Raw genomic sequence first — 57,671 nt, 5'->3', positions numbered from 1 at the left:
ATGAACCTGGAAAAAAACCACTTGTCCAATCTCTGGAAGGTCGTCTGCGTGGAGTACCATCTTTTTCAAGACTACGTGGAAAACCTAGGGAATCTACCGGATAGTTGAGCATATCTGGAACCCGAGCATTAACGCTCGGATTCCATACTTTATAATGCTCTTCAACCTCTGTCGAGTTTCCTCTTTCTACATTCCCACTACTTGCTGCACAACCGAGCAACAAGATACCTACTAAGCATTTTAAATATTTCATACAGATTAGTAACCTTGATTTTGAGAAACGTTTGGCATTCTATCAACATCTTGCTGATACTTTGGCATCAAATAGTCTTTTGAAACATCAAATGATTGTTGCTCTAAACCACTTACACCAAAAGCTTCTGGTGCCATTTGTCTTCTTTTGATATCGAACCATCGTCCAAATTCAAAGGCCAACTCTAGTCTTCTTTCCTCTAAAACAATCGTTCGTAGCTCATCTTTAGAAACTCCACCTGAAACATTTGCAGGGAAAGCATTATCGTTCGAAGGATCTCCATCTAACTCTCTTCTTGCACGCTCACGTACACTGTTTACATAACCTATTGCTTCTGCATTTGGACCGCTTGTCTCATTCAATGCTTCAGCAGCAATTAATAAAACTTCTGCGTAACGCATGATTGGATAATCATACTCTGAATCTCTACCACTGTTACCTGTTGGCGTATTAGACTGTCCCACTGATCTGAAGTACTTACCAATGTACGGTCTTGCTACATTTCTACTGTCTACTGTAGGGAAGTCTGTATAAGGTAAAGTATTACCATCTACCACCATCACGGTATCAAAACTTACCGAACGACGATAATCTTTTTCATCCCATGATTCAAAAACTTTTAGAGCAGGAACAGCCACACTCCACCCGGCAAAACCAAAGCGTTGGTCTCCTCTTGGGCCTGTTACTGGTATAATAAAGTCTGTTGAAGTATTTGCCCCTCCCAATGAAGAAGGAACACCACCACCATCACCACCTTTGAAATCAATCTCAAACAATACTTCTTTTGAAGCTTCAGGAACTGATGGATCAAAAAGGTCTGCAAATTCACCTTCTAGGTTGTAACCAAATGCACCGCTGTTATCAATCACATATTTTGCTTCTTCATAAGCTTTAGCAAAATCCTCTGTTGTTAAGTAAACTGACGCTAAAAAACCTGCGGCTGTACCCTTACTTGGACGTGATCTCATTCTTGATTGCTCTGGTAACCATTGCTTTGCAAATTCAAGATCTTCAATGATTCCTGCATAAATTTCTTCCGCAGGAATCTCTTGCATATTATAAGCATCATCCGGATTATCGATTCCTTCATCGACATAAGGTAATGCACCAAATAATCTCACAAAATTGTAATAAACAAACGCTCTTAGGAAGTAAGCTTCAGCAATGATTGCATTGATTTCTGCTTCATCGCCATTGACAAGTTTAGCACCTTCAATAGCAACATTTGCTGCACCAATAATTTCATGTCCTTTTGGCCAGAATGCTGATACCATACCGTTATTCGCACTCATACTCATCTGATCTACCTCAATTCTTCTACTTGAGGTACCCATATCACCAATAGTGGCCATATCACCTCTTAATAGTAATGTGAGTGACAGTTTTCTACCCCAAAATTGTTCGTGGCCCAATAATGAGTAACCACCATTTACACTCAACATTAAATCTGATGGAGTACTGAAAGCATCCGGAGATAAAATGCCTACCGGCTTTTCTTCAAGGTTAGTACAAGAGTAATTGAAGAGCATTCCCACTGAGAGTAGGATTGTATATATGAATTTATTTTTCATTTCAGTTCGTTTTTAAGTAAAGATTAAAGACCTACATTGATACCAAAAGTGTAACCTTTTACATTAGGGTAGCTACCATAATCAGCGCCTAGGTTTCTATTAGAATTAGAACCGCTACCATAACCTACTTCAGGATCTAAACCAGGATAGTTGGTAAATGTCAATAGGTTTTGAGCACTAGCGTATATACGTAATGATCTTAATTTCATCTTCTGAGCCACTGTTGAAGGGAAAGTATATCCCAAGGCAATGTTCTTTAATCTCACAAAGCTTGCATCATAGATAAAGCGGTCAGACATTCTGTAAGGACGTTCTGCATTGGCTTTCGGCACATCCGTATTTGTATTTTGAGGCGACCAACGATTCAATGCATTTGTTGTTGAATTACCCTTACCCGATAGTGTTTCTAATTCCATATGTGTATAACTCACCATATCTTGACCATGCACACCTTGGATATAAATGTTCAAATCAAAGTTTTTATATCGGAAGCTATTATTTAATGACCAACTGAAATCTGGGTTTGGATCACCAATAATTTCTCTGTCATCGGCATTCAACTCACCATCACCATTTAAGTCGGCGAAACGTTCACCACCTGCTTCTGTTTCAAAGCCTGAACCATCCACAAAGTTGTCACCATCTTGGTACACACCTAAGTATCTGTAACCATAGAATACACCTACAGGCTGTCCTTCTACTAATAATTGTGTATCATCACCTAATAACATATGTGCTGGAGAATTACCATAAAATTCAGTTGAATCTGGTAATGACACTACCTCATTTCTATTGCGAGAGAATACGAATTCAGTATCCCATTGAAAATCACCTACGAAATTGTTGGTACGTAACATGATTTCAAAACCTGAGTTATTAACTTCTCCAACATTCTGTAATTGACCTTTCAAGCCCGCTACTGTAGGTAGTTGTCTAAAGAACAATAGGTCTCTTGTGTTTTTGTTATAATAATCTGCTGAAAGAGTAACTCTACCATTAAGCACTCCTACGTCTAGACCAATATCCATTTGTGAAGTAGTTTCCCAAGTAAGATTTGGCGACTCAAAATTACCGATCTTCAAAGCATTTTGACCTGGATCAATAGAGTAGGTAGGATCTAAACGGGCAAGTGATTGGTAAGGATCAATGGCCTGATTACCTGACACACCATAACTTGCTCTCAATTTGAACTCTGAAAACTTATCCAAAGTTTGCATAAAGCTTTCCTGATTGATATCCCAAGCTACTGCTGCTGATGGGAAGAATGCCCATTTTTGATTCTTAGCGAAGTTAGATGCACCATCATATCTAGCAGTAACGGTAAAGATGTATTTATTCATCAATGTATAATTCGCTCTTGAATAGAAAGACATAATACTTTGTTCCGTTAGTGCTGATGACGGAGTGTTAGGAACACCACCTTGCTGTAAAGCCCAGAAACTACTTGAGTTTGTGATCATGTTTTGTGAAGAAAGTGCATAAAATTCTTCAGAATCCTTTTGATAAGAGAAACCATTCACCCAGTTCAATCTGTGATCATCTGTTTCTTTTTTGATCGTAAAGTAGTTCTCTGTTAAAACTGACGATTGCTTTAAATTTTCAATAGTTCCAAGACCATTGGCGTTGTCACCTTTGATCAAGGTTGTTGGCCAAAACTCACCCTCTCGTCTATTGGTTACTCCAAGACCTAAAGTTGTTTTGAAGTTTAACCAATTTGTAAATTTGAAATCAAGGTAAGTGTTTGACTGTATACGGTCTGTTACTCTTTCTCTCTCGTACTCATTCATCATGGCAACAGGATTGTCAATATCATCACCTACTGTAGATATAGTATATACACCGTCCTCATCATAGATTCCTAAATCTGGATTAAAACGAACTCCAGCACTGATGACACCTGCGTTACCAGAACCACCTGAAGTTTCTTGTGTTCTCACTCCATTTGTTGTTCCTCTTCTCGCATAAATACTCACACCTGCTTTTACCCAATCCGATAGATTAGCATTTACATTACTGTTGATTGAAAATCTTTTAAAACCAGATCCTTCTAAAATACCTTTTTGATCAAAGTAGGTACCTGAGATATAATACTTTACATTATCTGAACCTCCACTAATACCTACTTGTGTATTGGAGATGGCTCCTGTTGAATAGATTTCATCTTGCCAATCTGTATTTGCTCCTCCTGTCACATAATCGGGGCGAGTTTCTTTGATGTAATCCGTGAATTGTTCTCCATTCAATAGATCCAATTTATTAGAGGTTTGCTGTAAAGAATATGAAGTATTTACGTCTACTTTTACTTTACCTGACTCCCCTGATTTGGTGGTAATTAAGATCACACCATTGGCACCTCTTGAACCATAAATAGCGGTAGAAGATGCATCTTTAAGAATTTCCATTGAAGAAATATCTTCTGCTGGTGGCATCTCTGCCCCCACAAAACCATCCACTACAATCAGTGGATTACTACTGGCATTAATGGAGGTACCCCCTCTGACTTTGATGTTGAAACCAGCACCTGGCTGTCCACCGTTGGCAGAAGAAATCTGTACACCCGGCGCTCTACCTTGTAAGCCCTCAACGGCCGAAGATACCGGAAATGCTGCCAAATCCTCTGATTTTACAGATGCCACTGATCCAGACATATCACTCTTTCGGACAGCACCATAACCTACTACCACAACTTCTTCCAATGACTCCGTGTGTGTAGGAAGTGCTACATTAATTTCACTTTTGTTTCCTACCGAAACTCTTTGTGTTTGGTAACCAATAAAAGAGATCAATAGAAAGTCTTCTGCTTTGGCTTCAATTGTGAATCCACCATCCATTCTCGTCACCACACCATTGTTGGTTCCTTCAATGACCACCGATACACCAGGAAGCCCTGTCCCGTCTTCTTCATCGGTGACTGTTCCTGATACAAACTTTTTTTGTGCTTCTTGTGCGTAAGTGATGTAGTTCATGCACATGATAAAAGAGATAGCGAAGGCTAAATAGCGAACCTTAATAAGTCGATTTTTCAATCTCATAATATTCAGTTTATAGATTCAATAAGTTTTTCGAATTATCAAGCTTATGTTTTTGAATAGTAATAGTTGTTTCATTTCATTATTGACGTTACTAGCAAACGTCATTATAACACTTGATAATTTTTAGGCAAGTAAGGGGTGAATTTGTTCAAAATTGTCCCAAAAATGGGGTAAAATCATACAAAATCGCCTTTTAGTGACCTAATTCAATGTTTTCTTGAAATTTTTTACTGTAGGCTGTTGGAGTACAGCCATGATATTTTTTAAATGATTTTGAAAAGTACTTAGGATCTTTAAAGCCCACTTTATAACAGATCTGCGAAATGTTAATTTTATTCTGTTCAATGAGCTGAGTGGCTCTTTTCATTCGCATCGATAAGATAAATTCATTAGGCGTAAGGCCGGTCCATTTTTTGATTTTGGTAAATAGCATCGTTCTACTGACTCCCAGTTCTTCTGTATATTGTTCTACATTGAAAAATTGGTTATCAATATTATTATCCATTATCTCAATGGCTTTGTTCAACAGCTGCTCATCCACAGATGAGATCGTAATTTCACTTGGACGAATGACGTTCCCTTCTTTGAATCTTACCTTAAGGCTATCCACAAATCGTAATAAGTTTCTGACTTTAAGTTTTAATTCTTGTACACTGAAAGGCTTACTCATATATTCGTCTGCTCCTAGCTCTAACCCTTCATATTTAAACTGATCGGCCGTTCTTGCTGTTAAAAGAATGATTGGAATATGAGAGGTTTTAATATTGGTCTTAATTTCTTTACAAAATGTAATACCATCCATTACAGGCATCATTACATCACTAATGATGAGATCTGGGGTGCATTCTACCACTTTTGACAATCCTATTTCCCCGTTTTCAGCTTCCACCACATTGTAGTCTGCCGATAATAGTTCCATTATAAAATTTCGGACCTGAACATTATCTTCCACAATAAGCACAGTGGACTTAGTTTGATCATTGACCAATTGATTCATATTTAATTCTGTAGCCAATGTTGTTGTAGGAATTTCTGTTACGCTTTGAGTTTTTGGTGAAAAATCTTCAATAATTTGCGTTTCCTCAGAAAAATGTTCCTTTCCTTTTTGGAGTAAAATAGAAAAACAGCTCCCTTTATTTCCTTCACTACTTACAGCTAATTCTCCTTGATGCAATTCCACTATACTTTTTGAAATAGCCAACCCTAACCCTGTCCCATAATTCTGTTGGTTTTTTCTTAATTCCTCAGATACTTGATAAAAACGATCAAAAATCTTTTCCCTGTAGTCTTCAGGGATTCCCTCTCCACTATCTTTGATTTTGATGTAGACATTTTTTTTATCATCAATGATCGAAAGTTGAATTTTCCCTTTAGCAGGGGTGTATTTAAACGCATTGGAAAGTAAATTATACAGTACCCTTTCTAATTTATGAGGATCAAAATAGAGATTAATGTTCTCTTCTTGACATTCAAAAGTATAATCATATTGTCCTTCAACAGCCAAAGCATTGAAAGATTGAAAAACTGTTTTTGTAAAGGAAACAATATCACCTTCCGTCACCTCTAGTTTTAGTTTATCATTTTCCATCTTTCTAAAGTCCATCAATTGATTTATTAATTTCATCAATTGTTGGGTATTTTTTTGCATAATGGCAAGTCGATTAAAAACAGCACTACTTCCTTTGTATTCACTAATAATCTGTTCCAAAGTACCTAAAATCAAGGTAAGTGGTGTTCTAAACTCATGGGAGATATTTGTAAAAAACTGAAGTTTACTCTTATTAATCTCCTGCTGCTGTTGATTCATTTGATGCTCCAATTCCAATTCATATTTCAAGTTCGTTTGTCTTTTCATCACTAAATGAACTGCAATTGCCATCAAAAGCAACAGACATGCATAGAGAAAAATGGCCCAAGAAGAAAACCAAGGAGCAGGATGTACTCTAATCTTCAAAGACCTTAAGTTTTCACTCGCTAAACCATCATTGTTCAAACCTCTGATTTGAAACTCATAATTACCGGATTGCTGTATGGTAAAATTTGCCCTAGAATCTGTGGTTTGTTTCCATTGATTATCGAGTCCTTTGACACGGTAAACAAACTGATTTTTATCAGAGTTAACGAAACTTGAAAATGCAAAATCAATTGTGAAATTAGTCTGATCATATCGCAACGAAATTGCCTCAGTTTGGTCTAATGGTTCATACAATATTTGAGTAGAATCATTGGGTAAAACCAATTGATTATTGATCCATAAATCCATTAGTTTAACATCAGGAGCATAACGATTTTTGGTGAAAGCATTGGGATTAAATTGTGTAATTCCATTTGGTCCTGCAAAATACATCCAACCATCACTACCAAATTGGGAAGCTTTATTATTAAACCCATTGGACACTAATCCATCTGACTCTTGATAAATTTTCTTGATCCCTGATATTGGGTTGTAACTCATTATACCATTATTAGAACTCACCCAAAGTGTACCACTTTTATCTTCTTCAATAGCCTGGATATATTGACTTGAGGCGGATAAGTCTGAAAACAAATCAATGAATTGAAATTGTCCATTCTCCAATTTATGCATTCCGTATTCTCTGGTTCCGACATAAATATCGTCCTTACTATTTTGAAAAATTTCGATGATATCTGCACTGATACCTCGTTTTTCGTCCATAAAAAACTGTTTTGAATTCAATACTTCAAAACTCTCGGGGTCTATTTCCAAATACGTCAATCCATTTTGTGTACCCACCCATAAGTTATTGTCTTTGTCTACCAGCATTGTCCTTATTTCATCATCTGACAATTGACTATTACGAGTTGTTAGTATCCTTTCTATTTCATCTGTTTTCTTGTTATACAAGTGTAATCCACCTCCAAAAGTTGCAACCCAAAAATGATCGTTCCCATATTGGATAATATCATAAACTGCATTATGTTTCAGTCCATTTCTTGTATTTATATGCTGGACCAATTGAGAGGTTTTCATATTCAAAATTGTAACTCCACTATCTAAAGTACACACCCAAAGTTCTTCTCTCAGCGAATCAATTTTTAGGAACTTTATATTATTACTTTTCAATACAGAATTCGATGTATTAAAATTGATAAATTGATCTTTCTTTTTATCCCATGATATGATTCCTCCACCTTCGGTACCGAAATAAAATTTACCGTAGAGCTCATCAATAGAGCTTATTACATTATGCGTCAATCTATTGTTAGTCGTATTTTGATTGATATAATTGAAATTGAAGTTTTGAGCGTTCCAAATACTGACTCCACCATAATAAGTTCCTATCCAAACAGTGCCATCTTGAGAACAATGAAGACTTTTTACCTTGTTTCCAGAAAGGTCATTGATATTATAAAATGTTGAATAGGCAGTGGTCAATTCACCTGAAGGTTGTATAATATTCAGACCGTTGTAAGTACCAACCCAAAGTCGACCTTGCTGATCAAAAACCATCGTTCGAACATTATTGTTGGTGAAATCACTATTTTCTTTAAGGTAATGGTTCAGAACATTATAGTTTGCGTCTATCTTGATCAAGCCATCACCTTGAGTACCAACCCAAATGTTTTTATCTTGATCCGTCAATATTTCTTGAACATAAATTTCCTTTCCTCCAAGTAACCTGACCTGTTCAAAAGTATATCCATTCTTATTGGAATGCATCACACAAAGTCCTTTAGCAGTGCCAATCCAAACCTTTTCTTGGGCATCAATATATACTTTAAAAACATGATTATCAGGAATTGAGTTAGGGTCATTATCTCTATGAAAAAATTTCAAAAACTTTCCGGTGGCAGGATTCAAAACATTGAGTCCATCTCTTGTGCCTACTAGCACAGTACCATCGGCCATTGTTGCCACCGAACGAACTGTATTATTGGAAATTCGGTCAGAATCAGAGGGACCTGATAAGTAACGCGTAAATTTTCTGAGATGAAAATCATAATGATTCAGTCCGTGATAGGTCCCAATCCACAATCCATTTCTTTGATCCAATGCAATATCCAAAATATCACTATTACTCAGAGAGTTGGGATCTTTGGGATCATTTCTAAAGATTTCAACCTTTTTACCGTCATAGCGGTTCAAGCCATCACGAGTTCCAATCCAAATCATTCCCTGCTGATCTTCAATCAGAGTGATAGCATTACTTTGAGAAAGCCCATGTTTAGTATTCAAATATTTAAATTGTAATCTGTCGGGTAATGTTTCTGTAAATCCTAATGACACAGAATAACACCAGATGAATAATACAATTTTCCAATGTTTCATAGTGTAACGTACATTTCATTCCAAAAAAATATAAAGAGAGATAGTCAGTTATTTATAGATTGTAGTACGACTTTTTATTCTTCAAGTCTTACGTTGTTTACTCTTTTGTCCAATATCAAGCTAGTATAAAAAATGAGAGACGATCAATTCACCTCTAAATAGGGGAACTAAGTTTGTTGTAACTAAATTATCATCGACTTTTAATCAGTACTTCTACCAACTTTTATAGTGTCTACTTTCAAACTTCCTTCTTCTTCATTTTTGTCTTAACACAAAAACGAAGCAAAAAAGTCAAGGCTTTGAACGCAAAAGCTAAATTCCATTCCTCTCGCCTAAATGATTTTAAACTCGCTAAAGCTCAAACAGCAAAATCATTTTTAACGGCTCAATACATGAAATTCTTAACGCTTTTCCCTTCAAGGCCGGAAGGAGTACTACCAAACTAAAATGGTAGGAAGTCAACTGGCGCAAATGTTAAGCGTAAGCGTCATTTGTGTCCCACTGATCATCAGAAATCTCCTGATTTCTAAAAAACACAAATAGCCTTAAACTTAGTATACAACTAAACTAACACAATGTTAAAATAAATAATTAAGATTGAACAAAAAAGGTTTTCTTCCTTTTACCCTAAAACATAAAGAAGAGACATCCTACAGTGTTGTTTTTTTTACTGTAGGAAGCCTCTTATAATTCATTTGATCTCAATCTACCTTCCAACTTCCCTTATTTCATTTCTGAAAAAAGTAGGAATTGAAGTCAAAAGCGAAACCGTTTATTCTTTGATCATTTTCTTCACTTGATTATTCGATTTTACAATATAAAATCCAGGAACTAAACTGGATATATCAATGGAAGCGGATGAAGAACGTAAAAGTAATTCACCTTGTAAATTGAAAATTTGAACTTCATGATCTGTACCCGAAACATTCAACGTTGATGTTGAATTGGGATTTGGGAAGATCATAAATGTAGATGTTGAAGTTACTTTTTCACCCATCAAAGAATTTGTATTTTGTGTTCGAGAGTTACTTGAATTATTGATTTGAAGGAGAGGTAAATCAGAACCGGACTCCCTACTTCTGTATCTAATTTCTTCTTGTGCAGCCCCAGTTATGACTAAGGTTAAATCTCCACCTGCATTTGACCTTACTTGATTGGTAATATCAATGTAAAAATATTGATCATCGTTATCGATAAACCAAGTTGCGATAGCTGATCCATAAGAAGGTTTGCTGTTCCAATTCAAATCAGATTCAGACCAACTGTTGGTATTTGCCACATGCAAACTATTCGAAACACCTTCTCCGGTGTAAGGATATAATCGAAGCATGGCCACATTCACGTCTGAAGAAGTGACACTTGAAAGATCAAATTTCAAATAACCTACTTGATTTTCGCTACTTTCTGAAATCACTCTAATGGAAGTGGATGTACCATATTTATTATTCGGTTTATCTTCTCTTGCATAAGAATCCACCGAGACATTAATAGTCATTGGTGTTCCGCCACCTGTTGGGGTACTTCCTGATTGAGTAATGGTAATGGTTTCGTTTTCACATCCCGATATTGAAACCGTGGCATTTCTTGCACTAGTCGCTGTATTTGCTGCTACGTTGATTGTTACAGAAGCACCACTTATGGACGTAGTAACCCAACTTTGAGAAGCATTTACAGTAAAATTATCGGTAGTAGTGACTGTTATCGTATTGCTTGAAGCACTTTCTGTAAAACTTAAACTTGTATTGGAGACATTCAATTTACAAGTCGGACTAGTACCTGATTGTACGACTGTAATTGTTTTCTCTTCGCATCCAATCACAGACACACTACCCGTCCTAACTGTTTCTGAAGAATTGGCTGTTGTATTAATCACTACATTCTCACCACTTTTAGTTGCTGTAATCCAAGACTGATTATCACTCACTGTAAAAGTTTCATCAGAAGTTACAGCAACAGTAATGCTCCCTGCTTCATTTGTCAACGATACAGATGTACTAGCAACGTCTAACGTACATGAAGGAGCTGCATCTGTAGTTTGCTCAATGATAACATACGTATCTAAACAGGCATCAATATTCACTCTACCAGAGCGATTTGCTCCTGTTGTATTACTATTGTAAGTCACTGTGATGGTATTGCCATTTCTTGATGCACTCATCCAGCTTTGGTCAGTACTTACCGTAAATGTCTCTTCCGTGATTATCTCAAAACTAAAACTTCCACTTCCTCCTGCGACTTCATACCCTAACTCTGGAGTAGCCACATGACATGAACTTCCTTTTGATCCAATACCAGTCTTCAATTCAGAAGGTTCAAAATCATTGATTCTATTGTTATAGAAATTTCCTGTAGATGGAATTCGTGTATTGTTCCATGCATAATTATCTTCAGAACCACTATTGGCCACTGCGACCTCTACACCACTTGAATTAAGGTCGAAAGTATTACCGTAAATATAATTATCATGTGCTGTAAACTCTTGTGGCACTCCTGCTCCTTGTCGAGGAACCACCATAATGGAACGAGCAATTTTTGAATTACCATCTTGGTAAAAGGTATTGTTACGGATCTTTGAGTATGTTCCTTTAATGTCTAGATGGCTATCTGCAAAATTAGATCCCGATATACCTGATCCTCTTATAATGCAGTTTTCAATAATTGTATTTTCGGAACCTTCTTTAATCTCTACAGGTTCTGCTGTAATATTAGGGCCGAAAGTACTGTTTTTGACTAGAGTATTATGACAAGCCCTTCTGTACCTTTTCCCTTTTTCACCCGTACTACTACCGTCTCCTTCCCACCATACTGCATTGTCTGATCCAATATAAATGCCTTCCCCGAAACCGTCATCACGCTTTCCTACATCATGTAAATTGATATTATCAATCACACAATCATGGGAGTGATCCCTGATATGAAGGCCTTCCTGTCCTATATCATAGATCTCTACGTTTTGCACTAAAGTGTTGCTTGAATTATCAAGAATCAATCCTTTCGCACCATTTCTAATGACCAAATCTTTGATGACCCAATTACTTCCGGTCACATGCAAAACATAACCGCTAACATTCCAACCAGCTCCTTCCAAGACTGCTGGATTCGCGGCATTAGCACTCCGTAAAGTGATGTTACTTTGTGTACCTCTGAAGTAAGCACTTCTGGATGAAATATCGCTGTTAATCCCTGAATAAAAACTGGCCAATGGATAATAATAGCTAGTCGCTGATGTGGTATAGCTACCACTGGCTAGCACAATTTCATCTCCAGGTGATGCCTCTTTTAAAGCATCAATAAGTTGTTGTGATGTACTCACGTTAATAGTTGCCGCTGAGACTGTTGCGTTCATGAAAAACAAAAGTGTACATAGGAGTACACCTGTACATAGCTGATGCATTGATAATAAAAATGCTTTTTGAGGATTGCATTTTAAGTTAGTTTTAAACATTGTGTTGTAACGTTTAGGTTGGTAAAATAATTCATTCATTTCTGATTGTTCTGAGACTTAAATGGCTTCATTTAAGTAATAGTTATGCTGAGTCGGTTTGTCCACTTTCCTTTAGAAACAGTACATTATTTGTCAGGTCAAAATATGATTTTCATCCACCATGGTCTATTTTAATTCCTTCAAAAAATCACTTTCTTTTTTCCCTTCTAAATAGTGCTCTCATTTCTAATCTTTAGCTTTTAAACATCCTCATTTTATTGTTCATTTCAACTTTAATTAAGTGTAAAAAGAACAAGTATCTACCGCAAAGTAGAAATGTAGTTCAAAACGAAAGTCCCAAAAAGGGGGTAGAATCGTACAAGGGTTTATTTTAGGGGTAAAAAAGTACAGAAAATGATAAAAAAGAGCTTCAAAGCTATCAGCTCAACTGCATTGAGACGATAGATTGAAGCTCGAAAAAATTCTGGGTAAAGAATCTTTTAACATACAAACATTATTATAAATAAATCGCTAATTCTTTTGATTTATAGGGCCTAGAAATGCTCTTAACGAGAAACCAACCCTGCGTCTTTTCCTCCCATAATTCCTACTACCTCGCTCACTTTTGTCAAACTTGCATCTCCATGAATCGTATGCTTCAGGCAAGATGCTGCTGCTGCAAAATCAATGATCTTCTGAGGGGCATCGGCATAATTCATAAAACCATAAATCAATCCTGCCATATATGCGTCACCGCCACCTACTCTGTCAATCATTTGAGGCATATCATAAGCTGCCGAACGAAATTCTTCAATGCCATCAAATAATACGCCTGAAATATTGTTGTGTGAAGCCGAAAAAGACTTTCTTAGGCTTGTTGCTACCATCTTTAAATGTGGAAAATGTGCTTTAATTTTCTTTGGAGCACTATCGTAACCGTCATTTTCATCAAATTCAACACCCAACATAATTCGAGCATCTTCTTTACCTCCCAATACAATATCAGTCAATTCTATCAACTGAGGCATCACTTCTTTTGGATCTTTACCGTATTTCCAGAGTTTACTTCTGTAATTCAGATCACAAGAAACGGTTAATCCTTTGCTTTTAGCCACTGTCAATGCCTCAAAACATACTTTGGCTGCTTCTTCTGATACAGCAGGTGATATACCCGACCAATGCAACCAAGTTGCCCCTTCAAAAACCTTAATCCAATCGATTGTATTTTCAGTTAAAGTTGCAAAACCTGAGTGTGCTCTATCATATACCACTTGAGAACCACGGTGCATTACACCTACCTCAAGATAATAAGTTCCCAAACGTTCCCCTCCTCTTACAATACCACTGGTGTCTACCCCATGCATTCTTAATTGTGAAACGGCTGTATCTCCCAATTGATTATCAGGAATACGACTGACAAAAGAAGTAGGTTGATCGAAATGTGCCAATGAAACAGCAACATTCGCTTCAGCACCGCCATAAGTTGCATTAAATGAGTCAGCTTGTTCAATTCTTTGATGGTTTGGTGGAGATAATCTTAACATTATTTCCCCAAAGCATATGATTTTATTTTCCATGATTTAAAAAATTGTGTTGTTTTCTTGTAGTGTGTTAGAGCAATTGAAGAGTAAAGTCAAATCACTTTCATTCCTTATTCAGCATTCACTTTTCTCAAAGTAGAAGATCTGATAATCAGTTTACTATCCAAAACTGCAGTTTCAGAAGCAAGAATACTTTTGTCTCTCTCTTCGATATGATTAATGATCTTTTTGGCCGCTAACTTCCCAATTTCTGCGGCAGGCTGATGTACAGTTGTAATAGGCGGACTTACTAATTTCGCAATTGGTTCATTACTAAAACCTGCCACCAAAACATCATCCGGTATTTTATATCCTCTCTCTTGTAATGCTCGTTGTGCCCCAATCGCTGCCATATCATTCATGGCAAAGACGGCATCGAAATCCACCTTTTTGTCCACCCAACTATGAATGGCACTATACGCCTCATCCATAGAAAGGTTAATCTGTTGCATGATCAGTTTGCTTTCTGTATTAAGACCAGATTCCTTAAAAGCATCATAAATTCCTTTGACTCTATTGTCATAAATACTCACTTTGGTGTCCCCTGTCAAAACAGCTAATTTATGGATCCCTTGAGAAAGTAAATGCATCGTCAACTCTTTAGAAGTAATACGATCATCAGTAATCACTTTAGTCGTTGAAACTTCCTTGATATAACGGTCAAAAAAGAAAATAGGAACATTACTCTTCATCGCTTTTTGAATATGACCAATCTTCGATGTCTTAATCGCTGGAGACAACAAAATTCCATCTACTCTACTGGAGATCAATGTATTGATATTTTTCGCTTCTAACTCTTCGGAATCTTTTGACTGACAGATAATTACATTATAGCCCGCTTTGTGAGCCTCTTCTTCTATACCGCTGATGGCTGTAGAAAAGAAGTATTTTGTGATATGAGGAACAATAATTCCAATGGTATTTGACTTCTGCGTTCTTAAGTTGGAGGCCAAAGTATTCGGTCGATAGTGCATTTCTTTTGCTTTATCCTGCACTATTTTTTTAGTCTTTGCAGATACTCTAGGGTTATCATTCAATGCCCTTGATACTGTTGAACTATCTATTTTTAACTCTCTTGCGATGTCGTGTATAGTAACCGATTTCTTATTCTCCATAATTGCCTTCACTACATTTTTTAAATAGCTGTACTTAAAAAATGTGACTAATTTTTACATACCTGTTGTCTATTGATTTTCATCAATTATTGACTTAAACTTTGCAATTATACTAATAAAAAAAGTTTACATAAGTATTAAGAACAATAAATAACTGCTACAAATATCAAATTAAATTTCGAAAAATACAATCGATTGTATTTTTATTGGCTAAAATTTGGAATTGTAAAACAAACATTTGTAATATTACGGTACAAAAGAAACCAAAAGCATGGTTTTTATTTTTAAATAGTTGTACAATCGATTGTATTTTAAAATATCAGAGGTATGAAATATGAAAGCAGATATTCTGTCCACCCGGCAGATGCTAAAAAATATGACACTAAAGAATTAAGAGAACACTTCTTGATTGAGAAAGTATTTGAAGAAGATGAGATTAATTTCACTTACTCTCACGAAGACAGATACATTGTCGGAGGAGCAAAACCTGTCAATACCACTTTAGAACTTCAACCAATTGATCCTTTAAAAGCGGATTATTTTCTTGAAAGAAGAGAATTAGGTATCATCAATGTTGGAGGACAAGGAATTGTAATGGTTGATGGCGATGTGCATACGCTTAATTTCAAAGAGGCCTTGTATGTAGGTAGAGGTGTAAAAGATGTTTCTTTTAAAAGTGTAGATCCTGCTCAACCTGCCTCTTTTTATTTGAACTCCACTCCTGCTCACAAGACATACCCTACTAAAAAAGTAACCAGAGAGGAAGCGGATAAAGTTGTATTAGGATCTCCTGAGACTTCCAACCATAGAGTAATCAATAAGCTGTTAGTAAACTCAGTAGTAGAGACTTGCCAATTGCAGATGGGAATGACTGAGTTGAAATCTGGTAGTGTTTGGAATACTATGCCAGGTCACGTACACGACAGAAGAATGGAGGTGTATTTCTACTTTGAAGTACCTGAAGAGCAAGCAGTTTGTCATTTCATGGGTCAAAAAGAAGAATCAAGACATATATGGATGCACAATGAGCAGGCCGTGATTTCACCGGTTTGGTCAATGCACTCAGGAGCAGGTACAAGTAATTACACTTTTATCTGGGGTATGGCTGGTGAAAACTTAGACTATGACGACATGGATAAGTTTGCTATCACTGAGCTAAAGTAATCCAACAATAACTCTGGATGAATCAAAACGACCAGGAAACAACACAATAAATCTTTAGAAGGGCCATAACATCTAAACTAAGCTAACACACAACAATCTCGATAATTCTACTTGTTGTGGTCCCTTTTTTTCAATTATTCTACATTAATAAAACAACATATAATTATGATACAATCATTTAGTTTAGCAGGAAAAATTGCCTTGGTAACAGGCGGTACTCATGGTCTTGGAATGGCAATCGCTACAGGACTAGCTAAAGCAGGGGCAAAAATTGTAATCAATGATGTATTTGAAGATAAACTGGAAGAAGCAGTTAAGCAATACTTAGAAAATGATATTGAGGTGGCGGCCTATGCCTTTGATGTTACGAAAGAAGAACAAGTAATGGCAGGTTTGGCAAAAATTGAATCGGAAGTAGGTGGTATTGACATTTTGGTTAACAACGCTGGAATCATCAAGCGTATTCCTGCTTTAGAGATGGATGTCAATGATTTCAGACAGGTCATTGATATTGATTTGGTAGGGCCATTTATTATGTCGAAATACGTCGCAAAAGGAATGGTACAAAGAGGACAAGGAAAAATCATCAATATGTGTTCTATGATGAGTGAATTGGGAAGAAACAGTGTGAGTGCCTACGCTTCTGCCAAAGGTGGATTAAAAATGTTGACAAGAAACCTTGCAACGGAATGGGCGAAGTACAACATTCAAGTAAATGGTATTGGACCAGGGTATTTTGCTACATCTCAAACGGCTCCTATCCGTGTAGACGGTCACCCTTTCAATGAGTTTATCCTCAATAGAACTCCTGCTGGAAAATGGGGCGATCCTTCTGACTTAGCAGGTACTGCAGTATTTTTATCATCATCGGCTTCTGACTTTGTCAATGGTCAAGTGGTTTATGTTGATGGTGGTATTCTAGCGACAATCGGTAAACCTCACGGTGAGGAGTAAGATTTTACAAACTAAGTTTTCATTCATTTATACAAATCCTTTTATGGAGGATAAACAGTAGTGTATTGTGGTTCGTGAGGACGTTGCAATGCAACGTCCCTACAGAACTGCATCTTTGGAGATTATCGCAAAACCATTGTCTTTTGATTTATAATCAGACAATCATTTAGGCGAGAGAAATAGAATTTAGTTTTGACTTCTAAGCCTCGACTTTTTTGCTTCTCTTTTGTTTCAAGACAAAAAAGTCAAGGCCAGTATAAAAGAGAAAGATCATTGAAAACTTAACGATTGGGTTAAAAGTCTATACCGATCAAAAAAGCCCAATCTTTTTATAACGGACCACCAAGTTTACTCTTCAATCCCTTCTTCACTGAAAAAGACGATAGTCATGCAAAATGACCCGTTTTAGACGCTTTCAGAGTACGAATTGTACTAGAATACGAAAAAAATGGACTCTTGAGTCTCCATCAATCAGTAATTTTGAGAGTGAAAAGTTAAAAAAACTACCACTTTATTGGCGGTGGTTTTTGCCCTCTTCTTTATTAAATCACATTAAAAAAACAACATATAAACTGCTATGAATACTGAACAAGATATCATGGTTGAAGATAGTGTCGAAAAGCAAACTCCTTCCAAAAAAGGAAATTACAGATACCGTATTTTGGCATTGCTTTTTATGGCAACCACTATCAACTACATGGACCGAAGCATCATTGGTGTTTTGGCTCCCACACTAGAAAAACTTTTTAATTGGACAAAAGCGGATTACGCAACTATCAATATTGCCTTCAAATGTGCCTACGCTATTGGTATGTTATCGATGGGTAGGGTCATTGATAAATTCGGAACAAAAATCGGTTATACTTTGTCTATTGCCATTTGGAGTACTTTTGGAATGCTTCATGCTGCTCTTCGACCTGCTTTTGGTCTAATCGGGTTTGTTATGGCTCGATTTGGTTTAGGAATTGGTGAAGCAGGTAACTTCCCTGCCGCCGTAAAAACAGTAGCAGAATGGTTCCCAGCAAAAGACAGAGCATTTGCCACGGGTATTTTTAATGCTGGTTCTAACGTAGGTGCTATCCTTGCTCCTATTGCAGTAACTGCAATCGTTATGGATGATGGAACAAACTGGCAATATGCCTTTTTAGTGACAGGTGCTTTGAGTGCTATTTGGGTAGTGCTTTGGCTAAAAACATATAAAAAACCTGAAGAAAACCCTCACGTAAGTAAAGAGGAACTTGCTTACATCCAACAGGATGAAGCCAACAAGGAGGAAGAGGAAGAGGAAAAAGCAACAACAAAAATACCTTGGACTAAGGTGATCCGAGTGAAACAAACATGGGCTTTCTCTATAGGTAAAATGACAGATGGCGTATGGTACTTTTTCATGTTCTGGTCAGGTATGTTCTTCACAGATCGTTTTGGTGTTTCTATGAAAGAACTAGGTGCTGCATTGGTAATTGTTTACGTTATGGCCGATTTAGGAAGTATTGGAGGTGGATATTTATCACGCTTCTTTGTCGATAAAGGATGGACGCTTAACAAGGCTCGTAAAATAACTTTATTAATTTGTGCTCTTTGCATTCTTCCTGTAGTATTCGCTACCACTACTGATAACCAATGGATTGCAGCTTGCTTAATCGCACTTGCATCGGGTGGTCATCAAGCATGGTCAGCCAACTTGTTCTCGGTAGTTTCTGATACTATGCCAAAAGGGGCAGTAGCTTCAGTGGTTGGTTTTGGTGGAATGGTTGGTGCTGTAACAGGTATGACCATTGACTTTATCTTAGGACAGGTTTTAGATGACTCTGGATCAGGGGCATATTTCTGGATGTTCTTAATTGCGGGCTGTTCATACCTTACAATTTTAGGGATCATTCACTTGATTCTACCAAGATTAGAAGTCGCAAAATTCAATAAATAAGATACGGTTTCAATCGTGTCTTCTAGACCATGATGACGATGAAGAAATATTTTAAATATAAAATAGTACTCCTCTTTTCCCTTCTCATCAGTTTGATAGGCTGTAAAGAAAGTCATGAGGTAGTCATTTCGATAAAAAATCCAATCAGCCTTGATCGGGAGGCTGAGACGATAGAGTTATACGCATCTGACTTTAAAACTTTAATTGATCTTTATGGACATGAGCAATTGGCTATTGTTCATAAAAAATCAGGACAGTTAATGGTCAATCAGTGGATTGATCTAAACGGAGATGGTACACAAGATCAATGGTTATTCCAAACCGCAATTACATCTAACGGAGAAGAGGAATTTATTGTTCGCCCTTTAAAAGAGGGGGAAACTCAACCTCAACCTTCAAAGATGACGTACTCTCGTTTTGTTCCTGAAAGAACAGATGACTATGCCTGGGAAAATGACCGTATAGCCTTCAGAACTTTTGGTCCTGATGCTCAAAAAAGAGTTGAAAATAATCAGCCCGGCGGTACCTTGACAAGTGGCATTGATGCTTGGTTGAAACGTGTCGAATATCCAATCATTAACAAGTGGTATAAAAATAACCTTGAAAAGAAAGGGGCATACCATATTGATTCGGGTGAAGGGTATGATCCTTATCACGTAGGTTCAAGTAGAGGTGTTGGGGGAATTGGCTTTTGGGCTGAAGATTCTTTGTATACTTCAAAAAACTTTACATCCTACACTACTATTACCGAAGGTCCTATCAGAACTGTTTTCAAGTTGAAATATCAACCTTGGGATGTTAACGGAGCAAAGGTTTCTGAAGAAAAACTTATCAGCTTGGATTTAGGAAGTAATCTCTGTCATTTCCAATCTACTTTTAAAAGTGAAGCAAAATTACCTCCTGTAGCGATTGGAATTAGCTTACATGATAAATCAGGTAAAACCTATATCAGTAATCAGGATGGCGTATTTAGTTATTGGGAAAAAATTGATGAAGACATGTTAGGCTTAGGCATTGTCTTACCAAAAGAACAACTCAATGATGCTTTTGAAAGAAAAGTAAAACACAAAGACGCAAGCCACCTTTTGGTATTGGCTACTCCATCCGAAGCAACTGTAAACTACTATGCAGGTTATGGTTGGGAACGTAGTCAACAATTTAGCTCTGATGCTGAGTGGAACGAATACCTTGCTCAGTTTGCTAAAAAGGTAGAAACACCATTAGTGGTGACTTTAATGATGTAACAATACTCATTTAAGATAGATTAATTAACAGGACGAATAATAACTAAACTAACAGACAAACACAACACGAATAACAAAGCTAAAATCAATGACATTTAAATAGTGTTTTGTGAATATAAGTTAGAACTGAAAACGAAAATTTGATTTAGTAGACAGTTTAGTTAGGTGATTAAGTACTAGAGCGATTAGAGTTCTAGTACTTTCTTATTTGTGGCCTTTTATGAATTATCAATTTTAAAGCTTCAAATTATCTGATCCACTCTATATCATACCCCACTTCACCTACCTCTATATCACCAACTTTGAACCCTAAAATTATTGTGGCTTGTTTTTTAAAATCGGTGATCCACTCTTCCCATTTATTAGCATCCATCATAGCTGTAAACTGAAGACCACTAGGTTCTACTGATGCAGAAATTGATTTCTTTGATTCATCAAAATTATACCAATAAGGAATTCCTTCTTCTCCTCTTTCCTCAGTACCAAACCCAAGCCAGCCGTCCATTTTCTCATAGACTAAAGGTACTTTATCCCAAACTTCTTCAGGTAAGTGATACCATATATTCAAATTACAATGTTGATATTCCATGTGTACTAATTTGCCATAAACCATAAAAGAAGGATAATCTAATAGCTAGTTTTTAAACAAAAAAATCAAATCATTTTTATTACCCTATAAAATTAGCCCACAACTTAGTTGCGAGCTAATAATAATTTAAAAGTATATTCTCAGATAAAGTTTCTATCCATCAATTAAAGTAACTTAATCCTCTACCACCTCATCAATTCCATTTCCGATAGGAACATATAATGAATCTTGTGTCAATAAGAATTTATCGAAGCGGAAGCCATCTTCTCTCATGCTAAAATGAACATCGTGAACGCCGGCTGTTTCTACGTCCAGATAAATGGCATAAGGAATACCACAATGTTCTTCGATAGTTCTTTGTTTGCTGGTCCAAGTCCATTTTTTTCGACCTTCACACCATTGCATGCGTTTACCACTCTCTGGCCATTTACCATCCATACCAACATGAATTCCGTTGTCCTCACTTCCTGTACTGAGTGCCCTCACCCACACATAGTATCGGCCTGTCTTATTAAATTTCACTTTGTAAGAAATAATGGCTAGTTCACCAGGAGTATTTGTAAAGTTGACTCCTACTTTCAATTCATCCGCATGTGTTACCCTCGTATCGGGTAAGATTTGAATAAATTTATTGTTGCTTGCAGTCTCTAGTGAATTATCTGGCAAATCATTTTTGTTGATCTTATCCGACACAAACCATTCTCTTAAGTCTGTTTTTTCTTGTTTATAAAAGTGCTCTGCTTCAGCTGCAACGATTCCATTTTTTTCTTCAAAAATGAGTGTATCACTCTTTACAGGAAGTTCAACTTCATCCTCCTTTGTAGAAGTCGTATCTCCTTCTGAAATTGGTTCCTCTTCTTCCTCCAATAAAAGGTCTACAACTTCATCTTTATCTGAACAAGAGACACTGAAGATAGTGAGAATGATAAATACACTGAATAATAGTTTTCTTAGTAGCATTTTTAAAAAGTTTATTTTAGATGTTTATTGATATTTACAAAAAATAATTCCTGGTCAAATCACCTTTAATAGAACCTATTTCATTTTAAAGTGTGGTGATTGATCTACCTTTTTACTTGTAGGATTACTTATGATTTCCTAGCCCGTAAAATCACTAATTCTGAAATACTTGGATTCCCGTCTGATTTACGAATTAGAATTCTACATTTAGTTGTTTTTATAGCCTCAAAAGAATGTTTTTTCTCTTTTCCAATTTGTTCTCCCTCTGCTATTGTCAACCATGTCTTCCCATCCCAATACTGTAATGCATAGCTTTTAATTTGACCTCCATTCTCATGCACAACAATGTGATCAAAAGTTTGAGGTTTCACCCATTCTACTTCCAACCATTGTGGTACCTCCCCATCTGCTTTCCAGCTTGTCGAAAAGTCTTCATCGTTTGCTTTAAAAGCTTCAAATTCTGGTAATTTTTCTGATTTTATAAAGAGTGATGAAGCATTCATTCGGCCTATCAAACTCAAATTATTACCGGTATAAAGAGGATCTGGAAATTCGGTTTTGGGCAAAAGGTCCACATTGAAATTGTATTTCCCTGCTTCTACTTTATAGATTATATAATGCCCCACTGCAGCATGTTTTTCTTCTCCAATATAGATAATGCCTTTTGACGCATCCGCTAGATTTTCTCCTTCAAAAACATGTTCTTTACCTTTCGCCGGAATGTAGACCGTGGCAGTACAATTGACTGGTATTTCGATTTTATAGGTCGCATTCTTGTCGCTTACTTTCCATTGTACTGCAATATTTCCATACATTGACGCAAAAGTTGTCTTGGTAAATGTAATGTCACCTACAGGCATTGGTTTGATGATAAAATCTTGCATACCGGGTTTGTTTTCATCGGGACGAATACCTCCAAAACCTTTGATAAAGTACCCTCCAATTCCTGTATAACAAGTATGAATCTGACTATTTCCGACCGCCGACCAACGCTCTGGCCAAACTGTTTTTCCTTGACTTATAAAGTAACCATAACTTGGGTGTCTTGTATCTTTGAGGAGCTCATAAAGCAAATCCATACGTTCTCCATATTCCGCAAAGAAACGGCTGTATAATGCTTGACCAGAACTTCCCGTATCATAATATGGAAAAGTATAAAGCACATTCTCTGACAATTGAGCTAATACTTTTTCCCTTTCTCCTTCAGGAGTAACACCTGCTATTAAAGGGAAAATTTGATTGACTTGCCTTCCGTCTAAATATTGGCCTGTCTCAGTATTGTAAGAAAGTGCATGAACTGCCTTTCGTTGAATCCTCAATCGGTCAGCGTATACTTTTGCATCTTCCGTTTTACCTAATGCTTCCGCCATTTTCTGAGAACAATCTAACATAAAAGCGTAAACGCAATTATTGAAATGAGCCGCTTCGGGGGAATTACTACTGTCCCAAAAACTTCCTCTTGGTGTACACCAATCTCCCAATCCGGGCATTTCTCTTTTCCCTCTTGCGCCTATTTTCAATGCTCCACCCGTATCAGCATCTGAAGATTGATGCATCCATTCCATCCACTTCTTCATTGAAAGGTAATTTGCTTCCAAAAATTGCTTATCACCCAATATTCTAAAGGTTTCCCAAATTGTAATTGGGCTATTCGCTTTCCACATTAAAAAGGGACGATCTTCCTCATTAATAACAGCTCTTATTTTGCCGTCATGTGTTTGAGCGTCACGCATTAATTGTGCATACTGCTCCATGTAAGCACCACTTTCAAAATTGGGGAATGCATCTCCATACATCGCTGCCACCGTTACTTCACCCCAGCCACGACGCTCTCGGTGAGGACAATCCACTAAAATTCCATCAATGGTGTTAGCGAGATACGTCCTAAGATTGGTTTCATAAATAGCATCTAATAGTGGACTTGAACTTTCAAAAGTACTGATCTGTTTTCTGTTGTTGGTGATCACAAATCCAGTGATATCTTTTAATTCCGGTTGATACCCCAAACCATAAACTGTAATCCATCTTCCCCCTGCCAAATTAAACCGATTTGTAAAATGTCCTTTCCCACTTTTACCATACACATACTGACTTCTTTGATGCCAACTTGATGTAATCCCTTCCTGATCTGCAGTTTCAAACGTAACCGTATCTCCCTCCATTCCATTATACATATTCATAGAGAAGAAACCCGTGTAGTTTTCTCCCATATCAATAACATAATTTCCTTCATCATTTTGCTTTACGCCAACTGGTGTAATTTCTTTGAACTTTACTTGTGGCTCAACCCTTTGTGCACTCAATGCAACATTGATATCTGCATATTCTACTCTGAATGTTTTGTTTTTTCTGCTATTAAGGGCAATACTAATATTGCCTCCTTCAGGTAATTTCGCATTTAAAATATCCTTATCGTAAGCCATTGCATTTGCCCAGTTACTATCATCATAATGAGCCTGATTCCAATCATCTTCTTTCTTGCTGTCGTCTACAATTTCACCTCCAAAACGTAAAATATCCCAATCCCCATAGTAGGCACTATGACTCTTCTTACACTTCCAAGTTTCATCTGTCCCAATACTTAATGCTCCTTCAGCTGTTGTAATTTCGACTTGTGCTTTAAAAACAAAAGGAATATTTCTATACTCTCTGATACGCCTCCATCGTGCCCAACCTGCTGCATGCCAAACCGCTATTACATTCTCTCCCTTTCTTAGATAATCCTTAATGTCATATGTCAAATAAGGAATTCTTTTTTTCATATAAGAAGTAACAGGATTCATGACATGATCCGTCACTTTTTGACCATTGACATAAAGTTCATGGTAACCAAAAGACCCCACATACACCATAGCAGACTCTGCCTTATTCTTTAATACTAAATTTTTACGGTACCAGTTATGGTCTGTTTTTGCTTGATCTTCCTTCATGATCCATTTTCCTTTCCAATCAGAAGGTTGTAATAACCCCATTGTAAACCGAGCCGGCACACTCCACTTTGATGCTTTACCGTTTACATCCCAAACTCTCACTTTCCAATAACAGTTTTGATTAGAAGTCAATGCTTTTCCACTGTAGATTGTATTGACAGACTGATTAGATATCACTTTTTCGGAATCCCAAACATCTCCTATATCTTTATGGAGGTGCTTTAAAGTACTTGCCACTAAAACCTGATAAGCAGTTTGTTTTTGTCCTCTGATTCCTTTTTGATCGATTAATTTCCAGCTCAATCGAGGCTGAATATTATCGATCCCCAAAGGGTTTTCTCTATACTCACACCTTAATTCGTTTACCTTCACTTGAGCATAAGCATTGGTCGCAAAAACAACCAAAATGAACAGGAAGAGTAAAAGTAGTTTGTTTATTGTTTCCTTCATTGTATTGTTAGTTAGCACCTTTATTCCTTGATTTTAAATTCATATTTCATAAAAGAAAATGTAGGTAATTCACCTTTTAAGACGACTACTGACTGATCTACATCATTACCTACTGTAGTGGTCCTTCTCCAATCAGACCATTGCATGTCGTTTGTTGATTCACTGTAAATCGCCGAACGGTATTGGACTTTTGTACCTGATGGTACATTAAGTATTGAATTATATATCACGCTCTCACTATTATTTGAAGTAGGATTAGAACTATAATTGTATGCCATAATCGAGTACCTATTTTTAGATTTCTCTTTTAAGAAAATTGCATCCACATAGCTCTTAGAGTATTGTGGTTTTCCGCTCTTTGTATTAGAGTAATACGTATTTCCTTTCAATTTTAAAATCTCTTGGTTGGCAGGTTGGTATTGATTCCCCTTGCCCCATTGGAATAAGTTTTTCATATCATGTTCATAAAACATTTTCATCATCCCTATCAGGAAAGAATTCTGATATTTGGGCTCAGCTTTTTCATATCCATTTCCCTTGGCATTCATCGTTTTGATAAGTGCAAACTCATGAATTTCGAATACCGCTTTAGAGTTCCATTCTGGAATATCTTTAATCGCTCCAAAATCATTTAGATACACTTCTTCGAAGTTGGTTCTTTTGGTACGGTTGTAAAAAGGATAATAAGAAACCCCTAAAAAATCGTAATAAACCCCATTGGTATGACTCCATTTTACAAAATCAATCGCCCATGACTTCTTCGAGCTTGCCCATAAAAAATGCGTTCCTACTTTGGCTTCAGGCAATACTTCATGAATAGCTTGAATGGATACTTTATAAAAATCAAAAAACTGTTCTTTGGTTCCTTTCCAATGCCCTTCCGTACCAATCTCTCGACCGATTCCAAATTGTATTTTTAGTACTTCCTTTTCCCCATAAGTAGTTACTAGGAACATCATCACTTCTTTTAAATAAGCCGCCCACATTTCAAAATCTCTTGGAGGTTCTGCATTACCATAAGTTGAAATCTTTAAAGTATCTCCTTCCAATTTTCCCGATGCATCTCGTTGAAAGGCCCAAGAGGGATTGTCTAATACCATCTGATGGATACCAAAACCTTTACTCAATACATTATCAACTTGTTTTTTGAGTAACGTAAAATCTGTATAAAAAATCTTCTTTTCTTCATCCCATAAATACGTATCCAAACCTAAAGCTGCATTTCCTTTTTTGTATTTACCTCCTAAAGGACGCACTATACAAAGTTGAGCATCTGTCATTATAGGAAGATTGAAGCCATGGATTGGTGAAATTCGATTGAAGACCTTCAAAGGATAATGTAGCTCTTCTTTAGCCTTGGCATTATCTGTAAAATCTGCTTCTAGAACGATTTGTCCTTGAATTTTAAAGGCAATGCTTAAGATTAAAAAAAGAAGGTAGGTGATTTTTATATTCATTTTTCTTTAATACTTCTATGAGTATGTTTTCTTGATTTGTTACACTGTAAACTAAATTATCGTCAAATTTCAAACTTCCTTTATACAAACATTAATAAGATCTACATTCAAGCTTCTTTCTTCTTCGTTTTTGTCTTGAAACAAAAAGAAGCAAAAAATTCAAGGCTTTGAAGTCAAAAGCTAAATTCCATTTCTCTCGCCTTTTGAAAGGATAACTCGATCAAAACTTCATCGTTTTGAGATGCTCAAACAACAAAATCATTTTTAACGGCTCACTTCATGAAATTCTTAACGCTTTTCCCTTCAAGGCCGAGGAAAGTACTGCCAAACGAATTGGGTAGAATGCCACTGGCGTGAATGTTAAGCCTTAGCGGCATTCGTGTCCTACAGATCAACAGAAATCTCCTGATTTCTAAAAATCATAAATATTCGAAAACTTAGTTTACAACGTATTTATGATCTACAAAAAGAAGTTTTTAATAAAAGAGACATGCACTAAAACACCCCCTATCATATTCTTTCTTTAGACCCTTACAAAGTGAACTAATGATTATTATATTCATCATTTTCAAGACTAACAGATACGTAAAAGATCAATTGACATAATGTAATTATTCGTTTCATATTCATTCCTATTTGATAGTTGCTGTGATATTTAGTTGAAGAGGTGATCATAAGTAATTTAACTTATCCCAATTAAAAAGTGCGACAACTAAATATTTAAATGAAGATAGATCTAACATAAATAAGAATAATCTCAAATAGTGGTAATATCATACAATTGGACTTCTAATGATCTACGAATCACTATATTCGGTTGTAACAAACAATTCCACTTTTTTTGGAAGATAAACTAATGAACAATCATGAAAATTAAATCTATCCTTTTCGTACTTTTTTGTATTTCTATCAACGCTTATTCTCAAAAAAATACGGCTTTATTTAATGGAGAAAACTTTGAAGGATGGTATGCATTCGAAGCTAAAAGTGGAGTGCATCAAGACCCTTCGAACTTATTTAAGATAGAAGATCAAATGTTACGTTTTCAAGGTAAAAAGCTGGCTTACTTAATGACCCAAAATAGTTATGAAAACTTTGAACTCCACCTCGATTTCAGATGGAATACTGATAGTACTTTTGTAAGAAGGAGCCAAAAGAAAAATAGTGGAGTAATGTATCTGATTCCTTCAGAAACCGAAGATAAACTTTGGCCCAAAGGCATACAGTTTCAAGTAAAAGAAGGAAATACAGGAGATTTCATTTTGATCGATGGCTACACACTTGAAGTCAGTCGTCAAAAAGTAGCAGGTAAAAATTTGATCACCCCTCGTCTTAAAGATGCTGCCAATCCTGTTGGAGAGTGGAACCATATAAGCATTACATCTAGAAAAGGTGAAATCATTCAAAAGTTAAATGGGCAAATTGTCAATCAAGGAAAAGCTCCACTAGTTACAAAAGGTAAAATCTTACTACAATATGAAGGCTATCCGATTGACTTTAAAAATATTGAAATTATAATATTTGAGGATAAGCTCAATGAGAAATAAATAGATTTTTCTACAAAACTTAAAGTTATTACTTACTAGCTTCTTCATTTTCAATTTATTATAAAATGAAGAAGCTAGACCTAAAAGACAAAAAGTGTAAGGAATTCGGTATTTTCTAACACTACAAAATATTTATTTATTCAGATTTATTACAACTTTCTCTGTTGTCCAATCAGTAACAATCCAATTGATTTTCAAAACCTCACTTTGAGAATTAAATATCTCAGTTAAATCTAACTCTATCTCGTAGGAAATATCTTTTTTTAGCCAAAAAGGTTCCTCCAGTGGTAAATCCTCAGTAAAAATTAAACCTTCTGAATTGTAATATTCAACAGTTATGCTTGTCACATAAATAGGACCATGATAATTAAAATTGTCTGTATTTATACTAATTGTTCCGTCAGGTGTATCTTCTTCATTTAATAGCAGTTCATCTGAAGTACAATCATCCCAAACCATTGATTTTATTTTCGTGTAATTGAGTTTGATTTCAATATCACTAACATCATCATTATCAAAATCTGAAGTATCAATTGCTTTAATTCTTGATGAATAATTTTCTAAGTTGACTTCAACTGTCATATTTTCAGTCAGCTCTACAAACATCATATCAATATAAACATTTGTTTGAGCAGAGATAGCCACAACCTGAATTTTATAATTACCTTCTGGAAGTAAAGGAAGAATAATTTCAGAAGAATAATCACTACCTAGGTTTTCCTCAAAAACTGAGGAACAATCGTTTAAATCTCTAATAATAATAGACATAGATACTACCAAAGGTGCTTCACCTTCCTTCAACCTTGAAGCATTTATTTTTGGAGGAGTGAGATTAGTTAAAGTAATTTGATATAATTCGTCGTCTAAAATAGGAGCTTCATCCTGATTATTACATGACAAAAGAATTCCAAAAAATAGAATGATAAAACACTTTAAGTTAAAGTTCATAATAGTCGTTTTTAATAGCATTAATACTTAAAAATTAGTTTTTAGAATGTATTATAAAAGAACCTAATCACATTAAGTTCAGGTTATAAAAGCTAAAAAAATGAAGTTGTTATTTCTTTAGCGGCCGAAATTTAATATGCAATACTATATTATACAACTCTTTCTTCAATTAAGTAAGAATCAATTATTAGTTCCTCAACAGCTTTATTATAAATCGACAATTAATACATTTTTTTAATAAACTGTTAGCCACTCAACCGAAAATTGAAATGCCTAATAAAAGAGCGATAGTTTATTGCACATCACCTTCTTTTTTCTTCTTTGAAATGAAAAGAAATATAAAAAAGACGGTGAGTGCTCCGATCGGAATCCCTAGTAAGCCTATCATAAATGCACCTATTGAGGAAGATCCCGTATAACCTTGTAATTCTCCTACCTCATATGCTATAATAAACCCTAAGATGCTTCCTAAAAATATTAAAAATATCTTCCCGAATAATTTTAATGTTTTCATTATTTAAAACAAAATTTTAATATGAAATACTATAATTTTTTATTGAAAAATCTTCGCCCATTAGATTTAAGATTAAATCATTTTTATCAGCGGTATTTGGTAAAAAGTTTATTCTACCTCTTTTTTTCTCCACCTAGATACAATAAAATATATAACTAAAGATATTATTCCTCCAACAGGTAACCCCATCAGAGCAGTTATTGCAGGTTCTATGGATGATGCACTTGTTGCATTTTCACTTCCTATTTCAAAGCCTATTAGTAAACCTAAGATACACCCTAAAAAGATTAAAAATATCTTCCCGAATAATTTTAATGTCTTCATAACCAATTCTTTTATATTGTTGATGATCCGCTTGTAAACGACCTGTATTTACAATCGTTAACTACCTGCATCAATATTCTTTCCACATTTTATGAATACCCATCAGAAACACTTTCTAAACAATAGACGAAAAAAGTCCATGTAAATGTGTTTGAGTACAATTACATGGACCTATTGCCTTTCCAAAAGGGGCAAACTTAATTATTTGGAAGATCTAAACTCTGGGTTCAATTTCTTTGGAATCGGTGCATTCGTTTCTTTCCACCATTTCTTTAAATAACCTAATAACTCTTCTTTCTTCTCAGGGTATTTAAATGCTACATTATTTCTTTCCCCGATGTCTAAATCTAAATTATAAAGTTCCACCTCATCATTTTCGAAATAATAATGCAACTTCCAATTTTTGTAACGTACCACTGATCCAGGACGAGTTCTGAATAATAGATCCCTGTTTTCATTCTTTGTCTTTCGATAGGCTTGAAGATAAATTGGGAAATGCCAAAAAAGAGGGCGATCTAGTTCAGTCTTTTCACCTTCTAAAATGGGTGATAAGTCATCTCCATCAAGTGATTGCTGGAAAGTGGTCACCCCAGCATATTTTAAAATTGTTGGAAAGATATCTAAATTTGAAATTGGAACATCACTCTTGATATTTGAGGCTATTTTACCTTTGTAGACAAACATAAAAGGCAAGCGAATTCCTCCTTCATAATAGCTTCCTTTACCTGCTCTTAATGGTATTTGTTTCGTCACGCCATATAATCCACCATTGTCTGAGGTAAATACAATCAATGTGTTTTCTAGCATTCCTTTCTCCTCCATTTTTGTGAGCAGCAATCCTATATTTCTATCCAAATTTTCAACCATTGAAGCATAAGAGGCATTCGTCTGACCGTTAGAGCCTTCTTTAGTTTTATATTTTTTCAATAATGACTTAACGGGCTCAATCGGGGTATGTACAGCATAGGGAGCGTAATACAAGAAAAATGGAGATGAAATTGTATCCACAAAACTTAGCGTTTTTCTCATCACCAAGTCTGTCAAATACTCATTATCGTGACCTTCTAATTTAACTTTTTTGTAGGGAGGGTAGTAACTTCCCGGATTACCATTATGCCCACCACCAATGTTTACATCAAAACCATATTGCAGAGGGTTATGACTCAAATGCCATTTTCCTGCATGACATGTTGTATAACCATTTTTCTGTAAAACTTCAGAAATTACTGTAAAGTCCTTTGATAATATGGTTTTGTTTGGTGTTGGAATTAATTTTCGATTTTTTGAGGCTCCTCTCTCCGAAGAACCCACCGTATAAATACCATGGCGGGTGGTCCATAATCCTGTCATCAAACAAGCTCTACTTGGTGCACAATTGGCCGAAGCGGAATAGCCGTTGGTGAAAATCATTCCTGATGTAGACAGTCGGTCAATATTAGGTGTTTCATAGAATTGGCTTCCCATAAAACCTACATCTTTCCATCCCAGATCATCTACATTGATAATAATGATATTAGGTTTGATTTTATCTTTTGGTGAAGTGCTGTAAGCAGTAAATGATAAAGTAATAAGGGTTGTAAATAAAAGTAGTAATTTCATGTGCTTTCTTTTTATCTCAACTGTTAATTGTATGATACCTTATAGTAGTCCGCAAGGACATCGCAATGCAACATCCTTACGAGTGTAACTACTGAATACTCATCAAAATTGAGTGTGAAAAAATAGTGTAAAACTAAGTTATCGTTAACTATCAATTAAAATTTCTACAAGCTTTTTATGTTCTACTTCTTCTTAATTTTGTCTTAACAAAGAAACAAAGCAAGGAAGTCAAAAGAGTGGAAAGTCCACTGGCGTGAATGGTAAGTGATAGCGTCATTCGTATCCTACAGATCATCAGAAACCTCCCAGTTTCTAAATACTATAAATTAACGAAAACTTAGACTAGATTGCATTTCTTAATGTATGGGTAGAGATGCTTTTTCAGAAGACCCCTTTTCGTAATCAAAACTAAATACCTCTGAATAAGTGTGTTCTCTTTTCATGATCTCAACGATTTCCTTCACAACCTCAGGGTTTTGGTCCGCAACATTATTCTTTTCTCCTGGATCAACCGTTACATCATAAAGAGCAATAGAAGCTTCAGGATTTTTCGACATATTCAATCTTATTCCTTTCCAATTACGTACTCTAACGGCCTGTTTTCCTCCTCTTGCTGGGAATTCCCAATACAAGAAATCATGTTGTGGCTGAGACTTCCCTAACAATTCGGGTAAGAAAGAGATTCCATCAATTTGATTGGGAGGATTGACCCCAGCGATTTCACAAGCAGTAGGCATAAAATCCCAAAAAGCAGAAATATGATCTGATGTTGAATGGGATTTAATTTTATTCGGCCAATACGCAATCATTGGTAGGCGAATTCCTCCCTCCGTTAAGTTGCGTTTGTATCCTCTAAAAGCGGCATTACTATTAAAATAATCGGGGTCTGCACCTCCTTCTTTATGAGGGCCATTATCAGAACTAAAAATAATGATCGTGTTTTCTGCTATTCCCAATTCTTCTAGCTTTGATCTTATTTCCCCCACCTGCTTATCCAACAAATAAACCATGGCAGCAAAGGCTGCATGTGATTCTTTCTGAGAACCATATCCCCCTTTTTTATACGCTCTTCCTTCATCTACACCTTTGTATTCCTTTTCAGGTAAAAGTTGTCCGCTGTATTTTTGAAGAAGGCTATCTGGCACCAATAATTCTGCATGAGGAATAATAGACGGGTAATACATAAAGAAAGTGGTATCCTTATTATTTTCTATAAATTCCATTGATTTATCATGAATCAAATCTGGAGCATAGGCCTCTGTTTTCTTCCCTGCATTTCCTGCCAATTGTACTTTCGACTGATTTTCCCATAAATGATAAGGATAATAATTGTGTCCTAGTCTTTGACAGTTATAACCATAAAATTCATCAAAGCCCTGATTATTAGGGTCGCCTTCTGAACCAGGATAACCTAATCCCCATTTTCCAAATGCTCCTGTTACATACCCTGCAGATTTTAAAACCTTTGCGACTGTAACGGTTGATGCCTCCAATGGAAATTGCCCTTCGGGTCTTCTTTCTCGGTTGCCTCTGATATAGGTATGGCCCGTATGCAATCCAGTCATCAAAGTGGAACGAGAAGGTGCACAAACCGTTGAGCCAGAGTAATGCTGTGTAAAGAACATTCCATCTTTAGCCAATCGATCGATATTCGGTGTCTTGAACTTCGTTTGTCCTGTCAGACTTAAATCTCCATATCCTAAATCATCTGCTAAAATGTAAATAATATTAGGTTTTGTAGTAGTTACCTCCGCTTTTTGCCCAGTCTTTTGAGTACTACAACTCATCCCCAAAAGAGTGAAAAGAACTGAAAATATAAGGTAGTCTATTGTATTTCTTTTCATCATCTATAATTACTTTATCATAAAAAAATAATCACCATTAGCCTTCAAGATAGACTAATGATGATCTCTTAAAATATCTATCTGTTAGGTAATTCTTTACCGTAAATAGCTTGAATAGAATACTCTCCTTCAGCAATTTTAAACTTCAAAAAAGTATCAGATTCCTCTATAAAAGATATTGCTTGTAACTGATTCTTAAACTTTCCATTGCTCCAAACTTCTTTGCCATTAACAGTCACTGTTTGAATAGCTTTTCCGTCTTTAGGAATTCCCACAAAGGCGTTAGTTTCTTTTGGAGAAAGAAGATTTAACTGATAACCTTTACTTGATTTTTTGATTTGGAATTCAATATTTCCCTTCACCGTTGGCACTTTTTCTTCTAACTCTTTTAGGTGTAATAGCGTTGGCATGATTTCATATTCACTCCACGCAACGGCAGTAGGACGAATACCCGCAATGTATTTCGAAAGCACTGTATTCGGAGCATTCCAAGCGTGATTGTAACTTCCTCCTTTCGGAAATTTCTCATACAAAGTCGTCATCCCTTTTCGGTCCACCTGACTTTGGTATTGCTCCTTCATTCTTTGTAATGATGCTTCATGTCTTCCTGCAATACACATCGCTTCCTCTGCAATCCATTCAAAATGTGGACTTGAAAAACGGTTCGGAATCAATACATTATCTACAATTTGATCATAATACGCTGGATTGGCAATTCCAGAAACTATAGCAATGGCATTGGCTCTATCATCTTTAAATTTCTTTACATCAGTACTGTAAAAACCATCTTTCCAAAACGCCTTATCATAAGCTACTTTCATAGCATCAATACGCTTTTGATACCATCCAATATGTTCTTTTGCTCCTACTACTTCCGCCATTTTTTTCGCTTCTGTCAGAGCTAAATAGTAAAAAGCCATTTGAATAGGTTGCTTATCAATCGTGTTGGCAACACCCCAATCCAACCAATCCCAAGAGTCAGGACTTTTTCCTCTTCTATATTCAGGCAAACCATTTTCTTTCATTGGAAATAAATCCAAGTAAGCATATACATAAGGATATACTTTTTCTAATGTTTCTTGATCTCCAGTATTCAAATAATAAGGCCATATTGATCCTGAAATAAACTGTAAACTTTGAGATACTAATTCTCTTACTCTCAGCGGACCTAAGGCACCGATCACACCATCTTGACTAAACATCATGGTCTGTAATATTGCCTTTTTCAACAACTGACGCCCTGCATTGTCCATCGAATAGAATAAATAACCTGTTTGATCCGCCACATCACCAATCCACAATGCTCTTTCTCTATCAGGACAATCCATAAAATTATCGCGGGCACAAACAAACAATGTATTATTTCCCATCTCCCATAAACGGCTGTAAAAAGGATCATCTACTTCAAAAGTACCCACCATTTCTCCTACACTCATCCACCGGTATTTTAAAGCGGTCACTTTTATGCCTTTAGGGAAAGTATATCTTATCTCATGACCATTCATCCATGAAAAACCTTCAAAAGTTTGTTTCCCTTTTTTAGTGATATAAGTAGCGGTCATCTTGTTGAGATGATTATCCGTTGTAATAAAAATAGTATCACCGGCTGACTTCGCTTCAACCTCAAAGTAAGGCGTAATTTGTTTATTGAAGGGCAGTTTACATTTCAACATTTTCCCATCACTTACAAACGGTAATTTAAGGTCAGCATTTTCATAGTCTACTAAACCATGATTGATTAAGTGAGGAACCATATTAGGCTCTACAATGTACCATGGAGCCGTTCCTAATTTACCTTTCTCGGAAGCCTCACTCCATTTCTTATCATTAAAACCAGCTGTATACCAAGCTTTTGAAGTCCAATCATTCAATGCCTTTTGAGCATCAAATTGCACACTAAATTGTGTTAAGTTTTTACTTGCAGGTGCAATGGTATTGTCATAAGCAGGGTGTTGTCGCACTTTCCATGATTTGTCCGATACTACAGTTTGTTGCCCTACTTGTGAATGAAAAAGTAGTCCTCCTTTTTCACTATCAATGTGGGTTCCTTTGTGTGTTTCTCTTCCCCAATACCACACTAATAATGCAATCGTATTTTTTCCTTTCTTAAGGTAAGGTTGAATGTTTACCGTCTCATACCATGAATTAGCAGGTGTTATTTTCTCCTTACGATTCCATTCTCCAGCTTGGCTCGGACCTCTTGAAAGCCCGCCTTCAAACATTACCATCTCACCATTCACCCATAACCAAAATTTGCTATCAACAGAGATATGAGCATCGACTAATTTTGGTACATTTTCTAGTTCAACCGTTTTTCTAAAACACATCCATGTATTTGATGGACTGTCTTCTTCTTGCCAAATCCATTGTGCTTTTCCCCAATCAATTGGAGCAGTTGCATGACTGTAAAGCGACATTAAGAGTAAAAACACACTTAATGTTAATGTTTTTTGTAATAATTTTTTCATGTTAGTTTATACTTTTCAGATTCTTGTAGAGATATTCAGAGTGTATCTCTTTTTATCGTTTTATAGTTGTTCTTAAATGTCTTTAAAGCTCGAACTTATCGTATTTCCCTTCGGAAAATATTTTTATTACTGTATGTAAGTATTATTTCTATCTAAAAATAGAAACCTAGTCGAATAGCATTATTGAAATAAAATCCAAAATCAGTTGATGTACTTGACGGGTTTGTTATTTTTATATCTTCAATATCCCTTGGTGGTAGATAAGGAAAAAGCGGGTTATATTTACGATTATCAATTATTTCAAGATCAATTTCCTTGTAGTTTGTCACTTCATAACCTAATCCAATTTCAAACCCTAGATATAGATGACGAATTATAAAAAAGTCTGTACCTAAAATTAGGTTTAAGCCATAAGAAGAAAAGGCCCGTTCACCAGTATAATTTGTTGAACTATAAGTACGTTGCGATAACCCACCCCATTCGTTAACAGAGTCAAATTCTTGAAGAGAAACACTTCTCCATGCACCATCTAATTTTGTTTCAACAGTATTATACTCTTCTTTATCACTATAAATATCTCTATAGTAATCCACATATTCCGAACTTGTTGATTTATTTACATATGAAAATTCAACTCCCCAATAAGATGAAACCCTCGTATTTTGAAGAATTCTAAATTCAATACCTGGTTTGAACCCAACTAAGAATGATTTTTCAGAAATAGTTGGTTTATTTTCTTCATTAGGTTTATAATCATCTTCTGTTGTAGAATTTTTTTTATAATCAAACTGCAATCCAAGTCTAAGTGCCGTTTTATTATTTATCCAATACTTTGTTTTCACATTATCAAAGCTAAAAACTCCATTATCACCAAATGGATTAAAGTTAACTTCTATCATTACATTATTTGAAGAAGGAAATTTTGAAGAGCTGTCTGTTTGAGAGTAGCTAAAAAAAGAGGTTAGGAATAAAATACCTAAGGTAATGTAACGTTTACTTATCATATCAATTATTAATCATTATTTAGCATCATATTTTTTAGGCTTACGCCTAACAGTGAATAATGATACTATTTTCAATGCACTTGATTGAAGCTTACTTGTTGGTTTAAATATAGATTGATAATCCAATCGAATAATCTGAAATAGTGGTAGAATAATACAAATTGATCAATAACGGATTGTAAAAGGGAAAATTAGGCATTATACTATCTCAAACTTGAATCACTTTTGTAACAGATGATGAATTGATGTAAAAAAGAACTTAACCTGATCGTTTATATCAAGTAAAGTTCTAGTCTAAATAGCATCCCAGAGATACACTTTACGGGCAAAACGTTTGAAATCTCCCTTAAAACGAGAACTGCAAGGCCAATATTGATTTCCTTGGCTATCCAATAAAAAAACATATTCTTCTTGTCCTCTTGAAATATTTTTCAACCAATAAGCCGTTTCTGTTGGAACGTTTTTGTAAATCAATTCATAGCTTTCAGCCTTTTGTTGTCCCATAGAATGCCAACCATTGTCCCAAAAAAGTAAGTCATAAATATCTCCTATTCGGATATCATTATCATCATTACGAGACTGAACCAAAAAACCACTAACCGACTGATGGTCTTTCACCTCAATTATGACATCAAAATTTTTATTCTTGAAAAATGTAAGAGGCTTTTTGTCAAACATTCTTTCTGAAAATCTAAGCTTTTTTCTTTTCTTTCCCTTAATCCAAAAAGTGGTGAGCAAAGGTTTAATCATTTCTCCTCTTTTATCTACTAAATGTACCTCTGCTATTTCTATTTCCTTATCTTTTGGACTTCTAAAAATATAATACTTGTACTTTTTAACCTTTTCTAAATCTATTAATAATGGCTTCGTGCTTTTTAACTCATTGATGGTAATCAATAATTTCTGATCAGATAGATCCTTTTTATTAGCAACTAGAATTTGACTACCAATTAGTGAATCTTTCCATCTTTTCTTATCTAATTTTCTTGGTGAAATAAAAGGATACTTACGCGTAATAGTAGTAGAAATTCGTTGAGCATAATTTGCTTTTAAAAGATGAACCTTCGATAAGGTGTCAAGATAAAATACTTTCTTTGATATTTTTTGATCACTGTATTCCATCAAACCGTAAATCTGATCATTTCCAAAATTAGTAAAAGTCATCACGGTTTTGTTATCAACAACATACGGTCTTGATATCGGATTCAAAGCCCCTCCTGTTTTGAAAACACCGACCTTGCTTACTAAGCTTCCTTTATCCAAACTTAAAGTAAATTCATTTTGTCCCTTATAAAGGGCTGTAACATCAATTCCCCTTTTCAGGTCATCTTCATTACCTGTTTTAGATTGAAATGATATCCGATACACCTTTGGCAAGGCCGCTTCTTTATAAATATCATTCAATACCTCCCAAGTCTCGACATCGATTGCAAATGATTCATTACCTAAAAAGACCATAATCCATGCATGTCCCAACTTATGATGATTTCCCCACTGAGGTACATAATCTTTACATGCCGCAATCCCCAAGCTTCGCAATATATTAACTTCCAAATCGACCATCTGAGTACAAACACCTTGCTTTACTTTATTGAGTTGATAGATTGAAGGTGTGCCAGGGTAAGCAATTTCTAGCCCAACTATTACCTTTAATGAATCATGTAGTTGATGGAGAGCTATTGATATTCCATTCTTATACAATACATCATAAAACCAATTATACTGTTGGTACAAAGCACGCCTTAACCCTAATTCAGGTGCTTCATTTGATGATTTATAAGGGAGCACAAAAGACTGAAATATAGAGTCTTCCACTTGATATTTTGAAGGTAATCTTTCATGTGCTTCATAAGCGACATCAATATTGTCAATCAAAAATTCGGATGTCACATTTTCAATATCAAACCTTATCTTTTTAACCTTGTATTTGTTCCTTTCTTCTAACGAAATCGTTTTCATCTGATTTCTAAAAAACTCAGTTCTATCCCGCTTTTTGGGTTTAGTCTCCAAGAACTTTTCCATTGCAAAAAAAACAGAATCATGTACAGAATGGTTTTCAATATATTGATGCCTTTTACAATTTTCGATGAGATAATAAGCCGCCATTAACTTCATTGAATCATTTCGATAATAACGTAATACTTTTCTCAATTCAGCTTCATTTTTTCCAATGATTGATAGACTAGCCTCCACTTTATTAGGATAAACAGCATTTTCACAAGAAGTTAACTGTATCAATGCCATCATCAGTAATACAATTATTATGTTTTCACAATAGCCTCTCATAAAGCAATATTTAATTTTTGAATAGGTACTAGGAAAAAAATAATTAGCATGTTGGACGTAGAAAAAAGTGGCTCGTGTTGTAGTTCGTGAGACGAAAGACATTGTGTCTCTACAGTGGGAACCATTCCAATTTAATGAACTACAAAATTGAAAAGGTGTCGTTATGTACAGCTTCAATGCCTTGTGGCTTAAGAACCACCACAAAAAACCATTTTACGAACCGTAACTCTACATTCTTCATTAAAAAAGTACTATAACTTCTGTCCTAATAAATAGTACACAAATGAAAAGGAACTCTACTTGATCAGTAAAGACAAGTAAAGTTCAGTGTTATATTATAAATTAAAGAAAACGATTACAACCCTACTTCTTTCCACTCTTCATTGATCCTCTCTTTCAACGATGCTACAACATCTGGTTTGCTCTTTGCTAAATTATTTTGCTCTTCAGGATCTTGGAAAAGATCATAAAGTTGTACTTCTTCGTCTGCTTTTCTTACTGGGTCAGGAATGATCAGTTTATAAGGATTGGTATAGACAATTTCGTAATACTTACTTTCATCTACCGTCGTAAAATCGTGAGCGTATATTTCTCCGAAAACTGCTTTTCTTTCTTGTAATGCCTTCTTGTCTAAAACATTCACACCGTGCAAATCTTTTGGCTTATCAATACCTACCAAACTAAGCACCGTTGGCACCATATCTAATGAACTTGTTAAAGTTGTTTTATCCATTTTTGGTGAGATCTTCCCTTTCCATTTATAGAAGATTGGTGTTCTCATACCAAAATCGTAAGGTGACCTTTTGGAGTTTCGCTCATAAGTTGATCTGTTTTTATTTTGGATCCATCCATTGTCACACACATAAACAAACAATGTATTTTCCATTAAGCCTTTTTCCTCAATCTTATCATTTAACTGACCAATAGTAATGTCAAACCACTCGCACATTGCCCAGTATTTGGCTACATGTTCCGTTGGTGCAACATCAACATATTTCTGGAATAAACTGTCGGGTGGTGTATGTGGTTGATGGGGCATAAATGGGGCATACCATAGGAAAAATGGTTTCTTTTCTTCTACTGCAAAGTCGATGTAAGAATTCAAGGTATCCATTCCATGACGACCAATTCTTAATCCGTAATCACCATGTCTTCCTCCTTTTTCAGGATTGCCATGCGTCATTCCGTAGTCAAATCCACCCTCTTTGTAACTGCCATGCCACCACTTTCCTGTTTGAAACGATAAATAGCCTTTTTGTTTTAACATGTCAGGCAACGTTTGTTGTTTCTTGAAATCTTCAATCACGTGGGCATAAGCTTCACTACGTTTTTTACGGCTTGCAGCTCTGTCCCCTTTCACTCTTTCATATACCCAATCATTTCCTAAAATATTGTTTTGGCGTGGATACAAACCTGTAATAATAGAAGCCAAAGATGGGCTACACAATGAGGCTGTAACATACCCTCTTTGGAAGGTTAATCCCTCACTCGCCATTTTATCGATGTTGGGCGTTTTGATATGTTCGTGCCCCATAAAACTGTAGTCATTATAGGCTTGATCATCGGAGAGAATAAAGACGATGTTTGGTAAGGGTTCTTCTTTCGTCGAAAAATCTTGTTTGTTTTGCACACTCGATTTGTTACATCCAAAGAGTGTCGTTAGTAAGGCTATTAGTAATAGTCCTTTTATAAATAGAGATTTCATATATTGTTTGTGTTGAAAAATTTGATTTGTATTAATGTATTTGTGGGCAAACACATAGGTTTGCCCCTACAGGGGGGATTTGAAAATTTTGAATGCTTTCTTCTTTTCGTCCGTATTTAGTTTGAAGCTTCCAAAGGATAGACTTTGACCTTCTCCAATGTAGAGTGCTGTTTCATTCTGTCCATTGCTATTTTTTGTAACTCTTACGATCCCAAATCGACCATTAAATTGAAGGTCTAGATCAGCATTTTTGTATTTAAAATTTGAATGATCAGTACATATTATATAGTCGGTGATTGTATTTCCATTCACTTCAGAAATTACTTTGGCTCCTACTATTATTTCTTCATCTTTTATTGGTTCTACTTTACGAATACTTGATATTTTAGAGGCACTAGGCTCATAAATCGAAATAAAAGGTCGATCCCATGCTTCTCCGTCTTGTCGTACGACCAACACTTTCGTTTTCTTATCTAGATATGCTTCGTTAATATCTCGGCTTGGGGGAGCCAATGCAGTGGTATATTCTCGCCCAACACCTGAAGGCAAGAATTGATGCATGTATTTTTTTCCGACATTCAAGTCGTATCTTACTGTAACTGCTTGATCTGTTGATTTAGATGACTTTGTTTCTTCAAAATAACGCCACCCCGGTGAATGTACTAGATCACCGATATCATTGTTGTATTTGTCGGTTGATTTGGTTTTTAGTTTCTTCCCTTCCTCATCCAGCAATGTCATTTTATCACCGATATTATGATAGATGTAATCATGGAATTTATTTTCTACTAATGATTTCGACCTAAACATATCGAAATAATAAGCAGTTGTGGGACTTGTTCGAATGGTGCTTAAGGTACGTTCTTGTACTGCATTGTTGACTTTATCATCAAGGTGTTGAGTCGCAAAGCTAAAGTTTTCAGCGATTGGATTTTCTAAATGTAAAGGTTCTGATGCAATATTCTGAGTGGTATTTTGCCAGACATTTGCCCTGCCTTTCCATGACCCTTCATCCATTCCATGGGAAGATCCATTGACCACAACAGTATTGTTACCTGCATATAACCTAAAGTAGTGTTCGTGAAGTGGTATTCTACGTTGTGCCACACTTGTAGGCAAACCTGCTTGTGGAGCCATCACATAACCTTCTCCATAGAGTTCCATGGAAATTCCGGTTACGTGTGAATGTACATAATGTGCACCTCCAATCACACCACACAATCCATACTGTACATTATCTTTTTCGACATAATTTCTTTGTAAGGCCACCCCTGCATGCTTGATCACAACAGTCGGTTTTTGAAAATTAATCTCACCTTCTATCACTTCTGGAATATCACTCCCCCACAAAAGTTTGGTGAACGCTCCATAATTTCCGAAAGCATTCACTCTAACTTTTGGCTTATAACCTCCTACAGCATTATACTTTTGCCTTAATGCCACTTGAGCACGTTGTTCATATTCTTTTATGCCTCTTCTTTGAGCAAGGTTGAGTGTATAGCGATAAAGCTGATCTGTTCCATCATTCTTCCGATGTGAATCGCCATAAGAAACAAATCTTCGGTCAGGATAACGGAGATTATCGAACAAGAAATTCCCATCTAAAATATGTGTATAATCCTTGTAGACGTTCATTTCTGGCTTGATACGATCTATGACATTGAGAATCATGGTGATATTTCCCATAAAACTGTAACTCGTCGACTCGGGCCATATACCTTGTTCACCAAACATCGGTAAGATGGTGTTTTTAAATGAATTTTGATGTGCTGTTCCTTTCTCCCAAAACACATCAAAGAGGTGCTCTCTTTCTTTGTCATCTTCAACACATAATATCAGGAATAATGCTCCTGGTGCGGTTAGAACAGGATGGTTAGAAATGAATTTACCGTGCTGATCTGGCCGTCCATATTCCTGTAAGATATTATCTGTCATATTCAATATGGCTTTTTGCATCACCATATTATCATACTCTACATATTTTTTTTGGGAGAGGGAATACACTTTTCTTTCCGATTCTTTCAACCAATTATATATAAAATCATAGGCGATCGCAATCTGTCCATAAGAGGTTCTTGCATCGTAAAATGGGTAACCACAAATAGAGGTATTTTGCCCTTTTCTTGTCGATAATTCGGAACCATAATGCCAGATGATATCTGCGGCAAACTGTGCATATTCATCTTTACCTGTCAGATAATAAATCAATGAAGCATGAGCAGCAAGACCAGTGATTTGACCATGCTGTTGTACAGTTCTAACTTTTAACTCTGGTATATTATCATCTTTGGCAAGTAATGGTATTTTGCCAATCAAAAAACTTGGAGCCGCTTTATGTAATTCTATTTTTTTATCGACTGTTGCATAGGTCTGATCCAATAGTTCTTTTGCCCACCAATGTTTTTCGATTTTATCATAAATCTCCTGTTTCTCATCTTCTGTAATCCAAATGATAGGATGTTGCAGAGATTGAGCTTGGCTTTTGATTAAGGGAATAAAAAAAAGAAGTGTTAGGAAAAATATTCTTCCTAAACGGTAGTTATGATATTTTTTAGTTTTATAATTCATTTCTTCATTGGAATTTATCACATCATAAAGAACAAGAAAAATTGATTTTAGTCGATCCATAATTAAGGTATAATCGTCCAATTGTTAGCCTAATGAGCAATAAAAGGGGATTCAAACATGCTCTTTAGTTAGTATAGATTTTAAAATTCTTATAAATCGCAGAGCGAGTATACATATGTCTTAATCCTATTCTACCTTCTGTGATCGGATCGAAACCTGATAAATCCCAAGTGAATAGTTCTTCTTCTCCTTCTTCACTTGTAATTTTAAAGTACAATTGACTTCCTGATTTTATGGCTACAACATGATATTTCTGTCCTGTTTTCATAAAGCCTTTATAATCATAAGAAGGATCAATGCGGATGGTATTAAACCCTTTATTTTTAGGTTTAGGATAGCGACGAGACCTCACATAATAAAACCCACTTCCATCGTTTCCAAAAGCAGCATAGCTAATGTGCAAAAGGTTCATATTTTCAAAGTACTTTCTCATGGCAGGTACTTCTCTAAACTTTTCCCATTCCGAAATATCTTTTACAAACTGATCTTCACCGTCACCTGTGGCCTGAATATAAAGTATTGTCACGTACTTGTTGGCTGTATCTGTTCGAGTGTAATCGTACTCTATTTTAATGTCTCCTTCAAAGGACTCCTTTGTCCATAACACTGCATGATGAGCATCGTTTTTAGCTTCTGGCCCTGCCGAAAAATGCATTCCTTCATTCGTATTTTCTACAGTGGCAATTTGACCGTCCAATGTCCATTTTTGGGTCCAATCTTTCTTGCAATTATCCTTAAATACCAAATCCCATTGCTTTGATTTATTGAGGTCATCGAATTTTTGATTTGTTTTCTGACCTGAACAATAAAGGAAGGTCAAAGATAAAAGAAGAGTGAAGATATGTTTGATAGGTATCATGAAATATTTCTATTTTAAATTCATCACTAAGGGCTGTCTTAAAATCATTTTTTTCATTTTTATATCGCAAGTGTTAAGCCGGCAGGCGTCACTTGTGATGATACATTGGCGAAGTCTCCCGACTTCGAAATGAATGAAAGTGTGTTATTTATTATTCGAAGTCGGGAGACTTCGCCAATAAATAGTTCCAAGTGACGCTAACGCTTAACACTTGAAACATAGTGACTTTTTATCACAATAATAGGTTTGCGACGTCCCATAGTGATGAAAGAAGTTAATTTAATTGCAATACATCTGCTTCCGATTGCTTTCGCTTGATTGGTCCGTTCTCTCCCAAAAGGTAGACTTTAGAATAAGCAGTACCTTTGATATTTTGAGTGACGATAACTTTCGCATCAGGATGTGCATTTCTGATAAAATGAGACATTAGCAATTTCCCACCTTTTTCTTCCAGTAAAACTTTACTTTTCTTGAACTCGGCTCCACCATCATGACTCTCCCACCACGCTACATTTCCTAGCTTATTTTCGTTATCTTCTAATAAATAACTGACCTCATTTTTTGATTTAGCGACAAGTTCACCTCTCGCTTTATTCGGCACATTGGTTTCTCCACCAACCCACTCATCACCTGTCCATTGATAATGCATCAATTGTTTTGGACCTCCATGTCTTTTTCCACCATGTGCTCCCTCATACCAAGAAATATGTGGATACCCTTCATCATTAAGATCAGATCTTCCAATATGATTCCATTGATCGCCTGTGTTGATCGCCAATGTCTTTTGATCAGCATATTCTTTTGTTATCGGTAACGTTAAAGCCTCTCCTTTGACATTAAAAAATTGCTTTGTATCCGTATCAAATTTCATATAATAACAGTGATGTCTTTCCCCATCATGTCCTTTTTTAACGCTTTTGCAAAAGTGATAATTATAAGACAGGAGAATATCATTGCCTTCTCCCTTTTGAAGATTGACATACCAAGAATCCCAATCATTTACCTCATTTGATGGTTTGGTTTTAAGAAAAGATACTTTTGGAGAGAAAGTTCGGCAGTTGTCTTTTGATACTTGATACACCCAATTACTTCGGTGGGCTCCATGTCGGAAGAATAAGTAAATATCACCATTATCCAATTTCATAAACTGACTGTATGTACCAAAAGGAGTAATATTTTCCACCTCTTCCCACTCGCTAATGTCCATTGGTCTTTTAGACTTTACATGAATTTGTTTTCCATCATGATAATTACCTAACTTGTTTTCTCCCAAGTCTCTCGTTCCACCATGACCTCCAAAAACAATATGAATGTAACCCTCTCCATCCACCACTAAAGTAGGTTTACCATGATTATCGATTTTCCTACCCGGTGTCTTCCCTAGCAAACTTGTTCCTGCTTTATAGGGACCTCTCCACTTGTCCTTTTTATGATCATATGCTACTACATAAGGATCTTCTTTTTCTCCTTGATAGGCGACATAAGTGACTCCATTATAATATTCTCCTGCTTTTCCGGTTACAGGATTTCCAAAGGCATTATTAGAAAAGTAGTTGACCTTTTCTTCTGCGGTTTGGTTTGATATTAGTCCTACACTCAACATCAGTAGTGCGATTGAAAAAAGGTATTTCATGTGTTGATAATTTTAACTTCAATTGAATGAAATAAAGTAGCTGATTTTTTCTAACCTACTACATCTCATTTTTAACAGCTTTAAAAAACCAATGCCCCTCTTCTACTAAAAAAGTAAGATCCGTTTTTTCGTTTTCTACCCATTGGATTCCTTTTACTTTACTTCTGTACTTTCCGTTCTTCCAAACTACTTTACCATTAATCTTCAATTCAGAAATAGACTGATCAGTATTAGGAATGTACACTTTGGCCGTTGTATTTGCTGGCGAAACTAGCTTCATTTCATAATTATTTCCGTTTGAAGTCACTTCTAACTCTATATCACCTTTTACAGAAGGTACAAGTTGTTTTACTTTATTAAAATGGGCCAAATTAGGTTTCACTTCATAACTTGCCCACGCTACATCAGTAGCTTTAATCCCTGCTATATACCTTGACAAAACGTAGTTAGGAGCATTCCATGCATGATTATATGTTCCTCTTCTTTTAGGGTTGAATTTTTCATACAGTGTGGTCAATCCTTCTTGATTTACTTGGTCTTCATATCGTTGTTTCATTCTCAATAGTCCTTTATTGAAATGTCCTGTTTTCATCAAGGCCTCCTCTGCAAGCCATTCCATATGAGGGCTTGCTTTTTGAATTGGGAATAAAGTGCTATCCACCATTATATCAAGATTTTTTGGATTTGCCAACCCACTGATGACTGCCATTGATGTGGTTCTTTCTTCTCTTGGTTTTCCTTTAGAACCATAATGTGTTCCTCTCCAATATTTACCTTCGAAGTTGGCTTTTATACTTTGTATACGTTGATCATACCACACCAGATCTTGCTCTTCACCTAGCACTAATGCCATTCTCTTTCCTGCCTTCAAAGCATTATAATACCATACAACATTCATTGGAACGGGATCGGGATCTTCTCCCCAATCTACCCAGTTTGCATATCCTTTTCGGTGCATGGGTAAACCATCTTCACCCATTTTCCATAAGCCTAAATATCTTAAGATACCAGGGTAAGCATTGGCTAAAGTGGCTTTATCTCCAGTATTGTAATAATATTGCCACACGACCTGATCGATGTATTGTAAACTTTGACATGCTAATTCGCTACTTTTCCCTCTATAGGCTCCAAACCCGGGTGCCAAACCTTGAATAGTATCACCATCAGCATAAGCGACCGTATTGTCTATTGCTTTCTTCAACAACTTTCTACCTGCCTCATCCATGGTGTAAAATATGGCTCCTGTCTGATCTGCCACATCACCAATCCAAAGACCTCTTTCTCTATCGGGGCAATCCATATAACCATCTCTTGCACATATGTACAGTGTATTGCGTGCCATCCACCAAAGACGGGTGTAAAATGAGTCGTTGGTTTCAAAAGTACCTGTCATTTCACCCAAACCTGTCCAACGGTATTTCAATTCTAACACTTCTACTTCTGAAGGAATTTTATAAGTCACTATATGCCCATTAATCCAAGAATAATCCTCAAAAGATTGCTCCCCATTTGTTGTGGTATATTTTGCTTTAAGGAGGTTAAATGGATTATCTGTTTTGATCTCAATAACTTTTCCTTCTTTACTTTTCAATTTTATGTATGGCGTAATTTGTTTATTGAAAGGAAGTTGAGCCATTATAATCTGTACAGAATCTGATTGATTTTTATAAGGTAGTTTGACTTCATTTTCACCAATAAAAAGTGAAGTATATTCTGTCAAACCTCTATCATTCCACTGTGGAATACTCCTTTCAACCAATTCTCCCCAAGGAGCATCATTTGCATTCCCTTTGGTGTGAGGTGTTGTCCAATCGCTATCATCATAGTTTTGAGTATACCATGCTTTTTCAGTCCAATCTCCCAAAGCTTTTCGAGCATCAAAGTATACATTATAAGCATTGACACGATTGGGATTTTTTCCGCCTCCTCCGCTTTTGGGATCGTAAGCAGGATGCTTTTTCATCTTCCAGGTATTATTCGTTTTCAAACCCCAATCGGCATGAACTAGCAACCCTCCCTTACCACTGTCATCATGTACTTTACGAGTTCTTCCCCAATACCATACTAAAACGGCAATGGTGTTTTTGCCTTCCTTTAAATATTCTGATAAATCTACAATATCAAAATAATTGGTATTTGGTCCTGCTCCTCTTGCCAAACCTCCTTCAAATAATATCATTTCTCCATTTACCCAAAGCCAGTATTTAGTATCAACTGCTATTTTGATATTGGCATCGGAGGGTATATCTTTTATATCAAAATTTTTCCGAAAAGCTACCCATGTATTTGCCGGTCCTTCGTCTTCTTGCCATAACCATTTTGCACCTTCCCATTGACTATTTTGACTGAATGCATTTATGGAATGAATCAAAAAGAGAATACAAAAAAGTAGGTATTGTTTGTTTGATATTATCATTGCTTTTTATTGTTTATATTAATATGAATCTCCTTTACTGTATTAATCACAACAGGTCCAATCAAACCTGCAGGTAATAATTGATCTCCCTTGTCATAAAAAGGGTAAGTCACAAAAGTCGAACGTTCTCCCAAAGGGGCAGACTCATTTCGCACATACCAATCCACCATTTTGTACTGGTTAATTAGGCTCATTTGTGGATCTCTTGCCGGCAATGGACGATTGATTTGAGGGCGTAAATCATAGCCGGTTAGATTGGGATAGTTTTCGTCTCCAATTAAGCGATTGGTCCATTGGTTTGTAACTTCGAGTCGTAGTTTATTCTTTCCTTTTTTTAGGGCTTTACTGATATCGATGGTAAAAGGTGCCTTCCATAAAACTCCTAAATCTTCATCATTCAAAACTACTTTTACTATTTCATGAACCCTCCCCAGGTCTAATACATATTTCTGACCTTCAGTCCATTGATTTTTAGCAATATCAAATTCTACTTCATATTGAGCTGTACCTGAATAGTATTTTATTCCTTCTTCTTCATGATCGGTCCAATCAATAAGCTGTTGAAAAGTAAGCTTTTTTGAACCTTGTTTTATTTGAGAAAAAGTAACATTCCAATTGCCATTAATTGGGATAGGTCTGTTTATCGAATTGACATTAAAATTGACCTCTGAATCATCTTTCAGTTTCACCTTGTAGTTACCTATTTTTGATGCTTCAACTGTAAGCTCTTTTTCATTGTTCAAAGAAAAAACTAAATCAGGTTGAGACAATGCTTCTGAGACTTTTACGGAAATAATTCCAATAGATGATTTTCTAAAGACTACAAATCCTGAACCTTCTGCCGGGAGTGTTACCGCTACTTTAGTTTTGTCTTTTCTATTTTCAAACGCCCCAAATTGAGTCACGTTTCCTGTCATAGGGTCAAACCATTCGGGAATTTTGTCTTTGATATTAAATGTACACTCGAAAGTCTGTGTTATGTTTTTTGGATTATAAAAGAAATAAATATCTTCTTTTGTTGTCTTTCGGTGAGCGTAGTTGATGTCTTGTCCATCTTTGATTTTTAGATCAATTGGAATATTATATTTCTGATAAATCTCCTCCCAATCTACGTTCGTAATGGTCGTTTCCTTTGTCCAAATTTCTTTTACTAATGCATCAAATTCTTTTTCTTGTTGGATAGAAGCTGAGTATCCTCCAATTTCAGTTGGCTTATTGCCAATAATAACCACTCCTTGACTAGATATTTCAGCCAATCTTTTTAAAGTAGAAAGATGTATTTCTCGGCAATTATTTAAATAAAGTGCATGATATTGACCTCCCTCTGGGAGAACTAACTTCCCATTTTTCACTGTGACCCTATTGTGAAGAACATCATTATTAATACAATCATAATTGATAGTATTAGGAAGATTTTTCATGCCCTTTCTTGATACCGTCGTATTGGGAGAACCATCTCCAACAAAGGCTAAAATATCTGCAACAGGTACTCCCTTTCGCAGTAAATATTGCCCTCTGGTAATGTACTGGAACCATGCTTTACCGGCATTATTCCACCATGTTTGAGTACGGTCGATATTGGAACCAAAACCACTCATGGTCATACCAGGAACCACTTTTGTATTAGGTTGATGAGTAAAACGATGAAAACATATTTCGTTGATACCTTGTGCCCAAGCAATATCTCCTGTCAATTTCCAACCACCCGGATGCCCCTTAAAGCTTTCGCCGGGACCAGAAGTAAAAGCCTCCGCAGATATAACATTTTTACCGTAAATATGCCCGGCTGAGATGGCTTGAGCAGTCATTAATTTACCCCCTGCATGAAATTCTCCCATCGGAATATCTGCTTTTCGAGCGGCATCTAAGGTATTAAAACCTGCGTTCCCATAAGGTTCTACATAACTTTTTAATCCATCTTGATGGCATAACTCAGAAAAGTAATCAAAGTAATTTTCCGTAATTAATTGGCTATTAAAATTACGAATGTCCCAAAGAACTCGTTCAGTGGTTTCCGCATCATCAACAAACCTACCCGCATATAATGGAAGAAAATCTAGAATATTATATCCCAATTCAGCTTTGAATAACTTGTCATACCCTTTTGTCCAATTTTGACTTCCCACTTCATAACTATCAATTTCAACATATTGTAAGGCATCTGAGTTTTTAATTTTCGAAGCATCGATGACTTTTCTGACATATCCATCATAAAACAGTTTGAATGATTCACGACTGAATTTATCAACTTCAAACCCCGTTCCTACTAAAGATGCTGGGTCATTTACGGCTTTAGTTGTCGTATAACCGATTCTCATTATCGTCCAATTTCCTTTTGGGAGTTTTGTCTTCAGTTTACCTTGATTGTTTACTTGGTGAGTGAGGTTGATGATCTCGTTTTTCTTGATCAAAAATTCATCTCCGGGATGTTGCAACTTAGGTAAACCTCCATTATTGGCTCTATGAATACTCGTTCGAGAAGTCATATTATTAAAACGATAAGTTGCACTCAAATTCACTTCCTCTATATCTAAAGCAAGGTCAGTTACAAAACGAAAATAGCGAGCAGTAACCGCTTCGAAACTAGCATCAATGGTGTATTCATATTTTCCGTGACGCAATATTTTTAAATCTTTCACCTTCTTAAATTCCACTCCATCTTCAGAGGTTTCCAAATAGAATCTAGCTTTTCTTGGTTGCTCTCCTTCTTTGAGCATCAATCCTACAATTTTGGTACGTTGGTTTTCGGATTTAAGCAAAAAAGATCGAATGGTTTGTTCTTGCCCAAAATCCCATTGAATCCAACCTTTCTGACCTGGTTTTACGGTCAATTCTGTCCGTTCGTCTAGTTTTCCATTTGTGGCAATATTAATATCAAAGTCATTATTAGAGGCCGTTATTTCCGGTTGAATGCTCGCATCTAAAATCTCTGATTTAAGTGCGGGATATGCTAAAACAGCTATCTCTTCATAGTAACCTTTACATCGAGAAGGTTCAGGTAAAAACACATCTACCTCACCACCACTTGATTGCATAGTTCTGTATACCACTTGTTTCATTGAATGCTCAACGGGAACCCAAGGGCCACCACTTGAGGTCCAACCATCGCAATTATGGATTCCAAAACTAAGGCCCAATCGTTCACACTCCGCAGCTGCATGTGCTGTCATTTCTATATGTTCAGGAGAATTAAAATCGATTGGCCCATTAGGGATATTATGAGTTACATTAAATAAAATTACACCTCCTATACCAACATTGGCTATAGATTCTAAATCTTTAGTTAATCCTACTTTACTCATATTTCCACTCATCACATGCATCCATGTAATAGGTTTATACTCAGCAATTGGATCTTTAAACTCCTTTTCTAACAATAGATCATTCGAGTTCTGTGCATGGCTTGAGGTGTAGAACAAAGCCATTAATAACAGATAGTAATACGTTCTTTTCATTTCAAATTAGTTATTTGTTCGTCTTCAGTTCTTCCATAAGATGGTATAGTCTCCGCTACTTAAATCATCCAAAATCAATTGATCATTAAGCAAAGTAGCTTTTACTTTATCTCCGTTAATAATCAGTCGAGATGAGCGTTTTCCCTTTTTAGGGAGTACTAACTTTGCCGTGGTATTGGGAGGGATTGTGATTTCATAAGAAATATCATCACCTATATATTTCCATGATGAGGTGATTTTCCCGTAACGTGAATCATACTCCCCTTTTGCTTCTGTAAGTTGATCATTGAAGGTAGGTGCAAATAATATCTTTTTGTAGCCTGCTTCCAATGGTGCTATTCCCGCGATTCGTTCATACATCCACTGACCGATTGCTCCATAAGCATAATGATTGAAAGATAAGGCTCGATTTGCAAATCCTTTGTCATGTGTGTAACCGTCCCATCGTTCCCACATCGTTGTTGCACCTTGATTGATGGAGTAAAACCATGAAGGATAAGTTTCTTTAAATAAGATTTCGTAGAGTAATTCCGTATTGTCCGATTGATCTAAAACGTAAGCCAGTAATGGCGTTCCGATAAAGCCTGTGCGAAGATGATTGTCTGTACTTTTCAGTAATTCCACTAAATGTTCAATGGCTTTACGGGTCATTTCTTCAGATAAAATATCAAAACCTAAGGCTAAAAGATAGCCTGTTTGCGTAGGGGTGTAAGGTGATTTGATTTCTCCATTGACATTAAAATATTCTCTTTCAAAGGCTACTGAAATAGCATCCAATAACTTTTTGTATTTCAACCTATCTTTTTCTAATCCTAATACACCCGCAGTCTGCATGGTTAATTTGACGGAGTAAGCATAATAAGCTGTGGAAATTAATGTATTCGGTGTGTCTCCTCTTCGGTCATCTTTTTGTTGGGAATACGGTTGTAACCAATCGCCAACCGTAGACATATGACTAATGTGATCGGTGGATTCTGATGTATGATAAGCACACCACTTCTGCATCATTTCATAATTTTCTTTCAGCACCTTGGTATCACCTGTTCTATAATAAAGTTCCCATGGAACGATGGTACAAGCATCTGACCATCCTGCTTGTGCAAAATCGCCCGTGAAATTGGGAACCACTACCGGAACGCCTCCATTATCAAACTGTTCTTCCCGCATACTTGAAAGCCAGGCTGACCAAAAGGCATGGGTATTTGATAAAAATAAAGAGGTAGGGATAAAAACTTGTGCGTCACCTGTCCAACCCAAGCGTTCACTTCTTTGTGGACAATCCAAAGGAATATCAAAAAAGTTACCTTTTAGACCCCATTGTATATTGCTATGCAGTTGATTTAGTTTGTTATTTGAAGAGTAAAAAGTGCCTGACATCTCAAAATCAGAATATTGCACGATCCCTTTTACCCAGCTTTCTTCAGGATAAAACTCCTCATCAAAACCGCTTATTTCCACATATCTAAATCCGTGAAAAGTAAATTTGGGTCGCCAGCAAATAGTATCATTTTCTTTTGCGATATAATGATCAATGGCTTTGGCAGACCCTAAGTTTTTAGTAAATAATTCACCCTCTTGATCCAACATTTCTCCATGTCTCAATTGAATATAATCTCCTTTCTTAACTGGGATTTTAAGTTGAACCACCCCCACCATGTTCTGTCCAAAATCAAAGAGCACTTTATTCTTTACCATTGGAGTCATACTGATTGGATGTAACTCCATTTTATTACGAATTGGTAAATGTTTTTTAGGTGATAATTCAATATTGGGATCAATGCTTTCAGTTGTCACCTTCTCCCATTCTGCATCATCAAAATTGGGTTGATTCCAACCGGGTATTACAAAATTAGCATCAAATACTTCTCCATCGTACAACCCCGAAATACGCAAAGGACCTTGTCTTGAGGCTTTCCAATGCTGATCGCTGACAATCCATTGCTTTTTTCCGTTTTGATCTTCAATTTCTAATTGGCAAATAACCGAAGGTGCCACATTAACGGTATCCCAACGGCGTTTCGGTCCAAAGCGTCCTGCAAACCATCCTTCTGCTAGGGTAATTCCGATTGCATTTTCTCCCTCTTGAAGGTATTCTTTGATGTCGTAAGTGATGGTTTCAATTCTTTTAGCATAAGGCGTCCATCCAGGAGTCAAAACATCGTTGCCTACTTTTTCACCATTAATATTGGCTTCAAAAATCCCTTTGGCAGTGATATATAAACGAGCTTTTTTAATTTCAGCATTGACCTCAAATTCTTTTCTCAAATACTGTGGTCTGAAAAGTGGTGTACCATATTCTGTTCTTTCCCACTCTTTTGGATCTGGTATTTTTATCCACTCTGCTTTCCAATCTTGATTCGACAACAAACCCATTTCTACTGTTGCTACTTCACTCCAATCAGAAGAATAATCGTCTTCATTCCAATACCTCACCTGCCAGTAAATCTTTTGTCTTGATTTTAGTGCTTCCCCTCCATAACTGATATCAATAGACTGATCTGAATCCACTTTTCCTGATGTCCATAGGTCTGCTTTATCAGGTAATAACTCCGGCTTTGAAGCGACGACAATGGTATAGGCTTTTTGCTTTTTAGTATTGCTTGATGGAGGAATTTTCCATGAGAAAGAAGGAGTGTCATCATAAAACCCCAAAGGATTGACAAACCCTTCTGCATTGGTTAAAGCTACGGGTGCAGGCAACAAATTTTCTGAAGCTTGTACCGTTATTCCAATTGAAATGAGGAATTGAAGAAGAAAGATGTGTAGTAAATAATTCATTTTGGAGAGGGGAAATGTTTTAGGAGCACAAAAATCTTGTAGATAACGTGCACCATGACTGAAGTCATGGGCAGGTGACACCAACTCCAACAACACTAAAGTGATGTTTTCGTTATCAACCTTCAAGACTTTAGTCTTGATCAGGTTGCTATATCACCTGCCCATAGTTTTAACTATGGTGCGCGAAACTCTAGTTCAGATGTTTAACTATTTTACAAACACCTTCTTTGTATACCCCGATACGTTTACAATGTATAATCCTGAATGTAATGGAATAGTAAGGGTTGTTGAATTGACAACTCCACTGTAGACTACTACACCAGAAAGGTTGTAAACCACAATTTCATTTCTCGATGACATCTCAGAGAGTTTTATCTGCCCATTTGTTCCATAGCATTTAAATGGTGCTTTTTCAACTGAAGTTGAACTGATAATATCGTCTTCTGGATCAGGATCTGTCTCTGGCTCCTCGGGTGTAATTTCTATTCCTAAATCATAACCTTGAATGTAAATCGGTCTTGCATCGCCATTCACACCTCTTTCCATCGCATACACAAATAACTGCCCATCCTGTATCAGGATATTTGAATGCAACATATTAATGCCGTCCGTAGCAGTGTACAACTCTTCCCAATCATTCGTTCCTCCTTCAGCTTTTAAGATATAAGGCTTATTATTTTTCATACTGATCAAATAAACTATATCTCCATCTACAGCATAGAGGTCTCCTCCAGGAAAATCAGTTGTAATCGTGAAATCATCATCACCTGCTTTTTTATAAGCGTGTACATTCTTTTTCTGATTATCTACTTCACTCCTAATGCTATTGGTAATGAAATGAACTGATTCATTATCTGTTACTGTAAAGTTTACTCCAGAAGATATGCGAACAGAATTTGCTCCTCCTTGTGTCACCACATCACCCGGTTCGTAGAAAAATAATTTCTCTGGACTTACCAATGGAATAGAGAACGACTCTCCTTTATAGTTATACCACTCTGTCTCTCCTGAAGGATCGTTGGTATACCCATAGTGAAATCCATTATTGTATACATACTTATCATTATTGTAACTCATTCTTTTTAGGAAACCCACTCTAAGTTTACCATTGATGTATTTTAAATCACCATATAAACCCCAATTATAAGGATTGCCTTTTCCTTTTGCATTGAGTGTACTAAAGTTTGTAAAAGGTCCCCAAACACCATCGGTATATTTTGCAAACTTATACATACCGTTATTGTTACCACCTTCTCTAAACCAAACAAATAACTCATCATCATCATTTAGGAAGAAGTTAGGGTAAGTGATATCAGAATAATTATATGATGCATTTAAATAGGTTTGTTTCGATCTGAATAAGTCCCGATTGAATGATCCCACTGGGGCAAGTGCGGCTCCTTCTAGAGAAACTTGATAATTGAAATAAGAATCAGGAAAATCATTTTTGCTATACGAGTGCATATCATAAAGCAAATGTACGGTACTATCCAAAGGACAAACACCCACTGCAATGGTATTGTGAGAATCACCGATATGCTCATAAGTATTCCTGAAACCAACATGGGTGTGATCAAACTTTATGGTTTCTAAAGTTTGAGTGGGGATATGTAATCTAGAAAGCATTACGTTTTTATTTTCCTCACCACCCATGTACCAAGTTAGAAATAAGAAGTCTCCGTATTTCTTGATACAGTCACCGTGGGGTGTAATACGACGGCCAAAATAAAATTCAAAACCTGGATTGTCTTTTTCCAAGTCCGTTTTTCTCTCATCTCCATCAAAGTAAAGCCCTTGGTCGGTTACTTTTACTTCGAATTCTCTCGTGACTTGAGCACTTAATTGTAGCCCCAAAAAAAGAGATAGTAGCAAGGTCAATAAACTGTAAAAAGTAATTTTCATTTCTAGTTTGTTTTATGTTAATATAATCACGTTAAAAAGTGACTCTTCGGTAGAGTACCGTTGTTTATTATTTCAAATGTTTTGACATAAAACTAATTTGTGAGAAGAAAATTATAGTCCTTTATAATGGTGTTATCGTCCATTACCACTAGATGTTTTTTCATTAAGTGGTAAGAATGAAGAATTAAAGGAAAAAGGACTGTATTAAGCCCTTTAATATGCTAGAATATCCTTTGGTTTAAAGTTGTCATAACCACTATAGCTATCGGGTAATATTTTCACACCCAACATCAACTCTGTTCGCTTGAACATTGGTAATGCCATATTTGCCAATTGACTTTCTGCTCCTCCACCAATGATTTGTTTCCACTTCCAAGTGGATTCCCCCTTGAAATAAGGAATTACAAAGTCATAGGCCTTTTTTAAACTCGCTCCATTTTCACTTTGATACTCTCATAAATCTACTTTAGTAAATCGGAGTCCTAAATCTGTAATTCTCGCGAAAGCCCATAGATTATTGACGGTATAATTCACGGATTTTGTTCGAGATAACTCTAAAGGTTGTCCCCCGTTTTCATCAATATGGGTTGCTATACGTGAAGTCTTCACTTCTTCTAATTTAGCCTCCGCTTCATCAAGTTTACCGAGATAAATCATAAGCCCTATCATTTGATAGTCATAATTAGTTACATGATTATTATGTCTTGTACTCTCTCGAATGCCAAACTCACTTTCCTTTAACCAAGTGTAATAATCACAAAACCACTTATCTACCACTGCTTTATCATTCTTACTCAATAAATTATTCTCCTCCAAAAGCTGA

General features: G+C 36.0%; 33 protein-coding genes (1 of these 33 running past the window's edge). 5 read left to right on the top strand and 28 right to left on the bottom strand.

Annotation, left to right across the window (positions count from 1 at the left end):
* The 7 genes from PL77_RS24700 to PL77_RS24670 all read right to left on the bottom strand — a co-directional run.
* Window positions 1-253, bottom strand: the 5' end (the start) of a protein-coding gene (locus PL77_RS24700; RefSeq protein WP_044211378.1) for a glycoside hydrolase family 88 protein. The gene continues 944 nt to the left of window position 1, outside the view; only the first 253 of its 1,197 coding nucleotides appear in the window; the start codon lies at window positions 251-253; the stop codon falls past the left edge of the window.
* A 5-nt stretch (window positions 254-258) separates the two neighbouring features.
* Window positions 259-1,824 (bottom strand): RagB/SusD family nutrient uptake outer membrane protein, encoded by a 1,566-nt coding sequence (locus tag PL77_RS24695; protein WP_044211376.1) that lies wholly within the window; start codon window positions 1,822-1,824, stop codon window positions 259-261.
* Between the two features lie 23 nt (window positions 1,825-1,847).
* Entirely contained in the window at window positions 1,848-4,856 is a 3,009-nt protein-coding gene (locus tag PL77_RS24690) for a TonB-dependent receptor (RefSeq protein WP_044211374.1), read from the bottom strand.
* A 193-nt stretch (window positions 4,857-5,049) separates the two neighbouring features.
* Window positions 5,050-9,147 (bottom strand): two-component regulator propeller domain-containing protein, encoded by a 4,098-nt coding sequence (locus tag PL77_RS24685; protein ID WP_044211373.1) that lies wholly within the window; start codon window positions 9,145-9,147, stop codon window positions 5,050-5,052.
* 772 nt (window positions 9,148-9,919) lie between these two features.
* Window positions 9,920-12,493: a BACON domain-containing protein gene (locus tag PL77_RS31010; protein WP_172665944.1), complete on the bottom strand. Its 2,574-nt coding sequence runs from the start codon at window positions 12,491-12,493 to the stop codon at window positions 9,920-9,922.
* Between the two features lie 644 nt (window positions 12,494-13,137).
* Window positions 13,138-14,148 carry a sugar kinase gene (locus PL77_RS24675; RefSeq protein WP_044211372.1) on the bottom strand — a complete coding sequence of 337 codons (1,011 nt, stop codon included), beginning with the start codon at window positions 14,146-14,148 and terminating at the stop codon, window positions 13,138-13,140.
* Between the two features lie 74 nt (window positions 14,149-14,222).
* On the bottom strand, window positions 14,223-15,266 hold the full coding sequence (locus PL77_RS24670; protein ID WP_044211370.1) for a LacI family DNA-binding transcriptional regulator: 1,044 nt from the start codon (window positions 15,264-15,266) through the stop codon (window positions 14,223-14,225).
* Window positions 15,267-15,593: 327 nt separating this feature from the next.
* On the opposite strand from PL77_RS24670, the gene kduI reads away from it, so the two are divergent.
* From kduI to PL77_RS24650, 4 genes are all read left to right on the top strand, one after another.
* Complete coding sequence (gene kduI / locus PL77_RS24665) at window positions 15,594-16,430, top strand: 5-dehydro-4-deoxy-D-glucuronate isomerase (RefSeq protein WP_044211368.1); 837 nt, start codon at window positions 15,594-15,596, stop codon at window positions 16,428-16,430.
* A 165-nt stretch (window positions 16,431-16,595) separates the two neighbouring features.
* A complete protein-coding gene (locus PL77_RS24660) occupies window positions 16,596-17,384 on the top strand; it encodes a gluconate 5-dehydrogenase (protein ID WP_044211365.1) in 789 nt (262 codons plus the stop codon).
* A 577-nt stretch (window positions 17,385-17,961) separates the two neighbouring features.
* Window positions 17,962-19,308 carry an MFS transporter gene (locus PL77_RS24655; protein WP_052444702.1) on the top strand — a complete coding sequence of 449 codons (1,347 nt, stop codon included), beginning with the start codon at window positions 17,962-17,964 and terminating at the stop codon, window positions 19,306-19,308.
* Between the two features lie 38 nt (window positions 19,309-19,346).
* A complete protein-coding gene (locus PL77_RS24650) occupies window positions 19,347-20,552 on the top strand; it encodes a DUF4861 domain-containing protein (protein WP_044211391.1) in 1,206 nt (401 codons plus the stop codon).
* 247 nt (window positions 20,553-20,799) lie between these two features.
* Here the strand turns inward: PL77_RS24650 and PL77_RS24645 are convergent, their stop codons facing one another.
* From PL77_RS24645 to PL77_RS24630, 4 genes are all read right to left on the bottom strand, one after another.
* A complete protein-coding gene (locus PL77_RS24645) occupies window positions 20,800-21,141 on the bottom strand; it encodes a hypothetical protein (RefSeq protein WP_044211390.1) in 342 nt (113 codons plus the stop codon).
* 174 nt (window positions 21,142-21,315) lie between these two features.
* Window positions 21,316-22,101, bottom strand: coding sequence for a hypothetical protein (locus PL77_RS24640; protein WP_172665943.1), 786 nt, complete (start codon window positions 22,099-22,101; stop codon window positions 21,316-21,318).
* Window positions 22,102-22,229: 128 nt separating this feature from the next.
* The gene (locus tag PL77_RS24635; RefSeq protein ID WP_156152526.1) at window positions 22,230-25,481 is read right to left on the bottom strand and encodes a family 78 glycoside hydrolase catalytic domain; all 3,252 of its coding nucleotides are present in this window, start codon (window positions 25,479-25,481) and stop codon (window positions 22,230-22,232) included.
* A gap of 20 nt (window positions 25,482-25,501) precedes the next feature.
* The gene (locus tag PL77_RS24630) at window positions 25,502-26,938 is read right to left on the bottom strand and encodes an alpha-1,4-L-rhamnosidase (RefSeq protein WP_044211362.1); all 1,437 of its coding nucleotides are present in this window, start codon (window positions 26,936-26,938) and stop codon (window positions 25,502-25,504) included.
* A gap of 866 nt (window positions 26,939-27,804) precedes the next feature.
* Between PL77_RS24630 and PL77_RS24625 the strand changes: the two genes are divergently transcribed.
* Window positions 27,805-28,485, top strand: a complete 681-nt coding sequence (locus PL77_RS24625; protein ID WP_044211360.1) for a DUF1080 domain-containing protein — start codon at window positions 27,805-27,807, stop codon at window positions 28,483-28,485.
* A gap of 132 nt (window positions 28,486-28,617) precedes the next feature.
* On the opposite strand, the gene PL77_RS24620 is transcribed toward PL77_RS24625, so the two are convergent.
* From PL77_RS24620 to PL77_RS24540, 17 genes are all read right to left on the bottom strand, one after another.
* Window positions 28,618-29,433, bottom strand: coding sequence for a hypothetical protein (locus PL77_RS24620; RefSeq protein ID WP_044211356.1), 816 nt, complete (start codon window positions 29,431-29,433; stop codon window positions 28,618-28,620).
* Between the two features lie 292 nt (window positions 29,434-29,725).
* Window positions 29,726-29,947: a hypothetical protein gene (locus PL77_RS24615; RefSeq protein WP_044211355.1), complete on the bottom strand. Its 222-nt coding sequence runs from the start codon at window positions 29,945-29,947 to the stop codon at window positions 29,726-29,728.
* Window positions 29,948-30,055: 108 nt separating this feature from the next.
* Window positions 30,056-30,271, bottom strand: a complete 216-nt coding sequence (locus PL77_RS24610; RefSeq protein WP_044211352.1) for a hypothetical protein — start codon at window positions 30,269-30,271, stop codon at window positions 30,056-30,058.
* Window positions 30,272-30,472: 201 nt separating this feature from the next.
* Entirely contained in the window at window positions 30,473-31,870 is a 1,398-nt protein-coding gene (locus tag PL77_RS24605; protein WP_044211350.1) for a sulfatase, read from the bottom strand.
* A 356-nt stretch (window positions 31,871-32,226) separates the two neighbouring features.
* Window positions 32,227-33,717: an arylsulfatase gene (locus PL77_RS24600; protein ID WP_063769049.1), complete on the bottom strand. Its 1,491-nt coding sequence runs from the start codon at window positions 33,715-33,717 to the stop codon at window positions 32,227-32,229.
* Window positions 33,718-33,791: 74 nt separating this feature from the next.
* Window positions 33,792-36,182, bottom strand: a complete 2,391-nt coding sequence (locus PL77_RS24595) for an alpha-L-rhamnosidase C-terminal domain-containing protein (RefSeq protein ID WP_044211348.1) — start codon at window positions 36,180-36,182, stop codon at window positions 33,792-33,794.
* Window positions 36,183-36,334: 152 nt separating this feature from the next.
* The gene (locus PL77_RS24590) at window positions 36,335-37,186 is read right to left on the bottom strand and encodes a hypothetical protein (RefSeq protein WP_044211345.1); all 852 of its coding nucleotides are present in this window, start codon (window positions 37,184-37,186) and stop codon (window positions 36,335-36,337) included.
* A 294-nt stretch (window positions 37,187-37,480) separates the two neighbouring features.
* Entirely contained in the window at window positions 37,481-39,472 is a 1,992-nt protein-coding gene (locus PL77_RS24585; protein ID WP_156152525.1) for a transglutaminase-like domain-containing protein, read from the bottom strand.
* A 355-nt stretch (window positions 39,473-39,827) separates the two neighbouring features.
* Window positions 39,828-41,177 (bottom strand): sulfatase, encoded by a 1,350-nt coding sequence (locus tag PL77_RS24580; protein WP_052444699.1) that lies wholly within the window; start codon window positions 41,175-41,177, stop codon window positions 39,828-39,830.
* Between the two features lie 66 nt (window positions 41,178-41,243).
* Window positions 41,244-43,805, bottom strand: coding sequence for a hypothetical protein (locus PL77_RS24575; protein ID WP_044211341.1), 2,562 nt, complete (start codon window positions 43,803-43,805; stop codon window positions 41,244-41,246).
* 64 nt (window positions 43,806-43,869) lie between these two features.
* A complete protein-coding gene (locus PL77_RS24570; RefSeq protein ID WP_044211339.1) occupies window positions 43,870-44,664 on the bottom strand; it encodes a DUF1961 family protein in 795 nt (264 codons plus the stop codon).
* 274 nt (window positions 44,665-44,938) lie between these two features.
* Window positions 44,939-46,297: a BNR-4 repeat-containing protein gene (locus PL77_RS24565; protein ID WP_044211337.1), complete on the bottom strand. Its 1,359-nt coding sequence runs from the start codon at window positions 46,295-46,297 to the stop codon at window positions 44,939-44,941.
* Between the two features lie 58 nt (window positions 46,298-46,355).
* Entirely contained in the window at window positions 46,356-48,713 is a 2,358-nt protein-coding gene (locus PL77_RS24560) for an alpha-L-rhamnosidase C-terminal domain-containing protein (RefSeq protein ID WP_044211335.1), read from the bottom strand.
* Window positions 48,710-52,168 (bottom strand): glycosyl hydrolase, encoded by a 3,459-nt coding sequence (locus PL77_RS24555; protein WP_082026716.1) that lies wholly within the window; start codon window positions 52,166-52,168, stop codon window positions 48,710-48,712. The genes PL77_RS24560 and PL77_RS24555 overlap by 4 nt, the downstream gene beginning before the upstream one ends.
* A gap of 24 nt (window positions 52,169-52,192) precedes the next feature.
* Window positions 52,193-55,072 carry a family 78 glycoside hydrolase catalytic domain gene (locus PL77_RS24550; RefSeq protein ID WP_156152524.1) on the bottom strand — a complete coding sequence of 960 codons (2,880 nt, stop codon included), beginning with the start codon at window positions 55,070-55,072 and terminating at the stop codon, window positions 52,193-52,195.
* A gap of 81 nt (window positions 55,073-55,153) precedes the next feature.
* Window positions 55,154-56,848, bottom strand: a complete 1,695-nt coding sequence (locus PL77_RS24545) for a BNR-4 repeat-containing protein (protein ID WP_052444696.1) — start codon at window positions 56,846-56,848, stop codon at window positions 55,154-55,156.
* Window positions 56,849-57,301: 453 nt separating this feature from the next.
* The coding region (locus tag PL77_RS24540; RefSeq protein ID WP_044211329.1) for an alginate lyase family protein at window positions 57,302-57,671 on the bottom strand (370 nt) is incomplete at its 5' end.

Source organism: Flammeovirga sp. OC4 (assembly GCF_000812565.1).
Lineage (GTDB): Bacteria > Bacteroidota > Bacteroidia > Cytophagales > Flammeovirgaceae > Flammeovirga.
This window is presented reverse-complemented; position numbering and strand designations above follow the sequence as displayed.

What these genes read in the sequence shown, in the direction of transcription:
- PL77_RS24695 (WP_044211376.1), bottom strand. Translation starts at nt 1,824, where the DNA reads ATGAAAAATAAATTCATATATACAATCCTACTCTCAGTGGGAATGCTC.
- PL77_RS24690 (WP_044211374.1), bottom strand. Translation starts at nt 4,856, where the DNA reads ATGAGATTGAAAAATCGACTTATTAAGGTTCGCTATTTAGCCTTCGCT.
- PL77_RS24685 (WP_044211373.1), bottom strand. Translation starts at nt 9,147, where the DNA reads ATGAAACATTGGAAAATTGTATTATTCATCTGGTGTTATTCTGTGTCA.
- PL77_RS31010 (WP_172665944.1), bottom strand. Translation starts at nt 12,493, where the DNA reads ATGAACGCAACAGTCTCAGCGGCAACTATTAACGTGAGTACATCACAA.
- PL77_RS24675 (WP_044211372.1), bottom strand. Translation starts at nt 14,148, where the DNA reads ATGGAAAATAAAATCATATGCTTTGGGGAAATAATGTTAAGATTATCT.
- PL77_RS24670 (WP_044211370.1), bottom strand. Translation starts at nt 15,266, where the DNA reads ATGGAGAATAAGAAATCGGTTACTATACACGACATCGCAAGAGAGTTA.
- kduI (WP_044211368.1), top strand. Translation starts at nt 15,594, where the DNA reads ATGAAATATGAAAGCAGATATTCTGTCCACCCGGCAGATGCTAAAAAA.
- PL77_RS24660 (WP_044211365.1), top strand. Translation starts at nt 16,596, where the DNA reads ATGATACAATCATTTAGTTTAGCAGGAAAAATTGCCTTGGTAACAGGC.
- PL77_RS24655 (WP_052444702.1), top strand. Translation starts at nt 17,962, where the DNA reads ATGAATACTGAACAAGATATCATGGTTGAAGATAGTGTCGAAAAGCAA.
- PL77_RS24650 (WP_044211391.1), top strand. Translation starts at nt 19,347, where the DNA reads ATGAAGAAATATTTTAAATATAAAATAGTACTCCTCTTTTCCCTTCTC.
- PL77_RS24645 (WP_044211390.1), bottom strand. Translation starts at nt 21,141, where the DNA reads ATGGAATATCAACATTGTAATTTGAATATATGGTATCACTTACCTGAA.
- PL77_RS24640 (WP_172665943.1), bottom strand. Translation starts at nt 22,101, where the DNA reads ATGCTACTAAGAAAACTATTATTCAGTGTATTTATCATTCTCACTATC.
- PL77_RS24635 (WP_156152526.1), bottom strand. Translation starts at nt 25,481, where the DNA reads ATGAAGGAAACAATAAACAAACTACTTTTACTCTTCCTGTTCATTTTG.
- PL77_RS24630 (WP_044211362.1), bottom strand. Translation starts at nt 26,938, where the DNA reads ATGAATATAAAAATCACCTACCTTCTTTTTTTAATCTTAAGCATTGCC.
- PL77_RS24625 (WP_044211360.1), top strand. Translation starts at nt 27,805, where the DNA reads ATGAAAATTAAATCTATCCTTTTCGTACTTTTTTGTATTTCTATCAAC.
- PL77_RS24620 (WP_044211356.1), bottom strand. Translation starts at nt 29,433, where the DNA reads ATGAACTTTAACTTAAAGTGTTTTATCATTCTATTTTTTGGAATTCTT.
- PL77_RS24615 (WP_044211355.1), bottom strand. Translation starts at nt 29,947, where the DNA reads ATGAAAACATTAAAATTATTCGGGAAGATATTTTTAATATTTTTAGGA.
- PL77_RS24610 (WP_044211352.1), bottom strand. Translation starts at nt 30,271, where the DNA reads ATGAAGACATTAAAATTATTCGGGAAGATATTTTTAATCTTTTTAGGG.
- PL77_RS24605 (WP_044211350.1), bottom strand. Translation starts at nt 31,870, where the DNA reads ATGAAATTACTACTTTTATTTACAACCCTTATTACTTTATCATTTACT.
- PL77_RS24600 (WP_063769049.1), bottom strand. Translation starts at nt 33,717, where the DNA reads ATGATGAAAAGAAATACAATAGACTACCTTATATTTTCAGTTCTTTTC.
- PL77_RS24595 (WP_044211348.1), bottom strand. Translation starts at nt 36,182, where the DNA reads ATGAAAAAATTATTACAAAAAACATTAACATTAAGTGTGTTTTTACTC.
- PL77_RS24590 (WP_044211345.1), bottom strand. Translation starts at nt 37,186, where the DNA reads ATGATAAGTAAACGTTACATTACCTTAGGTATTTTATTCCTAACCTCT.
- PL77_RS24585 (WP_156152525.1), bottom strand. Translation starts at nt 39,472, where the DNA reads ATGAGAGGCTATTGTGAAAACATAATAATTGTATTACTGATGATGGCA.
- PL77_RS24580 (WP_052444699.1), bottom strand. Translation starts at nt 41,177, where the DNA reads ATGAAATCTCTATTTATAAAAGGACTATTACTAATAGCCTTACTAACG.
- PL77_RS24575 (WP_044211341.1), bottom strand. Translation starts at nt 43,805, where the DNA reads ATGGATCGACTAAAATCAATTTTTCTTGTTCTTTATGATGTGATAAAT.
- PL77_RS24570 (WP_044211339.1), bottom strand. Translation starts at nt 44,664, where the DNA reads ATGATACCTATCAAACATATCTTCACTCTTCTTTTATCTTTGACCTTC.
- PL77_RS24565 (WP_044211337.1), bottom strand. Translation starts at nt 46,297, where the DNA reads ATGAAATACCTTTTTTCAATCGCACTACTGATGTTGAGTGTAGGACTA.
- PL77_RS24560 (WP_044211335.1), bottom strand. Translation starts at nt 48,713, where the DNA reads ATGATAATATCAAACAAACAATACCTACTTTTTTGTATTCTCTTTTTG.
- PL77_RS24555 (WP_082026716.1), bottom strand. Translation starts at nt 52,168, where the DNA reads ATGAAAAGAACGTATTACTATCTGTTATTAATGGCTTTGTTCTACACC.
- PL77_RS24545 (WP_052444696.1), bottom strand. Translation starts at nt 56,848, where the DNA reads ATGAAAATTACTTTTTACAGTTTATTGACCTTGCTACTATCTCTTTTT.